The sequence below is a fragment of the uncultured Erythrobacter sp. genome (assembly GCF_947492365.1).
Lineage (GTDB): Bacteria > Pseudomonadota > Alphaproteobacteria > Sphingomonadales > Sphingomonadaceae > Erythrobacter.
Genome location: NZ_CANLMB010000001.1, coordinates 446,203 through 501,525, shown reverse-complemented (window position 1 = coordinate 501,525; position 55,323 = coordinate 446,203). Strand labels below are relative to the sequence as shown.

General features: G+C 61.2%; 54 protein-coding genes, 2 tRNA genes and 1 other RNA gene (2 of these 57 cut by a window edge). 13 read left to right on the top strand and 44 right to left on the bottom strand.

What is annotated here, in order from left to right; genetic code table 11:
• The 4 genes from ftsY to Q0887_RS02465 all read left to right on the top strand — a co-directional run.
• Nucleotides 1-213 carry the 3' portion of a signal recognition particle-docking protein FtsY gene (ftsY, locus tag Q0887_RS02480; protein ID WP_299192060.1) on the top strand. The gene continues 702 nt to the left of window position 1, outside the view, so only the last 213 of its 915 coding nucleotides appear in the window; the start codon falls outside the window, past its left edge; the stop codon is at nucleotides 211-213.
• Nucleotides 213-866 (top strand): inner membrane-spanning protein YciB, encoded by a 654-nt coding sequence (locus Q0887_RS02475; protein ID WP_299192059.1) that lies wholly within the window; start codon nucleotides 213-215, stop codon nucleotides 864-866. The genes ftsY and Q0887_RS02475 overlap by 1 nt, the downstream gene beginning before the upstream one ends.
• 79 nt (nucleotides 867-945) lie before the next feature.
• Complete coding sequence (locus Q0887_RS02470; RefSeq protein ID WP_299192057.1) at nucleotides 946-1,602, top strand: TerB family tellurite resistance protein; 657 nt, start codon at nucleotides 946-948, stop codon at nucleotides 1,600-1,602.
• An 80-nt stretch (nucleotides 1,603-1,682) separates the two neighbouring features.
• Complete coding sequence (locus tag Q0887_RS02465; RefSeq protein WP_299192055.1) at nucleotides 1,683-2,789, top strand: TIR domain-containing protein; 1,107 nt, start codon at nucleotides 1,683-1,685, stop codon at nucleotides 2,787-2,789.
• A 37-nt stretch (nucleotides 2,790-2,826) separates the two neighbouring features.
• Here the strand turns inward: Q0887_RS02465 and Q0887_RS02460 are convergent, their stop codons facing one another.
• The 10 genes from Q0887_RS02460 to Q0887_RS02415 all read right to left on the bottom strand — a co-directional run bounded on the left by Q0887_RS02460 (nucleotide 2,827) and on the right by Q0887_RS02415 (nucleotide 11,218).
• Nucleotides 2,827-4,761, bottom strand: a complete 1,935-nt coding sequence (locus Q0887_RS02460) for a potassium transporter Kup (RefSeq protein ID WP_299192053.1) — start codon at nucleotides 4,759-4,761, stop codon at nucleotides 2,827-2,829.
• 118 nt (nucleotides 4,762-4,879) lie between these two features.
• Complete coding sequence (locus Q0887_RS02455) at nucleotides 4,880-5,521, bottom strand: tetratricopeptide repeat protein (RefSeq protein ID WP_299192052.1); 642 nt, start codon at nucleotides 5,519-5,521, stop codon at nucleotides 4,880-4,882.
• Nucleotides 5,521-5,946: a cytochrome c-type biogenesis protein gene (locus Q0887_RS02450; protein ID WP_299192050.1), complete on the bottom strand. Its 426-nt coding sequence runs from the start codon at nucleotides 5,944-5,946 to the stop codon at nucleotides 5,521-5,523. The genes Q0887_RS02455 and Q0887_RS02450 overlap by 1 nt, the downstream gene beginning before the upstream one ends.
• The gene (locus tag Q0887_RS02445; protein ID WP_299192048.1) at nucleotides 5,943-6,467 is read right to left on the bottom strand and encodes a DsbE family thiol:disulfide interchange protein; all 525 of its coding nucleotides are present in this window, start codon (nucleotides 6,465-6,467) and stop codon (nucleotides 5,943-5,945) included. Before Q0887_RS02445 ends, Q0887_RS02450 begins: the two co-directional genes overlap by 4 nt.
• Nucleotides 6,467-8,548, bottom strand: coding sequence for a heme lyase CcmF/NrfE family subunit (locus tag Q0887_RS02440; RefSeq protein ID WP_299192046.1), 2,082 nt, complete (start codon nucleotides 8,546-8,548; stop codon nucleotides 6,467-6,469). The genes Q0887_RS02445 and Q0887_RS02440 overlap by 1 nt, the downstream gene beginning before the upstream one ends.
• 6 nt (nucleotides 8,549-8,554) lie before the next feature.
• Nucleotides 8,555-9,016: a cytochrome c maturation protein CcmE gene (gene ccmE, locus Q0887_RS02435; protein ID WP_299195199.1), complete on the bottom strand. Its 462-nt coding sequence runs from the start codon at nucleotides 9,014-9,016 to the stop codon at nucleotides 8,555-8,557.
• 8 nt (nucleotides 9,017-9,024) lie between these two features.
• Nucleotides 9,025-9,168 (bottom strand): heme exporter protein CcmD, encoded by a 144-nt coding sequence (ccmD, locus tag Q0887_RS02430; RefSeq protein WP_299192044.1) that lies wholly within the window; start codon nucleotides 9,166-9,168, stop codon nucleotides 9,025-9,027.
• On the bottom strand, nucleotides 9,165-9,926 hold the full coding sequence (gene ccmC / locus Q0887_RS02425) for a heme ABC transporter permease CcmC (RefSeq protein WP_299192042.1): 762 nt from the start codon (nucleotides 9,924-9,926) through the stop codon (nucleotides 9,165-9,167). Before ccmC ends, ccmD begins: the two co-directional genes overlap by 4 nt.
• A 90-nt stretch (nucleotides 9,927-10,016) precedes the next feature.
• Nucleotides 10,017-11,084 (bottom strand): Glu/Leu/Phe/Val dehydrogenase dimerization domain-containing protein, encoded by a 1,068-nt coding sequence (locus Q0887_RS02420; RefSeq protein ID WP_299192041.1) that lies wholly within the window; start codon nucleotides 11,082-11,084, stop codon nucleotides 10,017-10,019.
• A gap of 57 nt (nucleotides 11,085-11,141) precedes the next feature.
• Nucleotides 11,142-11,218, bottom strand: a tRNA-His gene (locus Q0887_RS02415).
• Between the two features lie 242 nt (nucleotides 11,219-11,460).
• Here Q0887_RS02415 and Q0887_RS02410 point away from each other — a divergent pair.
• Nucleotides 11,461-12,096 carry a 2OG-Fe(II) oxygenase gene (locus Q0887_RS02410; RefSeq protein ID WP_299192039.1) on the top strand — a complete coding sequence of 212 codons (636 nt, stop codon included), beginning with the start codon at nucleotides 11,461-11,463 and terminating at the stop codon, nucleotides 12,094-12,096.
• Between the two features lie 29 nt (nucleotides 12,097-12,125).
• A complete protein-coding gene (locus Q0887_RS02405) occupies nucleotides 12,126-12,545 on the top strand; it encodes a hypothetical protein (protein ID WP_299192037.1) in 420 nt (139 codons plus the stop codon).
• Between the two features lie 229 nt (nucleotides 12,546-12,774).
• On the opposite strand, the gene rpmE is transcribed toward Q0887_RS02405, so the two are convergent.
• The 14 genes from rpmE to rpsB form a co-directional block, all read right to left on the bottom strand.
• Nucleotides 12,775-12,999 carry a 50S ribosomal protein L31 gene (gene rpmE / locus Q0887_RS02400; RefSeq protein ID WP_299192035.1) on the bottom strand — a complete coding sequence of 75 codons (225 nt, stop codon included), beginning with the start codon at nucleotides 12,997-12,999 and terminating at the stop codon, nucleotides 12,775-12,777.
• A gap of 608 nt (nucleotides 13,000-13,607) precedes the next feature.
• A complete protein-coding gene (gene fabZ, locus Q0887_RS02395) occupies nucleotides 13,608-14,096 on the bottom strand; it encodes a 3-hydroxyacyl-ACP dehydratase FabZ (RefSeq protein ID WP_299192033.1) in 489 nt (162 codons plus the stop codon).
• A 28-nt stretch (nucleotides 14,097-14,124) separates the two neighbouring features.
• Entirely contained in the window at nucleotides 14,125-14,814 is a 690-nt protein-coding gene (locus Q0887_RS02390; RefSeq protein WP_299192031.1) for an OmpH family outer membrane protein, read from the bottom strand.
• Nucleotides 14,814-17,543: an outer membrane protein assembly factor BamA gene (bamA, locus tag Q0887_RS02385; protein ID WP_299192030.1), complete on the bottom strand. Its 2,730-nt coding sequence runs from the start codon at nucleotides 17,541-17,543 to the stop codon at nucleotides 14,814-14,816. Before bamA ends, Q0887_RS02390 begins: the two co-directional genes overlap by 1 nt.
• Nucleotides 17,544-17,824: 281 nt before the next feature.
• Entirely contained in the window at nucleotides 17,825-18,922 is a 1,098-nt protein-coding gene (gene rseP, locus Q0887_RS02380) for an RIP metalloprotease RseP (RefSeq protein WP_299195197.1), read from the bottom strand.
• A 16-nt stretch (nucleotides 18,923-18,938) separates the two neighbouring features.
• The gene (locus Q0887_RS02375; protein ID WP_299192028.1) at nucleotides 18,939-20,102 is read right to left on the bottom strand and encodes a 1-deoxy-D-xylulose-5-phosphate reductoisomerase; all 1,164 of its coding nucleotides are present in this window, start codon (nucleotides 20,100-20,102) and stop codon (nucleotides 18,939-18,941) included.
• A gap of 14 nt (nucleotides 20,103-20,116) precedes the next feature.
• On the bottom strand, nucleotides 20,117-20,857 hold the full coding sequence (locus tag Q0887_RS02370; RefSeq protein ID WP_299192026.1) for a phosphatidate cytidylyltransferase: 741 nt from the start codon (nucleotides 20,855-20,857) through the stop codon (nucleotides 20,117-20,119).
• A complete protein-coding gene (gene uppS, locus Q0887_RS02365) occupies nucleotides 20,841-21,539 on the bottom strand; it encodes a polyprenyl diphosphate synthase (RefSeq protein WP_299192024.1) in 699 nt (232 codons plus the stop codon). Before uppS ends, Q0887_RS02370 begins: the two co-directional genes overlap by 17 nt.
• A gap of 26 nt (nucleotides 21,540-21,565) precedes the next feature.
• Nucleotides 21,566-22,123, bottom strand: coding sequence for a ribosome recycling factor (frr, locus tag Q0887_RS02360; protein ID WP_299192022.1), 558 nt, complete (start codon nucleotides 22,121-22,123; stop codon nucleotides 21,566-21,568).
• A gap of 6 nt (nucleotides 22,124-22,129) precedes the next feature.
• Nucleotides 22,130-22,849, bottom strand: a complete 720-nt coding sequence (gene pyrH / locus Q0887_RS02355; RefSeq protein WP_299192020.1) for a UMP kinase — start codon at nucleotides 22,847-22,849, stop codon at nucleotides 22,130-22,132.
• Between the two features lie 418 nt (nucleotides 22,850-23,267).
• A complete protein-coding gene (locus tag Q0887_RS02350; protein WP_299192018.1) occupies nucleotides 23,268-23,747 on the bottom strand; it encodes a hypothetical protein in 480 nt (159 codons plus the stop codon).
• 49 nt (nucleotides 23,748-23,796) lie between these two features.
• A complete protein-coding gene (locus tag Q0887_RS02345; RefSeq protein WP_299192016.1) occupies nucleotides 23,797-24,960 on the bottom strand; it encodes a hypothetical protein in 1,164 nt (387 codons plus the stop codon).
• Nucleotides 24,961-25,419: 459 nt separating this feature from the next.
• Nucleotides 25,420-26,346 carry a translation elongation factor Ts gene (gene tsf / locus Q0887_RS02340; protein WP_299192014.1) on the bottom strand — a complete coding sequence of 309 codons (927 nt, stop codon included), beginning with the start codon at nucleotides 26,344-26,346 and terminating at the stop codon, nucleotides 25,420-25,422.
• A 104-nt stretch (nucleotides 26,347-26,450) separates the two neighbouring features.
• The gene (rpsB, locus tag Q0887_RS02335) at nucleotides 26,451-27,206 is read right to left on the bottom strand and encodes a 30S ribosomal protein S2 (protein ID WP_299192012.1); all 756 of its coding nucleotides are present in this window, start codon (nucleotides 27,204-27,206) and stop codon (nucleotides 26,451-26,453) included.
• Between the two features lie 336 nt (nucleotides 27,207-27,542).
• Between rpsB and Q0887_RS02330 the strand changes: the two genes are divergently transcribed.
• Nucleotides 27,543-27,800 (top strand): hypothetical protein, encoded by a 258-nt coding sequence (locus Q0887_RS02330; protein ID WP_299192010.1) that lies wholly within the window; start codon nucleotides 27,543-27,545, stop codon nucleotides 27,798-27,800.
• On the opposite strand, the gene Q0887_RS02325 is transcribed toward Q0887_RS02330, so the two are convergent.
• Both Q0887_RS02325 and Q0887_RS02320 read right to left on the bottom strand, forming a co-directional pair.
• The gene (locus Q0887_RS02325) at nucleotides 27,781-28,632 is read right to left on the bottom strand and encodes a phosphatidylcholine/phosphatidylserine synthase (protein ID WP_299192008.1); all 852 of its coding nucleotides are present in this window, start codon (nucleotides 28,630-28,632) and stop codon (nucleotides 27,781-27,783) included. The genes Q0887_RS02330 and Q0887_RS02325 overlap by 20 nt on opposite strands.
• Nucleotides 28,633-28,669: 37 nt before the next feature.
• Nucleotides 28,670-29,419, bottom strand: coding sequence for a phosphatidylserine decarboxylase (locus Q0887_RS02320; RefSeq protein WP_299192007.1), 750 nt, complete (start codon nucleotides 29,417-29,419; stop codon nucleotides 28,670-28,672).
• A 159-nt stretch (nucleotides 29,420-29,578) separates the two neighbouring features.
• On the opposite strand from Q0887_RS02320, the gene Q0887_RS02315 reads away from it, so the two are divergent.
• Nucleotides 29,579-30,676: a phosphatase PAP2 family protein gene (locus Q0887_RS02315; protein WP_299192005.1), complete on the top strand. Its 1,098-nt coding sequence runs from the start codon at nucleotides 29,579-29,581 to the stop codon at nucleotides 30,674-30,676.
• On the opposite strand, the gene Q0887_RS02310 is transcribed toward Q0887_RS02315, so the two are convergent.
• The 3 genes from Q0887_RS02310 to Q0887_RS02300 form a co-directional block, all read right to left on the bottom strand.
• Nucleotides 30,637-31,803 carry a beta-ketoacyl-ACP synthase III gene (locus Q0887_RS02310; RefSeq protein ID WP_299192004.1) on the bottom strand — a complete coding sequence of 389 codons (1,167 nt, stop codon included), beginning with the start codon at nucleotides 31,801-31,803 and terminating at the stop codon, nucleotides 30,637-30,639. The two genes, Q0887_RS02315 and Q0887_RS02310, sit on opposite strands and share 40 nt — an antisense overlap.
• Before the next feature lie 56 nt (nucleotides 31,804-31,859).
• Nucleotides 31,860-34,199, bottom strand: coding sequence for an EAL domain-containing protein (locus Q0887_RS02305; RefSeq protein ID WP_299192002.1), 2,340 nt, complete (start codon nucleotides 34,197-34,199; stop codon nucleotides 31,860-31,862).
• Nucleotides 34,200-34,307: 108 nt separating this feature from the next.
• A complete protein-coding gene (locus Q0887_RS02300; protein ID WP_299192000.1) occupies nucleotides 34,308-36,776 on the bottom strand; it encodes a FecR domain-containing protein in 2,469 nt (822 codons plus the stop codon).
• A gap of 293 nt (nucleotides 36,777-37,069) precedes the next feature.
• Between Q0887_RS02300 and Q0887_RS02295 the strand changes: the two genes are divergently transcribed.
• Entirely contained in the window at nucleotides 37,070-38,542 is a 1,473-nt protein-coding gene (locus Q0887_RS02295) for a ShlB/FhaC/HecB family hemolysin secretion/activation protein (protein WP_299191999.1), read from the top strand.
• 19 nt (nucleotides 38,543-38,561) lie between these two features.
• Here Q0887_RS02295 and Q0887_RS02290 read toward each other — a convergent pair.
• Nucleotides 38,562-38,647, bottom strand: a tRNA-Tyr gene (locus Q0887_RS02290).
• 160 nt (nucleotides 38,648-38,807) lie between these two features.
• Between Q0887_RS02290 and rlmB the strand changes: the two genes are divergently transcribed.
• Nucleotides 38,808-39,605, top strand: a complete 798-nt coding sequence (rlmB, locus tag Q0887_RS02285) for a 23S rRNA (guanosine(2251)-2'-O)-methyltransferase RlmB (RefSeq protein ID WP_299191997.1) — start codon at nucleotides 38,808-38,810, stop codon at nucleotides 39,603-39,605.
• Between the two features lie 26 nt (nucleotides 39,606-39,631).
• A complete protein-coding gene (locus Q0887_RS02280; protein ID WP_299191995.1) occupies nucleotides 39,632-40,507 on the top strand; it encodes a hypothetical protein in 876 nt (291 codons plus the stop codon).
• Nucleotides 40,508-40,621: 114 nt separating this feature from the next.
• Here Q0887_RS02280 and Q0887_RS02275 read toward each other — a convergent pair whose 3' ends face one another.
• The 10 genes from Q0887_RS02275 to Q0887_RS02230 all read right to left on the bottom strand — a co-directional run bounded on the left by Q0887_RS02275 (nucleotide 40,622) and on the right by Q0887_RS02230 (nucleotide 51,659).
• Entirely contained in the window at nucleotides 40,622-40,894 is a 273-nt protein-coding gene (locus Q0887_RS02275) for an HU family DNA-binding protein (RefSeq protein ID WP_299191993.1), read from the bottom strand.
• A gap of 281 nt (nucleotides 40,895-41,175) precedes the next feature.
• Nucleotides 41,176-43,572: an endopeptidase La gene (gene lon / locus Q0887_RS02270; RefSeq protein WP_299191991.1), complete on the bottom strand. Its 2,397-nt coding sequence runs from the start codon at nucleotides 43,570-43,572 to the stop codon at nucleotides 41,176-41,178.
• A 133-nt stretch (nucleotides 43,573-43,705) separates the two neighbouring features.
• A complete protein-coding gene (locus tag Q0887_RS02265) occupies nucleotides 43,706-44,353 on the bottom strand; it encodes a 2OG-Fe(II) oxygenase (protein WP_299191990.1) in 648 nt (215 codons plus the stop codon).
• A gap of 189 nt (nucleotides 44,354-44,542) precedes the next feature.
• A complete protein-coding gene (locus Q0887_RS02260; protein WP_299191988.1) occupies nucleotides 44,543-45,313 on the bottom strand; it encodes a hypothetical protein in 771 nt (256 codons plus the stop codon).
• A gap of 10 nt (nucleotides 45,314-45,323) precedes the next feature.
• Entirely contained in the window at nucleotides 45,324-45,665 is a 342-nt protein-coding gene (locus Q0887_RS02255) for a YbaB/EbfC family nucleoid-associated protein (RefSeq protein ID WP_299191986.1), read from the bottom strand.
• A 19-nt stretch (nucleotides 45,666-45,684) separates the two neighbouring features.
• The gene (locus Q0887_RS02250) at nucleotides 45,685-47,385 is read right to left on the bottom strand and encodes a DNA polymerase III subunit gamma/tau (RefSeq protein WP_299195195.1); all 1,701 of its coding nucleotides are present in this window, start codon (nucleotides 47,383-47,385) and stop codon (nucleotides 45,685-45,687) included.
• Between the two features lie 282 nt (nucleotides 47,386-47,667).
• An RNA gene (gene ffs, locus Q0887_RS02245) (signal recognition particle sRNA small type) lies at nucleotides 47,668-47,762 on the bottom strand.
• Between the two features lie 34 nt (nucleotides 47,763-47,796).
• A complete protein-coding gene (locus tag Q0887_RS02240; RefSeq protein WP_299191984.1) occupies nucleotides 47,797-48,075 on the bottom strand; it encodes an ETC complex I subunit in 279 nt (92 codons plus the stop codon).
• A gap of 127 nt (nucleotides 48,076-48,202) precedes the next feature.
• Nucleotides 48,203-50,629 (bottom strand): ATP-dependent helicase HrpB, encoded by a 2,427-nt coding sequence (gene hrpB, locus Q0887_RS02235; RefSeq protein WP_299191982.1) that lies wholly within the window; start codon nucleotides 50,627-50,629, stop codon nucleotides 48,203-48,205.
• 19 nt (nucleotides 50,630-50,648) lie between these two features.
• Complete coding sequence (locus tag Q0887_RS02230) at nucleotides 50,649-51,659, bottom strand: polyprenyl synthetase family protein (RefSeq protein ID WP_299191981.1); 1,011 nt, start codon at nucleotides 51,657-51,659, stop codon at nucleotides 50,649-50,651.
• Between the two features lie 66 nt (nucleotides 51,660-51,725).
• Between Q0887_RS02230 and Q0887_RS02225 the strand changes: the two genes are divergently transcribed.
• Together Q0887_RS02225 and Q0887_RS02220 are read left to right on the top strand one after the other, a co-directional pair.
• Nucleotides 51,726-52,058, top strand: a complete 333-nt coding sequence (locus Q0887_RS02225) for a chorismate mutase (RefSeq protein WP_299195192.1) — start codon at nucleotides 51,726-51,728, stop codon at nucleotides 52,056-52,058.
• Nucleotides 52,059-52,065: 7 nt separating this feature from the next.
• Nucleotides 52,066-52,581: a hypothetical protein gene (locus tag Q0887_RS02220; RefSeq protein WP_299191979.1), complete on the top strand. Its 516-nt coding sequence runs from the start codon at nucleotides 52,066-52,068 to the stop codon at nucleotides 52,579-52,581.
• 31 nt (nucleotides 52,582-52,612) lie between these two features.
• Here Q0887_RS02220 and Q0887_RS02215 read toward each other — a convergent pair whose 3' ends face one another.
• The 4 genes from Q0887_RS02215 to Q0887_RS02200 all read right to left on the bottom strand — a co-directional run.
• Nucleotides 52,613-53,938, bottom strand: coding sequence for a HAMP domain-containing sensor histidine kinase (locus Q0887_RS02215; protein ID WP_299191977.1), 1,326 nt, complete (start codon nucleotides 53,936-53,938; stop codon nucleotides 52,613-52,615).
• A gap of 100 nt (nucleotides 53,939-54,038) precedes the next feature.
• On the bottom strand, nucleotides 54,039-54,716 hold the full coding sequence (locus tag Q0887_RS02210; protein ID WP_299191976.1) for a response regulator transcription factor: 678 nt from the start codon (nucleotides 54,714-54,716) through the stop codon (nucleotides 54,039-54,041).
• Between the two features lie 126 nt (nucleotides 54,717-54,842).
• A complete protein-coding gene (locus tag Q0887_RS02205) occupies nucleotides 54,843-55,184 on the bottom strand; it encodes a PepSY domain-containing protein (RefSeq protein ID WP_299191974.1) in 342 nt (113 codons plus the stop codon).
• Between the two features lie 96 nt (nucleotides 55,185-55,280).
• Nucleotides 55,281-55,323: the final stretch of an SIMPL domain-containing protein gene (locus tag Q0887_RS02200; protein WP_299191972.1), read on the bottom strand. Its footprint extends 692 nt past the window's final position; 43 of the gene's 735 nt are visible here — the last part of the coding sequence; its start codon lies beyond the right edge, outside the window; its stop codon occupies nucleotides 55,281-55,283.

Here is a 55,323-nt window from a genome sequence, read left to right as displayed (position 1 = left end):
GCTTTGAGCCAGATCGACGTGTTCAAGGAAGTCGCTGGCGTTACCGGCCTGATCATGACCAAGCTGGACGGCACCGCGCGCGGCGGCGTGCTGGTCGCTGCGGCTGAACAATATGGCCTGCCGATCCACGCGATTGGCGTTGGCGAAAAGATGGAAGATTTGCGCCCCTTCGATCCCGATCTGGTGGCGCGCGTTATTGCAGGGGTGGCCTGATGGCTGACACAGAAGCGAAAAAAGCCGGATCCAGCTGGATCAATGTCGCGGTCGATTACGGGCCCCTGCTGGTGTTCCTTGGCGTCTACCGCTTCACCGCGCCGGACGAGCCGAGTGCAGCGGGCGAATTGCTCGCGATCATGAAGGGCACCGGCGCGTTCATGGTCGCCGCGGTTGCTGCCTTGCTGATCTCCAAATGGCGGCTGGGTAAGATCTCGCCGATGCTGTGGTTTTCGACCGCGCTCATCGTCGGATTTGGCGCGCTCACAATCTTTTTCGGCGATCCGCGTTTCGTACAAATGAAGCCGACCATTATCTATACCGGCTTTGGCGTCGCGCTGCTGATCGGATTTTTCACGGGGCGCGCATTGCTCAAGATCCTGCTCGAAGCCGCGTTCGAAGGCGTTGACGATGAGGGCTGGCTCAAATTGTCGCGCAATTGGGGTGTGTTTTTTCTCACATTGGCCGTCCTGAACGAGGTTCTGGTCGCAAAAATGAGCTTTGAAGGCTGGCTCTGGGCAAAGCTCTGGGTATTTATGCCGCTGAGTTTTCTGTTTACTTTCACACAGATACCGCTGCTGCTGAAACACGGGCTGGCGATCGATGACGAAGGTGACGCGCCTGAGAGCGCGGACGAAAGCACCGGCGCGTAAGACTAACCGCCCGACTTGACGCGGCCCGCAACCGGCGCAACAATCCCTCCCGACAACACATGTCTGGGGGGACATCCAAATGAATTCGAACACCTTGATCGGCGCGCTTTTCTTCTTTGGCGGGCTGTTCGTCACCTTTGCGACCTATTCGGCGGCTGAAGGGGGCGGCAACTATGTGCTCGCGTGGGGCGCGATCCTGTTTGGCGGCATCCAGATGGTTATGGGGCTGGCACAGGGCAGCGATGAAGGCGAGGCGCAGCAACTGACACCGCAACAGGTCGAGGCTGCGGGAACCTCGGTGATCCTGCGCAGCATGATCTCGATGGCCGCAGCAGACGGGAAACTGGACGAGGAAGAGGTCGGCATGATCCGTGTCGTCAGCCGCTCTGTCTTTGGCAGCGAGCTGGGCGAAGACACGATCCGCGATATGAGCGCAAAGATGATTTCCGGGCGCGGTGATATCTCTCAGGAACTGGCCTCGGTCGCAGATATCGTAAGTTGGGAAGACGCCGATCTGGCGGTGACGGGCATGGCGATGGTGGCAATGGCCGACGGGAATATGGACGAGGCCGAAACCGCACGGCTGGAAGATTACGCCGGCGCGCTTGGCGTGGATCAGGAGCGCTTTGACAGGGCTCTTGAAAAAGCGCGCGTGGCGGTGGCGCAGATCTTTGCTCCGAAAGCCGAGGGCGAAGCCCAAGCGCCTGCGGCAGACGCTGCTCCGCAGCCAGGATGACCCGCGAGCCCGCTGCACTACTGGCTTCGCTAGGGACAATACGCTAGCCTCTCCCTCGAACGATGCGCAAAGGGGACGAGATGGCCGAAGACACACCACCGCAACTCTTCGTCAGCCACCACTCAAGCAAATACGACATTGCGCAGCAGGTCGAGGCCTTGCTGTCCGAGCGCGGCATTCGCTGCTGGATTGCCCCGCGCGATGTGCCGCCGGGCGCTCCGTTTGACAGCGCAATCGGGCAAGCGATCAACGAATGCGCGGCGGTGCTGCTGCTGTTCTGCTCAAACTCGGACAAAAGCCGCCATGTGAAGCGCGAGCTGATCCTGGGGGACAGTGCGGGCCGCCCGATCATACCCCTGCGGCTAGAGGCGATCGACCCGGGCGAGCTGGCCTATCATCTGGCGGATTCGCAATGGATCGATTGGATCGACCGGCGCGAGGCGGTGATGGACCGTGTGGCGGCGCAGGTGCGGCTCTATGCCGGTGCGCCGGCCGAACTGGCCGATGATGTTGCGACACTTGGCAACGGGCTGAGCGAGAGTGTTGCGGCCCCTGAGAGCACCGAGCGCAAATGGCTGATACCCGCTCTGATCGGAGCGCTGGTGTTGGCGCTGGGACTTGCCGGGTATTTTGCCCTGCGCGGGGGCACTGATGAGCCGAGCAATGCAGAAATCCTCGCCGACTCCATTGCCGCAGAGAACGCGGCTTCAGATACGCTCGAGGACGATCCTGCCTCCGAAACCGGCGAAGAGGCGGAGCCTAGGCCAACGCCCTCCCCCACCTCACGACCGTCAGGGCCGACCGATCTGGTTCTTCAAGCGACACCCGTGCCGCAACCCACGCCGACCGTCGCCCCAACCCGCGCTCCGTCGCAAGTGATCGTTGCCCCCGCCACTCAGCAACCGCTTCGCCGTGTGGTTCAGGCCTGTGCTGGCGCTGCGACGGACACCGAATACCTAATCTGCGCTCACCCCGAACTGGACGCGCGCGCGCGCCGCATGGGTGAGCTGCTCAGCCAGTTGAGGACAGAGGTGCAGGACAATGGCCGCAGCCTCAGCTCGTTCAATTCAGGGCAACGCGAATGGTTCAATTCGGTCAAGGCCGAATGCAGTTCCTACAGCTGTGTCGAGAGCCGCCAGATCGAACGGATTGCCGAGCTGGAAAGGCTGCTTTCGCGGTTCCAGTGATCGCGGGCTCACTCGCACACGGCTCCGTCCTGAACGGCTAAATCTCGACCTGACTGCCCAGTTCGACCACCCGGTTGGTTGGCAGGTTGAAGAAGTCCATCGCGCTGGCTGAATTCCTCAGCATCCATGCGAAGATCTTCTCGCGCCAGATCGGCATTCCAGGATTCTCGCTCGCCAGCAAAGTCTGCCGCGAGAGGAAGAAGCTGGTGTGCATCATGTCGAACTCGCCGCCGCACTGTTCCATCTGCTTGAGGCCAGTGGGCACGTCGGTCTCTTCCATAAAGCCGTAATGCAGCACCGCGCGATAAAAGCCGTCGCCCATATCGGTGTATTCGCAGCGCTTGGTCGGATCGACATAGGGCACGTCGGCAATGTCGACGGTGAGGATCACCACGCGCTCATGCAGCACCTTGTTGTGCTTGATATTATGCAGCAGCGCTGACGGAACTCCGGCGGTAGAGCTTGCCATAAAGATCGCCGTTCCCGGCACGCGCAGAGCGGAATTCTTGGCCGACTTGGCGAAAATCTTCATCGGCAGCGCGTGCTCGCTCATCCGGTCGCGCATCAGCTTGCGCCCGCGCGCCCAGGTGGTGAGCATCAGGAATGCGACGAAGCCGACTGCGAGCGGGAACCAGCCGCCTTCAGGAACCTTGGTCAGGTTGGCCGCGAAATAGGCACCGTCGACAATGAGGAACAGCAGCACGACCGGCGCGGCATACCACCACTTCCACTTCCACACGCCGATCAGCAGCACCGCCATCAGCAGCGTGTCAATCGTGACCGCACCCGTCACCGCAATGCCGTATGCATTGGCGAGGTTGGAGGAGTTCTGGAAGGTAAGCACCAGAATGATGACCGCAATCATCAGCGCCCAGTTGACCGCAGGAATGTAGATCTGACCGCCTTCTGTCTCTGAAGTGTGACGGATGTTGAGGCGCGGAATATAGCCCATCTGGATCGCCTGCTGGGTTATCGAGAAGGCTCCCGAAATCACCGCCTGGCTGGCGATAAATGTGGCAATAGTGGCGAGGAACACCAGCGGCAGGCGCCATTCTTCCGACGCGAGGAAGAAGAACGGGTTCTGGATCGCTTCGGCGGCTTGCTCTGGCGGAAGGCCGATGACCATCGCGCCTTGCCCGAAATAGTTGAGCAGCAGGCACGGCATGACAAAGCCGAACCAGCTCAAACGCATCGGCCCGCGCCCGAAATGCCCCATGTCGGAATAGAGCGCTTCGGAGCCTGTCACCGCCAGCACCACAGTCCCCAGCGCGAGGAAGGCGAACCAGCCGTCGAGGATGAAGAAATTGACCGCGTGATGCGGGGATAGCGCCCACAGGATATCAGGCGTCTGGAATATCTGCCAAGCGCCCAATGTCGCAATGACGCTGAAATAGACGATCATCACCGGCGCAAACAGTGCGCCAACCTTGGCCGTGCCGCGTTTCTGGATGACGAACAGGAACACCAGCAGGCCGAGCGCGATGGGGATCACATATTGCTGTAATCCGGGGTCGACCACGGTCAGCCCTTCGACCGCCGAAAGCACCGAAATTGCCGGCGTAATCATGGAGTCGCCGTAGAATAGCGACGTTGCAAACACGCCCAGCAGCACTGCGATCCAGCCATATTTCGACTTGGAAAGGCTGCGGCTGATCAGCGCGACCAGCGCGAGGCTGCCGCCCTGCCCCTTATTGTCGGCGCGCATCAGGATCGTGACATACTGGATGGCGACAACCAGAGTCATCGACCAGAAGATAAGGCTGATAACACCAAGTACATGCGCAGGATCAAGCTGAACCTCGCCGCGCCCGACGAAGGTCTCACGAAACGCGTAGAGCGGGCTGGTGCCGATATCGCCGAAGACAACACCGATCGCGCCGACTGCCAGCGCGGTCTTGGACGCGCTGTGGCTCTTGCCGTCAGTCGGCGGCTGGTGTGCCGGAGTTGAAGGTGATGCGGCGGTGTCGCTCATGAATCGCGATTGTCCTCAGGCGCCGGGAACGCATTCGCGTCGTCCCGGCCAAGGTCGCGCGCCCTAGCACTGCGGGCTAACCCCTGCAACAGCGCGGTGTGGCGCATCCCGCAGCGGCCTATTGCAACATCGGCGCGTTGGCGATCATCTGGTCGAGCCGTTCGACACGCGCCTCGATCTCTGGTCGCCACGGAGCGTCCTCGGGTGAGTTCGCGAGCAACCGCGCCCATGTGTCGCGCGCCGCGCGGAACTGGCCGGTCTGCTGGAAGGAAATCCCGAGGAAGAAGTCCGCCCCCGGATTGGCCGGATCCAACTCGCGTGCCTTACCATAGGCATAGAAAGCCGCTGGAGTGACGACCCCGTCCGCATGGCCGGTCAGAGCCATTCCGAGCGCCAGCCAGCCTTCGAGATGGTCGGGATTGTCGTTGAGGCCCTGTCGCAGCAGCCCCGCTGCATCGCTGAACTTGCCGCGCCTTGCAAAGCCGTCCGACAGGACAAGGTAATCGGGCTTTGCGCGGGTTTCGTCGAAGAGCTGGCGGCGCGCCGTCACCATCCCCTCGCCCGATTCCTGATCTGTTGAAAGGTCCGGCTCTTTTGGAGCGCCCGGCTGATCCGGATGGCCCTGCCATGCATAGCCAACAAGGCCGAACAGCAGCACCGCGCCGAACACCGCGAAGCCTTCACGCGGCAGGCGCAATGTGAAGGCCGCTATGGCGAAACTCACCAGTGTGAGCGACAGGATTGCGAGCCAGCCGCCCATTACTCCGCCACCTCCCCGTCGGAGCGCCGCTTGCCCAGCCGCCGGAGCAGGATCAGCGCCACCACGATCAGCAGCAAGGCAGGGATCGCAAAAAGCGGCCATGTGGTCGAGGAAACCTGCGGCTCGTAACTCACATAATCGCCGTAACGCGCGGTCAGCCAGCTGCGGATCTCGTCCGGACTCTCGCCTGCCAGCAGCCGCGAGCGGACCTGATGGCGCATATCGCCCGCCATCGGCGCGTCGCTGTCATTGATGCTCTGCGACTGGCATTTGAGGCAGCGCAAGGTGCCCATTAGCTCGGCCGCCTGCGCTTCGAGCGCGGGGTCTTCGAGCTGGGTGTAGGCGTAGGGAGCAGGCGGCATGGAGGATTGCGCCAGTACCGGAACCGCAAACAGCGCGAGAATGGCGACAACCAAGCGCATCATCGCGCCAGCTCCAATTGCTCAAGCAGCAGCGGCACAGTCTCAGCCCGCACATCGCCGATATGCTGGTAACGGATATTGCCCGCCGCATCGATCACATAGGTTTCCGGCACGCCCGACGCGCCGATCTCGATCATCAGCGAAGAGATATTGTCCGATCCGATCCGCGTATAGGGATTGCCATAGCGGCTGAGGAAATCCGCCACCGCTTCGGGCCGGTCGCGCACGGCGATGCCGACAATCTCGACGCCCTCTTCTTTCAGCCGTTCGAGATGCGGAGCCTCGGCGATACAAGGGAGACACCAACTCGCCCAGATGTTGAGCAGGCGCGGCTCACCGCCGATAAAGTCCGTAGAGGCGACCCCCGGCATTCCCTCCAGCGCTGGTTCCAGAGCGAAGTCGGGCAGCGGCTCGGCGATCATCTGCGACGGGATCGTCTGATCGCGGCCTTCGACCAGCATGTAGGCGGCCAAACCTGCGAAAAACAGGAACAGGCCAAGCGGGATGAAATAGAGGGCGCGCATTATTCGGCAGGCTCCGGTTTTGCATCATCTTGCGCCTCGAGCGCGTCCAGCTCTTCGCGGCGGCTATCACCGCGCACGGTGGCTCTGCGGCGTTTGAGGTCGACGGTGACGCGGCCCACAATCGACAGGACGCCGCCCAGCGCAATCAGCAATCCGCCATACCAGATGAAGGGCACAAACGGCTTCCACCAGACGCGTAGCTGCCAGCGTTCATTGCCGCTCGCATCGACGCCGGCGGAATCGCCGATCACCGCGTAAAGCTGCCCATCCCACTGGGTGATGAGCGCGCTCTCCGATGTCGGCTGCGGCGGGGACCAGAAATTGCGGGCCTGCGGCGTGAGGATAGTCGGCTCGCCATCGCCGCGCGTGGCGGACAGCCGAGCTTCCATTGCGGTCCAGTTGGGGCCTGCGACCGGGTCAATGCTTTGAAGCTGGATAGTCCAATCGGACACTTCGACCGTGTCACCCGGAGCGACAGCAGCAAGCCGTTCGGAGGTGAAAGCGCTTTCGCTCGCCATGCCGAACAGCGCCACCGCTACCCCGAAATGCGCGCAGACCATGCCCCATGTCGCGGTCGGCACACGGCGCAGATTGCGGCCGCGCAAGGGCAGGAATGCCGCCATTCCCAAAGCCAGAGCAAGCGCCAGACCAAGCACCGGCAGCACCGCATAATCGCCAAGGATCGCGATCAGGGCGATGGCCGCAATCACAATCGAGGCAAGAATCAACAGTTCAAGCTGGATGCGCGCTGGCTTGTCCTGCTTCCACCGCAGCAGCGGGCCGATGGCCATCACCACAAACATCGGGATCGCAAAGATCGCGCCTGCCGGATTGAAATAGGGCGGACCAACGCTGACGCGCACATCGAACGCTTCGGTCAGCAGCGGATAGAGCGTTCCCAGCAGAACAATCGCAAGGATCGCGGAGAGCATCACATTGTTGAACACCAGCGCGCCCTCGCGGCTGGTCACGCTGAACCGCTTGCCTTCTGCAATACTGCCCGCCCGCATGGCGAAGATCGCCAGCGCCCCGCCAATATAGAGGCCGAGCAGCACGAGGATGAAGCTGCCCCGCTCCGGATCGACGGCAAAGGCGTGGACGCTGGTGAGGACGCCGGAGCGCACGAGGAACGTCCCCAGCATCGACATCGAGAAGGCGAGCACGCCAAGCATGATCGTCCATGTCCGCAAAGCGTCGCGCGCGGCGAGCACGCTCACCGAATGGAGCAGTGCGGTTGCGGCGAGCCACGGCATAAGCGAGGCGTTCTCGACCGGATCCCAGAACCACCAGCCGCCCCAGCCGAGTTCGTAATAGGCCCAGTATGACCCAGCCGTGATCCCGAATGTGAGGAACACCCATGCGGCCAGCACCCATGGGCGCAAGACCTTGGCAAAGTCGGGGTTCACCTGCCGCGTAATCAGCGCGCCCATCGCGAGGCTGAATGCGACCGACAGGCCGACATAGCCGATATAGAGCGTGGGCGGATGGATCGCGAGGCCGATATCCTGAAGCAGCGGGTTCAGCCCGCCCCCTTCGAGCGGGATTTGGGGCATGCGCTCAAACGGGTTGGAGGAGATCAACAGGAAGGCATAAAAGCCGAGCGCGACAAAGCCTTGCACGCCCAAGGTTGCGCTCATGGTCTTTTCGGGCAGCCGCCGCTCCATGCCCGCAAGCAAGCCCCCCGACAACGCCAAGACCGCTACCCAGAGCAGCATAGAGCCTTCGTGGTTCCCCCATGTGCCGGTGAGCTTGTAGATAAGCGGCTTGGCCGAATGCGAATTGGTCGCGACCAGCTTGATCGACAGGTCAGTCACGGCAAAGGCGTAGAGCAGCAGGCAGAAGGCCAGAACGGCTAGGAAGGCCTGAACCACGGCTGCCGGACGGGCGTAGATCCCAAGGCGCTGCAGTTGCGCATCTGACAGTCTCAGCGACGCTGCGATGCTGTGGAGTTCGCCTGTGCCGAGAGCATATTTGGTTGCACCGCTATTCTCACGGCCCATTCCGCACGCGCCGGAAACCATCTGCAACACTGCCAAAGCAGCGGAGAGCCACAGGGCTGCAAGTCCGAGTTCGGCAATCATGCGGGGCTACTCTGCACCGGTTACGGTTGCGGAATAGTCGGGATTGTCGGAGTGCCCCTCCAACCCCTCAAGCTCGCGGGGCACGTAATTCTCGTCATGCTTGGCCAGCAGATTGGTCGCCTCGAACACGCCGTCCGCGCCAAGGCTACCCTCGGCCACGACACCCGAGTTTTCTACGAAGAGATCAGGCAGGATGCCGCTGTAACGCACCGGGATGCTGCTATCCTCATTGCCGGTGACGACAAATTTGACCGTGATCCCGTCAGGCTGCGTTTCGATTGACCCAGCCTGCACCATGCCGCCCAAACGAACGGCCTGGCCGACTGCTGGAGGCTCTGCCGCCATCTGTTCGGGCAGGTAGAAATAATTCGCCTGATTGCGCAAAGCCCATGCCGCGATCAGCCCTGCCGCGACAATCGCGATCAGCGCCAGAATGACGAGCGTCATGCGTTGGTGCTTTGCTTTCATGGGACCGGTCATTTGCGCTTCAATTCCTCACGGCGCTTTTCTGCGCGACGCATCGCGCGATAGCTCCATATGATCAGCAGCGCGAGGCCGATCAGACCAACGGCATAGACACCGTAGACAAAGGGCCAAGGGTCGAGAGATTCGCGCATCATACTGTCTCCGCTTGCACGGTTGCAGCGGGGTTCACAGTGTCATCCTCAAGCGCGCGGCGGCGCAGGCGCGCCTCGACCTGTTGTTCGGCAATCAGCGCGCGCATCCGCATCAGCACTATGCCGCCAAACAGCAGCGAGAAACCGAACACCGACACCAGCAGCGGCCACAGATACACGCCATCAATCGCGCTCTTACCCGCAGTCAGGCTAGGCGGCTGGTGGAGCGAGTTCCACCACACCACGCTGCGATTGATGATCGGCACATTGATCGCGCCGACAAGCCCGAAGATCGCGGGAATCCGATACGAGCCACCTTCGCGTGCAGAGGCCTGTGCCAGCGCGATATATCCGCCATAGAGGAATAGGAGGACGAGCATGCTGGTGAGCCTGCCATCCCACTCCCACCATGTGCCCCAGGTCGGGCGGCCCCAGATCGAGCCGGTGATGAGGCAGAGCGCGCAGAACACCATGCCCGGCAGCGCAATCGCGCGCGCGGCAATGCCTGACAGCGGGTGTTTCCAGATCAGCAGCATCGCGCTCGCAATCGCAAGTCCGGCCCAGCCGCCCATGCCAAGCCAAGCGGCGGGCACATGGACGAACAGGATGCGCACCGTCTCACCCATCAAGCGGTCGGGCGGTACCATGAACATGCCCCACGCCAGCGCGCCAAGCGTCAGCACCAGCCCGCTCCAGAACAGGAGCGGGGTCAGCCAGCTGGCGAGCGTCAGAAAGCGCTTTGGATTGGCGTAAATATGCAATTTCGGTCCCCCAGCCCGTCTTAAAGCCTGAGACTGTCCCCGCAAGAGCGCAAAACGAGCAAGCGGGTTATAGGATCGATCAACGCCCGATTAGCGGCGCCCGATAAGCTCTTGCGCCATCCGGTCGGCAACCACGTCAGGCGATGTTCCATCCGCCTCGCTCACCTGCCAGATTTGCGCAAGGCGGCCCGGAATCTGCTCGATCAGCGCGTTGACGTCATCCACGCTGCCCGGCTTACCATCGCGCCGCGCAAGGTATTCAGTCGCAACCGAAATGATCCCGCCCGCATTGATAACGTAGTCGGGCGCGTAGAGAATACCGCGTTCGAACAGCACCTGACCGTGACGCGCACGGGCGAGCTGGTTGTTCGCACCGCCCGCAATGATCTTCGTGTTGAGGCCCGCAATGCTCTCATCATCGAGGATCGCGCCCAGCGCATTGGGGCTGAGCACGTCGCATTCGGTGCTCAGCACCGCGTCAGGCGCGACCACTTCAGCGCCCAGTTCCTCGGCCAGCGCCTTCACACCGTCGACATGGATATCTGCCAAGGTCAGCCGCGCGCCGTCCTGGGCGAGCCACCTTGCAACCCCGCCGCCGACGCTGCCAGTGCCCTGCAATGCGACATGCACGCCTTTCATCGAATCGGTGCCCAGCTTGTGCTGAACCGCCGCCTTGATGCCGAGATAGATGCCGTAGGATGTGAACGGGCCGGGATCGCCTCCCGCGCTGCCATTGCCGGTTGCAGGCAGGCCGGAGACATGCGCGGTTCGTTTTGACACCGCGACCATATCCGCCTCGCTGATACCGACGTCTTCGGCCGTCACATAACGCCCGCCCAGACCTTCGACCGCATCGCCGAATGCTGCGAGCAATTCGTGTGTCTTTGTGCGCGCTTCGTCCGCCAGAATAACGGCTTTGCCCCCGCCCATCGGCAGGCCAGCCATCGCGTTCTTGTAGCTCATCCCGCGCGACAGGCGCAGTGCATCGCGCAGTCCGTCCTTCGGATCGGGATAGTGCCAAAACCGCGTGCCACCCGCGCCGGGGCCGAGATGCGAGGAATGGACCGCAATAATCGCCATCAGCCCCGAAGCACGATCGCGCACAACGTGCACCATCTCGTGATCGTCAAAATCGGGCTCTGTCCAGAAAGCGGTCATATTTGCGTTGCCTCGTATAAAGGCGCGGCAAATGATGAGGTGCGTAAGGGAGAGAAGTGGGGCGATCGAGGGGTCTCGAACCCCCGACCTCCGGTACCACAAACCGGCGCTCTAACCAACTGAGCTACGATCGCCACATACTCTGCCCCGGCTCGACCGATTGGCCGCTCACCAGACCCGCGCAAGTGCGCCGGTTTACAGGGGGCAAAGCCATGGTCAAGGCCGCTTTAAGCGGGCGCGAGCCTGTTGCACAATGCGTCTTTAAAGGGAAGCGAAAACTGCTTCAAAATCTGTCTGACGCAACATTATTTCGCGCGCGCCTCGCCTCTTGTCCCCTGCCCTTGCCAGTCCGCGCGCGTTTCGTAAGGTTGCCCGCATGGATGCAACCGGCGATTCTGTCTCCTTGCGGCTGGCCCGACATGACGGGTTGCAACGCGTTCCGCATCCCAAGATCGAGCTCTTTCAGACCAGGAACTTCGTCAGCGCCGACCTCTGCGAGGCGCTCATCACCCTGATCGACAAGGACCGCCGCCCCAGCACCATCGCCGACAGCAATGGCGATGATTACTTCCGCACAAGCGAGACCTGCGATCTCGCCCCCACAGAGCCAGCGGTGCAACAATTGGAAGCGAGCCTGGCCAGCCTCAACAGCATCGACCCCAAGCTGGGCGAGCCGTGTCAGGGCCAGCGCTATGATGTCGGGCAGGAGTTCAAGCCGCACACCGACTATTTCACTCCCAATGGCGCAGATTTCGAAAAGTTCTGCGCGACAAGCGGCCAGCGCACATGGACATTCATGATCTACTTGAACGCGGTCGAAGCGGGCGGCGCGACGCGGTTCAAAGTGATCGGCAAGACCTTCCAGCCCGAGGCAGGCAAACTGCTATGCTGGAACAACGCCCGGCCCGATGGCAGCGTAAACCCCGCAACGCTCCACCACGGGATGAAGGTGCGCAAGGGCGTGAAATATGTGATTACAAAGTGGTACCGGGAAAGGCCGTGGCCGTGGTGAGGGGGTTACCTACGTTGCGGCATGCAACATTGCTTACGATCTTCGTGGGCCTGTCGGCATGTGGCGCTGGCCAGGATCAGATTGCCCCGAACGAAATTCGTGGTTGCTATTTTTCCGAGAGGTCCGAGCCTCTTCATATCGGAACTACCGTCTTCCAGACCGAGAGCCGCAGCGTCGTCGACCGATATCGTTTCGAGCCAGCGAGCTTCTCCGGAGGCTCGGCCGCAATGGTCGTTGATGGAGCGAAGATTGCGGCGTTCGATCACGAAACAGGCGAATTGTCCGGATGGTTCTCGCTGATGGTGCCAACGGGCGGAAGACACGCTGAAACTCGCATTGAAATCGAAACCTGCGAAGACAGCCTGTGCTTCCACCTCCCGACCGCGGTCAGCGATCCAATCATCCGGTATCGAAAAGCTGAGTGCAACGGTGCCTTCCTGATGGAGTAGTCTGCTCACCCCGTCATCCCGGACTTGATCCGGGATCCCGCTTAACTTTGGCCTGGCTCATAGAGAAAAGAAGCTGGCCCCCGGATCAAGTCCGGAGAGACGATGAAAGCTTTTAGGCGGGTGGCCACCCAAAAGAAAAAGGTGGCCCCCAATGAAAAAGGCGGCCCCGTCGGACCGCCTTCCCCTTGCATCCCGCCAACGAATTGGGGGATGCGAAGCTTTTGCCAGCTTACTTCTTGAGGCTGAGCCCACCGAAGCGCTTGTTGAACGCTGCCACACGGCCGCCTTCCTGAAGCTGCTGCTTGCCACCGGTCCATGCCGGGTGGCTGGTCGGGTCGATGTCGAGCGCGAGCGTGTCGCCTTCGCTGCCCCAGGTCGAGCGGGTCTGGAATTCGGTGCCATCGGTCATCTTGACCGTGATCATGTGATATTCGGGGTGCCCTTCGGCTTTCATCGTAACTGTCCTTGGCTAGCTGGTGTCCGGTTCCGACCGGATGAGCTGTTATGCGGGAAAGGCGCGCGCTTAATTGGGATTGCCATGAATGGCAACCCCAATACGCTTTATTTGTCTTCCGAAAGCGCCTGCGCACTTTCGTCCTCGGTGCTGTTCTTCCCTCGCTGCGCTCGGTCAGGCACCAGCGGCTCGGCCGCGTGGCCTCGCGGCTCGCTGATCGCGAGCCGAGAAACCCCTCTCTATTTTCCTACTTCGATATGCGGCGCTAAAGTGGCTGTGGCTCTTTCTCATCTCGACTCTTGCGCACCCGCAAAGCCGTCTATAATCCGAAGTTGACACATCGGCAGCGCAAATTCCCGATTTTTCGGTGCGATTTCAATTTCTTGAAAATAAGGCCATTTCTTTAAACAGCCAACCTGCGCGTTCCAAGTCTCACCCCAACGCGCCCCAACTCAAGCCAAGTCCCGGCAGCACAATGGCGATGTTGGGTTGGATCGACACCGCAGGTGTCGCAAGGCCGACCGGCCGTCGCGCCCTTTGGCGCGGAAGCCAAGCGGCGCGGACGCGCCGCGCCCGGCGCTTGAGGGCGCAAACAAAAACGGAAGGCTTCAGCCTTCCGGCGGGTCGGCGATCATCGCGGTGAATTCGCATTCACAGGTGGTCTTGCCTTCGACGCTGGCGCGGCCTTTGAACTTGTAGATCGTGCGGCGCTGCTGAAGGAATTCGACCTCCAGATCGAGCAGGCAGCCGGGCGTGACGGGCGAACGGAACTTGGCCCCGTCAATGCCCATGAAGATCACCAGCTTGCCGGTGCCCGACAGTTCGAGTGTCTCGATGCCGAGGATCGCGGCGGCTTGCGCCAAGGCTTCGATCTGGAGCACGCCGGGCATGATCGGAGCGCCGGGGAAATGTCCCTGGAAGAACTCCTCATTCATGCTCACCGCTTTGACCGCATGGATGCGCTCATTGAGGTGGATCTCGCGCACCCTGTCGACCAGCAACAAGGGGTATCGGTGCGGCAGGGCCTTCAAGATCTTGTGGATGTCATAGTCCACAATCGGTTCCTTCGGCGCGTCGGTGCTTTCCGTTTCGCTCATGCCCTGCCCCCGTTTACCAGTGTCTTGCTTAGCGGCCAGACGGCGCCGGAGTTGCCGGTGCCTGCTGCTGAGCGGCTTGCTGCTGCTGGATCAGCTGCGCGGTCAGAAGCGTCTGCTGAATCTCCTGGAAGATCTGCGCGGCGTTGCGCGACGGACGCCACTCTGCCGGCGGAACGATCCCAACCGAAGGGACGCGCGTGTTGAGCGCTGTGGTGATTTGCGCTGTGATATCAGCACCTTGAGCAGCGAACTGGACCGTTTCGGGCTGCATCACCATGACGATTTGCTGCTGCGTGGTGACATCGGTGAGAGCCGCCGGATACTGTGCGAGGATTTGCTCGACAGCAAAGATACGGGCGCCGTTGACCTGATTGGAAAGCGCAGCGACTTCGCCTTCAAGCGTCTGGATCTGGCCGAAGTTTGCCGAGCTCTGAATCGCCGGCACTTCGCTGTCATCCAACTGGCCGTTGCCGTTGGAATCGAACGGCTGGAGCAAAGTTGCGAGTTGCTGCTGCTTGGTCTGACGCTGCTCGATCTGAGCGGCGTAGGTCGTGCCGATCTGGGTATAGGCGGTCTGGAGCGCGCTCGATCCGATCAGCGCGCGGCTGACATCGGCGGTTGCGACATTACCCTGGACCTGCGCGGTTGCGGGAACGGTGGCGGCCACTGCGCAAAGCGCGAGGCCCGCGGGAGCGAGGATTTTGGTGAGAAGTTTCATCAGAATTGAGTTCCTACGTTGAACGTGAATGTCTTGTCGTCATCGCCTTCGATCTTGCGGATCGTCTGGGCGAAGTCGATGCGGAACGGGCCGAATGGCGAGTTCCAGTTGACCCCGATACCTGCGGTAATGCGGGGGGATGGCGAATCTCCGAGGAAGACCTCGCGGATCGCGCTGCCTTGGCGGATCAGACGGGTGTTCGCAGTGACCCCGTCATCTGCGAGCGGGTTGGTCGTCACTTCGTTGGTGTCGACGCTGAGGAACAGCGGAACACCGTCGGAGTTGACGAGCGGAAGTCCGGTTGGGTTGTCCTGAAGCTGAGGTGCATCAACGCCCCACAGCGAACCGATATCGAGGAAGATCGACGGACGCAGACCCAGTTCGCGCGCGCCTGTGCCCAGCGGAATTTCAAGCTCCGCACGGCCCAGATAGTAATTGCGCCCGCCAATCGCGTCGTCGCGGATCTGGTTCCGATCCGTAACCAGCGTCGGGTTGCCATCATCATCTAGGATGTTGTTGTTTTGCCCATCGAGCAGATAACGCTGAGTCAGGATACGCGGACCAACGCCGCGAATGTCAAACCCGCGGAACTGCGGCTCTCCGAGGAAGAAGCGGTCGGTAAGGAGCACGTCATCGACGCCTGGCCCCCCGCGATCCTTGAGCGGAATGATCGTCCCGCCTTCAAGCGAAACCGAGAAGATGAAGCCGGTATTGGCGACATTCCAGAACTGGCGCGCGCTACCGCGGAAACGCAGGTAACGCTGATCACCGCCCAGCCCAGCAAATTCGGTGCTGAGCGAAATGGTCCGTCCACGCGAAGGCCGCAGACGCGAATTGAGCGAGTTGTAGTTCAGGCTGAGGCCGACAATCGAGCTCAACCGGTTGCCCAGTGAATCGCACAGGAAACGACCGGCGAGGAGCGGGTCACATTCTGCAATGCCATCGCCGTCAAGATCGGAGAAGAACAGATTCTCGTCGAGGCTGACCTCGTCGTAGTTGAGCGTATAGCTGCCTACGAGCGACATGAATTCCGTCAACGGCACGCCGACACGAAGCGAACCGCCGGTCGTGGCCTGTTCGAAAGTCGTGTTGCGTTCGCTGTTCTGGAAGTTGAAGCTGTTGAAGTCGCGGCGATAAATGTCCGCGCCTGCCGAGATGTTACGGTCGAAAACATACGGCTCGGTAAAGCTCACCTGCGCCGAACGCGAGAATTGCGAATAGTTGAGGCTCAGGCCGATAGTCTGGCCGCGTCCGCGGAAGTTACGCTGCCGGATGCTGCCAGCCAGGATGAATCGCTCGATCGAGGAGAAACCGGCTGAGAACTGCAATTCGCCGGTTGGCTGCTCTTCGACATTGGCTTCGAGCACAATGCGGTCGGGCGCGCTGCCCGGAACCTGATTGACCTCGAAATTCTCCTGGAAGTATCCCAGCGAGTTAATGCGCGCGGTCGTCCGCTGCACGCCCAAAGAGTTGAACGCATCGCCTTCCGACAGGCGGAACTCGCGGCGAACCACTTTGTCCTGGGTCAGCGTGTTTCCGTTGACATCGACCCGCTCGACATAAACGCGCGGCGCCTGACGCAGGATGAACGTGATGTCCATCGTCAAATCGTCAGGGTTGCGGTTAAAGCGCGGCTGCACATCAGCAAAGGCGTAACCGAAACGGCCCGCCAGCTCGGTCAGCTGCTCGACCGTGTCCTCAACCGTCTTGGCGTTGTAGAAATCGCCCGACTGCATCACCAGACCGGCCTGGATCGAGTCGCTGTCAAAATCGCGCAGCTGGCTTTCCACCTCGACATTGCCAAAGCGGTAGCGTTCGCCCTCTTCGACCACATAGGTGATGATGAAGTCGCGCTGGTCCGGCGTCAGCTCGGCTACGGCCGAAACAACGCGGAAATCGGCATAACCTTCGGTCAGGTAGAATTGGCGCAGCTTCTGCTGGTCAAAGGCCAGACGGTCAGGGTCATAGCTGGTGTTGGAGCTGAAGAAGCGGAAGATGCGCGACTGCTTCGTCACCATCTCGCTGCGCAACTCGCCATCCGAGAAGACTTCGTTGCCGATGATGTTGATCTGGCGAACCTTGGACTTGGGCCCTTCGACGATCTCGAACACGATATCGACGCGGTTCTGCGGGAGCTGCACCATTTTCGGCTCGACCGTCGCGGCGAACCGCCCCTGACGCTTGTAGAGCTCGATAATGCGGGCAACGTCGGCGCGCACTTTGGAACGGGTGAATATCTGGCGCGGAGCGAGCCGAATCTCTGGCAGGATTTTCTCGGCATCGAGGCGGTCATTGCCTTCGAGCACGATGCGGTTGATCACCGGGTTCTCTGTCACCGTGATGACGACATTGCCAGCATCGTTGCGGATCGAGAAGTTGGCGAACAGCTCGGTCGCACCGAGGTCTTTCAGCGCTTCGTCAGCGGCTGCCGAGGTGTATTCCTGACCGGCGCGCAGGCGAATGTAGGACAGGATCGTGGTCGGCTCGAGACGCTCTGCCCCGGCAACGCTGATCGTGCGGATAATGTTGGTCGCCGGCGCGGGTGCAGGTGCCGGAGCGGGCTGCGCGGTTGTTGCCGTGCCAGTAGTCGCGGCATCGGCCTCGTCCTGCGCAAAGGCTGCGCCCGGAACACCGGCCAGCATCGTCGCGCCCGATAGCGCCACGGCATAGCGGGCAATTGCACCTTTTGAATTCACAGACTGGACGCCTGTAGATTTGCATCGATTCATGGAAGTAATGTTCCCGTCCAACCCGTATTTTGGCGCGTCCACTAAGGGCAAAATTGCCCCGAGCGAACCCTGTTGCGCAAATGTGAGACGCAAGCGCCTCACAATCCCTGACTCGTCTCCCGCCTGTGCCCGATGCGCGAGGCGCAATCAAGCGGGCAGAACAGCCATGCCGTGAACAATGCCCGACCGACCGTTCCCTTTCTCCGACCAAGCGCCGCACCTGCGAACAGCCCGGCCCGAGTTTTCCCCTGTGTTAGCTGCCAAACGGCAACAAGCGTGACCTAACTGCCAAAGGGCAGCAGGGATGCAATGTCGTTCCAGGTCACGACGACCATGAAGACAAGCACGAACACGATGCCGGTGCGGTACGCCCATTCGGTCGCCTCAGGCCCCGCCGGTTTGCGGCGGATCGCTTCGGCGGCGTAAAAGGCAAGGTGCCCGCCATCGAGTGCGGGGATTGGCAAGAAGTTGATGAATGCCAAATTAAGCGATATCAATGCGGCGAAATTGACGAAGGCGATAAAGCCCAGGCTCATCTGCTCGCCTGAAAATTTGGCAATCTTGATCGGCCCACCCAATTCCTTGATCGAGCGTTCGCCGGTCAGAATCTGCTTGATGCCGGTAATCATCATGCTGGTAATGTCCCAGCAGCGCTTGGCCGCCAATGGGATCGCTTCGAACGCACCCACCTCTTCAAAGACATAGCGGCCATCCAGCGGGCCAACGCCAATCCGGCCCTCGACGCTGACATTGCCGAACCTGTCAGTCTGCTCGACCCGCGCCGTGGTGATAGGAAAATCGATCCGCTCGCCGTCGCGGTCCACGGTGAACGTCATCGCCGTGCTGGGGCGCAACACGACGTAGGTGCGGATCGCATCGAAGTCCGCAACTTCGCTGCCATCAATGGCGATGATCTTGTCCTCGATCTGGATGCCCGCGTCGCGCGCGACCGATTCCTCGCCAAACTGGCCAACTGTGCGCGAGTCCTCCACGCCTTCAATCACGGGATTGCCGAAGATGGTGAAGAATGCCGCGAATATCGCGATCGCTACCAGCAGGTTCGTCACCGGGCCTGCCGCCACGATCAGCGCGCGTTTCCACAGCGCCGCGCTCTGGAAACTGCCTTCGGTCACAGGGGCTTCAGGATTGGGAATGCTCGCAGGGTTCATGTCACCCCTGAACTGCACATATCCGCCCAGCGGCAGCGCGGCGAGCCGCCAGCGCGTGCCGTGACTGTCATTCCAGCCGAACAGCTCCTTGCCGAACCCGATAGAGAAAGTCTCCGCCTTCACGCCGAACCAACGCCCGACAAGGTAGTGGCCCAGCTCGTGCACGGTGATCAGAGGGCCCAGCACCAGCAGGAAACCGGCGAAATACATCCAGACGGGGGGCGATTCAAACAAAGGTGGAGCTCTCCAGCGCGTCTCGGGCGCGTATTCGCGCTCCGGCATCTACTGCCAGCACATCTTCGAGAGTGGCTGGCTGCGGGGCGCTATAGCGCGCCAATGTCTCTTCGACCACTGCCGTAATGCGAGTGAACGCGATTCTGTCGGCAAGGAAAGCCTCAACCGCAATCTCGTTCGCGGCATTGAGCACCGCAGGCGCTGCTCCGCCCGCTTCGATAGCCTCGCGGCAGATGCGGGTGGCTGGGAACAGCTCTTCATTGGTCGCTTCGAAAGTCAGCGTGCCAATCGCCGCCAGATCGAGCGGTTCGAGCGGCGTCTCCATCCGCTCAGGCCAAGCAAGGCAGGAGGCAATCGGCACGCGCATATCGCTCGGCCCCATCTGCGCCAGCACCGAGCGGTCGCGATATTCGACCATCGAATGGACGATGCTCTGCGGGTGAACGATGATCTTTATGTTGTCGAGGCCGACGGGGAACAGGTGGTGTGCTTCGATGAATTCCAGCCCCTTGTTCATCATCGTGGCCGAATCCACCGTAATCTTTGCGCCCATGTCCCAGTTGGGGTGCTTGAGCGCCTGTTCGCGCGTCACGGACTTAAGCGCCTCGGCATCGAGCGTGCGGAACGGACCGCCGCTTGCCGTCAGCGTAATCTTGCGGACCTGCGCGATGTCATTGCCGGCAAGGCACTGGAAGATCGCATTGTGTTCGGAATCGGTCGGGAGCAATGTCGCGCCCGCCTGTGTCACCGCCGACTTCAGGATCTCGCCAGCCGAAACTAGCGCTTCCTTATTGGCGAGCGCAATCGTCCCGCCGCGCTCGACCGCGGCCATTGTCGGGGCAAGTCCTGCGCAGCCGACAATCGCAGCGACTGTCATGTCAACGGGCTGCGCTGCCGCTTCGCACAGTGCCTGCGCGCCGCCAGCCGCCTCGATCCCGCTGCCGTCTAGCGCTTCACGCAAATCGCCGAGGCAAGCCACGTCGCCGACCACCGCAATGCGCGCTTCGAACTCGCGGGCAACCGCGGCCAGCTTCTTCGCGCTGCAATTGGCGGTCAGCGCTTCGACCTGCCAATCGCCGCGATTGTGCCGGATCAGGTCGAGCGTCGAGGCTCCGATCGAACCGGTTGCGCCAAGGATGGAGATTGAACGGGTCATCTTGGCAGCGCCGATCAGGCAAGCCCGATATAGGCGGGCACAACCGCGATCAGGAACAGCACGAAGAACACGGCGAGGAAGCCATCTACGCGGTCAAACACGCCGCCATGACCGGGGATCAGCGCGCTGGAATCCTTCATCCCTGCGCGCCGTTTCATCCAGCTTTCGAAGAAGTCGCCGCTCTGCGCGATCACCGCGATCACCGCGCCTGTCAGCATCGCGCCGCCTATCGCAGCGGTGCTAACCCCGGGCGCAAAGCCGCCGGGACCAAGGTCGAGATACTCCGCCAAGATGCAGACCAGTCCGGCAGCGATTGCTCCACCGATCAATCCGGCCCATGTCTTGGACGGGCTGACCGAAGGCGCGATCTTGGGTCCGCCGATCAGACGCCCTGCGAAGTAGGCCCCCACATCGACCGCGATGACTGGCGCGAGGAAGGCAAGCAGCACGCCCCACATGTCGTAGTTGATCCGCACCTGGACCATCGCCATCGCCGCCGCGCCTACATAGAGCGCGCCGACAAACTGCCATGCAACCTCGCCAATGGCCGAGATGCCAAAGCGGCTCACCAGCCGGTTCCACTCCCACAGCACAACACCGCCGAGCAGCACCACAAAGCCGATCCAGAACCACCCGCCCAGATAGAGCGCGATGGTCGCCAGCCCCAGCATGAAGACCGCCGAGATGAAGCGCACCAGCAGGTCGTTCATCGCGCCGCCTTCGGCGACCGGGCTCTGGTTACTTTCGTCCGCCATAGCGTCGCTCCCTTTGGGCAAAGTCCTCAAGCGCGTCGGCGAGATGCTCAGGCTGGAAGTCCGGCCAGAGCGTCTCGACGAACAGCATTTCGGCATAGGCCGCTTGCCATAACAGGAAGTTCGACAGGCGAACCTCTCCGCTGGTGCGGATCAGCAGGTCGAGCGGCGGCAGGACTGCCGTATCGAGATGCGCCTCGATGCTGGCGGTTGTCACCTCGCCCTGCTTTGCAGCTTCGGCGGCGGCGCGCGCAATCTCGTTCTGGCCGCCATAGTTGAGCGCGACCGCGATCGTCTTGGAGCCATTGGCCGTCTGCGCCAGCGCGTCTTCGAGCATTTCAACAATGTCGGGTGCAAGGCTGCGCCAGTCGCCGATGATGTGCAGCTTTACATCGTTCGCGACGAAGTCGGGCAAGTCCGATTTGATGAACTTGCGCATCAGGTTCATCAGATCGTCGACTTCGTCTTCGGAGCGCTTCCAGTTTTCCGAGCTGAAGGCATAGAGCGTCAGGCAATCCAGCCCCATCGGCTCAAGCCCGCGCACCAGCCGCCGCACTGCCTCGACGCCGCGCTGATGGCCGATGGCACGCGGCAGAGCGCGCTTCTTCGCCCAGCGTCCATTGCCGTCCATGATGATGGCGACATGGCGCGCGCGCGCCTCTGATGTGAGAGGGCTGTCGCCCATCATGTCTCCCCTGCCCGATCCAGTCCTTACTGGGTCAGGATTTCCTGCTCTTTCTTCGCTGCCGCGTCGTCTGTGTCTTTGACATAACCGTCGGTCAGCTTCTGAACTTCATCTTCGAGCCGCTTGCGTTCGTCTTCGGAGATGTCCTTCTTCTTCTCGTCCGCCTTCAGGCTCTCCATCGCATCGCGGCGAACGTTGCGGATCGCGATCTTCGCCTTCTCTGCGTATTGCCCGGCGAGCTTGGCCAGCTCCTTGCGGCGCTCTTCGGTCAGGTCGGGCATCGGCAGGCGGATCGTCTGGCCGTCGGTCATCGGGTTGAGGCCGAGATTTGCCTTGGTGATGCCCTTCTCCACCGCGCTCATATTGCTCTTGTCCCACACCTGGACCGAGAGCATGCGCGGCTCCGGCGCGTTGACCGTTGCTACCGACGACAGCGGCATCATCGAGCCATAGACCTCGACCACAACCGGATCGAGCAGGCTGGTGTTGGCGCGGCCGGTGCGCAGACCGCCCAGATCGCCTTTGAGCGATTCCACTGCGCCCGCCATGCGGCGCTCGATATCGGCCTTGTCATATTGCGGCATGGGGTATCAGTCCTTCTGTACTATCGTTTGCGTGCCTTCGCCCGAGAGGACGCGGGCAACATTGCCTTTTTCGCGGATCGAGAAGACCACTATCGGAATCTCGTTCTCGCGGCAAAGTGCCACGGCGGTGGCGTCCATTACCTTGAGATTGGCCGACAGGACGTGGTCATAGCTGACCGTGTCAAAGCGGGTCGCATCCGGATTGTGCTTGGGATCGCTGTCATAGACCCCGTCGACGCTGGTGCCTTTGAGCAGCGCATCGCAGTTCATCTCGGCCGCGCGCAGAGCGGCGCCGGTGTCTGTGGTGAAGAACGGGTTGCCGGTGCCGGCTGCGAAGATGACGATGCGGCCCTTCTCCAGATGCCGTTCGGCGCGGCGGCGGATGTAGGGCTCGCACACGCTCGACATCGGGATCGCGCTCTGCACCCGCGTCTGCACGCCCAGTTGTTCGAGCGCGTTCTGCATCGCCAGCGCGTTCATCACCGTCGCCAGCATGCCCATATAGTCGCCGGTCGTCCGGTCGAGCCCTTTGGCTGCTGCGCTGATACCGCGGAAGATGTTGCCCCCGCCGATCACCAGACAGACCTCGATCCCGCTATCCTTGGCCGCCTTCACCTCCTCGGCAAGGCGCGCGACATAGACCGGATCGATGCCGTATTCCTGTTCCCCCATCAGAACCTCGCCCGAGAGTTTGAGCAGGACGCGCTTGATTTGAGGAAGGGCCATGATGGGTGCTGTCTCCGGCAACGGGTTGGACTGAGCAGCCCTTATCGGGGAGGCGCTGCGCTGCCAAGAGGCATGGCGCAAGAGGTGCCCGATTTTGGCGCCAAAGCCGCCAGACATGGACCGCGCATCCACGGCCTTTGAAAAACTTTTGCTTCCGCCCAAAGCGCCGGGATTCAGCGCTTTGGAGGAGAATTGGACCAATCGGGTGTAACCTTAGAGTTTGTGCGAAGTTGGGCGTGTTTCGGGGCGCGCCCTCCAGCCCGCTGACTGCGTTGGGGAGGAGCGGCGCTTTTTATACGCTTTTGCGGGGGTGTAGGAAAATTTGGCTGCTTGGGGAGAGTTGAATCCATCAATGAGTTTGGACTGTATCTGGAACGTCTGACCGCCGCGTACACACCTACGTTTGCGCCTATATGAACTACTTCAATGAAGAGCGTCGATACAGGCGGTCCAGTACCTCTCTAGTATCTTCGCCTAAGCTGCGCATTGCAGCGAGCAAGCGCCTTTGTCCGTCCTCTCGTCCAACAGCATCAAGTGCCTGCTTCACTTCATCGATAGAATTGCCCAACTCTTGCACTTCCTGTCGATCGTTTTCAGAAGTTAGTACGACTCTTAGATCGACGAGCATCCATTGAAGTTTTGTGACAGAATCCAGTGCATCTTGGCGGATTGGGCCAACTTCATCCGTCTGGTTCACTATCGCGTCGTTAAGTCTCCTAACCTGTTGAGACAATTCGATGATCTGGCTATTCAGAGAATTTGTCGTATCGGCAAGATGAGCGCTACGGACTTCATCCACTTGATATGCTCGATTGATTGCTGGGGCGAGCCAATAGGTTCCTGCGGCTGCGACCAAGCTTGCGATGACGCTCAGAACGAGGGTTAGCCAAACGGGCATCGTCTCTTTGAACAGAAACGAAGCGTGTGCCTCTAACCAAGATTTTGCCCTACCTAGCATTTATCTCGTCACGACGCTGAGCGACCTCAACTTTATTATCGAGACTCAAAGGCATCGTATCATTTGATTTCTTGCCAAGGTCGCTGCGAACATCGTTCCATCTTACCGCCTGCATTGATTCGATGTAGTTGTCCAAGTCATCGGTGGCTTTTGTTTTACCCGATCCTGCCATTGCTCCTTTGATATTCTCGGATGCCTCCGCAATCACTTGATTGATCGGAACGCCCGGGTCAGACGTCGCAACATACAATCCAGCAGATGCCAAAATTGACAACGACCCTACAGCGGCAATTATCGCGAATTTGCCGGGCGAGTTAAAATTCTGGGCGAAATCTTCGACTAATTCTTTGTCGTAGTATTTTTCAATCGCGTCGTTTGCATCGAGCGCTTGAAATTGCAAAAACTCACCTTTTGCGTGGGCGAAAGCAGAAGCGACCACATACTTGACTAGCAAGGCTGATGCATATGGTTGAAGCGGATCGTCCCCTCGGTAGCCATCACCATACACATCAAGCTTCGACTTCTCGCCCCAAACGAAACTTGGATAAACCATATTGAAGACATCTTCGTATAAGTCTTCATCTAACCGAGTTATCGCATGGCGGTTCTGAAGCCGCTTGGAAACTTTCGCTGGGAAGTCTCGTCTTGTTAGCGCTAGGTCGAGCCAGCTCACCTTACGGCTTGGGACACTCTCGCCCTCTAATCTCGGGATTTCAATGTTGTCAGCGGGTCGCCATTTGTGAGAGATTTGCCCGATTAGGTACTGCTCAAAGTGACCACGCGCAGGCGAAAGGACTAGGTCGCCCACTTTAGCATCGACGAAAAGCCGCTCAATGTTGCCAAGCTCTGCGTTGAACGATCTTGCGTCTGTTGTTCCGGTGTTATGCGGATAGGCCATGTAGGCGCTTGCATTTCTATTTGGCGGATCTTTGCGCGCGCCGCTAAGCCATCTGGCCACCTGATCGGACATCGCCAAATGCTGTCGCATCAGCGTCGGGTCGGCAAACACACGTTCGCTAGCTTGGAAGCCAGGTAAGTTTAGAAAAACGGACTGAGATTCTTTAAAGTCATTGAAGAACCGGCGTCCGCGACCTGCGTATACCAGCCAGATCGATACATCTTCTCTGATAAAGGTAATGCGGGAAAGTTCCATCAGCTCCCTCGAAAATTATAGAACGTCTGGGTCATTTTGGCTTCAATCGACTATACAGACGGTGAATTCCGTTACTCGGTATGCGATCATTTAGGCAAAAGGAAGTTGAATCAGAAATTGTTCCGCAACAAACCTGCCTCTAGGTCGGAAGCATGATAATAGATCCATCATCAAAGCCGATCGAGCTAAACAAGGAGGTGATGAAAGCCTCCACCTTTGGGCACCTACGTCTTGGACTAGGGCGCGAAACACACAGTTCTCCAAAACGAAAGGCCGCCGCAGCTCCAACGCTGCGACGGCCTTTCTCTTCGTGATCTCCTGCGAACGCAGGAGTCCCTATTCTTTGCTCGCTGGATTCCTGCTCGCGCAGGAAATCACAAATCGCGAGTCCCAGCGCAGGCTGGCACCTTGCTTTAACCCGATAGAGGTCCCAGCTTTCGCTGGGACTCTCGCTAGGCCTTAGCCGCCAACAGCAGCTGCAACTTCTGCTGCGAAGTCGCTTTCTTCCTTCTCGATGCCTTCGCCGAGCTGGAAGCGGACATAGTCGGTCAGCACGACCGAACCGCCATTGTCCTTGCCGAACTTGGCGACCGTGTCTTCGACACTCGTCTTGTTGTCCATCACGAACATCTGGCTGAGCAGGGCGTTCTCTTTGGCGAACTTCTTGATCGCGCCTTCGACCATCTTTTCCTGCACGTTTTCAGGCTTGCCGCTTTCGGCTGCCTTTTCCGCAGCGATGGCGCGCTCGCGCTCGATCACGTCGGCGTCGAGGCCGTCTGCGCTCAGAGCCTGCGGGAACATCGAGGCGATGTGCATGGCCAGCTGCTTGCCGAATGGTTCGAGCACGTCTGCGCCAAGGTCGCTTTCCAGTGCAACCAGAACGCCGATCTTGCCGAGGCCTTCTGCCGCCGCGTTGTGGACGTAGGAGGTGACAGTGCCGCTCGACACGGAAACGCTCTTCATGCGGCGAACCTGCTGGTTCTCACCGATAGTGGCGATGTTGTCGGTCAGCTTGTCAGCCACGGTGCCGCCGGCGGGATAGGCAGCGGATTTGAGCGCTTCGACATCGTCAGCACCCAGCGTGAGAGCGACTTCGGTCGTCTTGCGCACGAAATCCTGGAACTGGTCGTTCTTGGCGACAAAGTCGGTTTCCGAATTGACTTCGACAGACACGCCTTTGGTGCCCGATACGGCAACGCCGACAAGGCCTTCAGCCGCGGTGCGGCTCGACTTCTTCTGGGCGGTGGCGAGGCCTTTGGCGCGCAGAGCGTCAACAGCGGCTTCGATGTCGCCGCCTGCTTCGGTCAGCGCCTTCTTGGCGTCCATCATGCCTGCGCCGGTTTTCTCGCGCAGGGTCTTCACATCGGCGACGGTGAAATCGGCCATGGTGATTTCCTTTTTAATAAGTCTGGGGCGCCGGGCATGGATGTGCCCGGCGCGCCGATCTGGGATTGGTAGAGCGCACCGCCGGGGCGCGCCGTTCGAAATTTTTAAGCTTCGGCAGCCGCTTCTGCGGGAGGCTCTGCCATCGCGCCAATGTCTGCGCCGGAATCGGCAACCGCGCCGCCCTTGCCCACGCTCGCCGCGTCGGCAATCGCCTGACAGTAGAGGCGCACTGAACGGGCAGCATCGTCATTGCCCGGTACCGGGAAGGCGATGTTCGAAGGATCGACATTGGTGTCGAGCACCGCGATCACGGGGATGCCGAGCACGGCAGCTTCCTTGATGGCGAGGTCTTCCTTGTTCGCGTCGATCACGAACATCACGTCGGGAATACCGCCCATGTCGCGGATACCGCCGAGCGAAAGCTCGAGCTTGTCACGCTCACGGGTAAGGTTGAGAACTTCTTTCTTGGTCAGACCGCTCGTGTCGCCCGAAAGCTGCTCTTCAAGGGTCTTGAGACGCTTGATCGAACCGCTGATGGTCTTCCAGTTGGTGAGCATGCCGCCCAGCCAGCGGTGGTTGACGAAGTGCTGGCCGCTCGCGCGGGCTGCTTCTGCGATCGGCTCTTGCGCCTGACGCTTGGTACCGACGAACAGAACCTTGCCGCCTGCGCGGACGGTCGATTCGACGAAATCGAGAGCGCGCGCGAACAGCGGCACGGTCTGCGACAGGTCGATGATGTGAACACCGTTGCGGGCGCCGAAGATATACGGCTTCATCCGCGGGTTCCAGCGGTGGGTCTGGTGGCCGAAATGTGCGCCGGCCTCGATCAATTGCTGCATTGTGACGGTAGTGACCGCCATAGGTAATTCCTTTCCGGTTGTTCCTCTGAAGGGCTTGGAACCGCTTGGCGGAGATCCCGCTGGCGGCACCGGTATGAAATGCCCTTCATGTGAATTTCGCCAGGTTACGGAAGCGAAGTGATTCGCACCTGTGATCCGGCGATGGCGCGCGCTCTAGCCCCCCTCTCCCACAAAATCTAGTGCAAAGAACACGCGCAGGAACACAAGTGGAACAAAATGCTTGACTGGGGAGAACACTTATAGAACAAGGCGCGAAGAACAAACGCGGTACAGGATTAAACCAGCGCTGGCATTCGTTACTGTTCCAGGGTTGCGGTTGAAGAGGGATACGAGACTATGATTGCCATGCTTATCACCGCGCTGATCGCGATTACCGCTGTTGCTACGGGCCTTAGCCTGATCGACAGCTGGCTGCGCGGCCGGGGTGCCTATCGGGTGCTCCGGCGCGAGCAGGCGCTTTTGAAGGCGGGTTTCGTGCCTCAGGTTCATGCGCATGAGGTTCGGCTGCGCAAACCAGCGCGGCGCACTCTGGCTGCGGCTTCCCGCCCCTACGCACGGCGCGTGCCGCTCGCTTCTATTCAGACGGCTGCTTGAGGGCTTTGAGAGCGCGGCGGCGCTTGACCTTGCCATATTTGAACAAGGCGTAAGGCATCAGCGCGAGATAGATCACGCTGATCGCGGTTAGCGTCCACCACGGCTCCAGCATCAGCGCGGCAAAGGCCAGCGCGACCAGAGCGATCAGCCACAGACGGATATCGCGGCGCGGACGGATCGCAGTCCAGCTGAGCGTTGCCATGTTGGAGATGACCAACACCGCAATCACGGCGACCCAGATCGACAGGACTATGGGATCGCGGAAGATCGGCAGGCCGGTCTCCAGCCACAAATAGCACGGCGTAAAGGCCAGCCCGGCCCCTACCGGCGCGGGAACACCGGTCAAGAAACCGGCCGATTTGTGCGGCTGATCCTCGACATCGATCTGCGCGTTGAACCGTGCAAGCCGGAGCGCGCAGCAGATCGCAAAGCCAAGCGCGGCAAACCAGCCGAACCGCTCCAGATCCTGCAAGGACCACAGATAGAGCACAAGCGCAGGCGCGACGCCGAACGATATCGAATCCGCCAGGCTGTCCAGCTCCGCACCGAACCGGGACTGCGCGTTGAGCATCCGCGCAATGCGTCCGTCGAGCCCGTCGAGCACTCCGGCCAGCGCAACTGCAAGGATGGCAAAGCCCCACTGCCCCTCGATAGCAAAGCGCACGCCGGTCAGCCCTGCGCACAAAGCTGCAGCGGTAATCGCATTGGGCAGCATCGCGCGCAGCGGAAGGCCCTTGCTTCCCGCATGGACCTCTGCGCCTTCATCTTCGGCAGCTTTGGGGCCGAGACGCGGCGCGCTGCCGGGAGCTTGATTACGGCCGCGCAAGCTCATGACAGGTCGCCCTGCCGGCAATGGCGCGCGGCGCAAACTATTGCGCGATACCCTCTAGCAAAGCGGTCGCGCCGACTTCGGCCAGCACGGTTTCGCCTGCGATGATTTTCTGGCCCATCATCACTTTGGGATCGGTTCCGGCGGGAAGATAGACATCGACGCGGCTGCCAAAGCGAATGAGGCCCACGCGCTGTCCCTTGGCGACAGTATCGCCCGGCTTCACAAACGGCACGATCCGGCGCGCGATCAGTCCGGCGATCTGAGTAAAGCCAATCGCCAGCCCGTCCCCGCGCTCGATCAGAACATGCTGGCGCTCGTTCTCTTCGCTTGCCTTGTCGAGATCGGCGTTCACGAATTTGCCCGGCACATAGACCACGCGGCGCACCGTTCCGGCAATCGGCGCACGGTTGATGTGAACGTCGAACACGCTCATGAAAATCGAGATACGGGTGACAGGCACAGCGGGGAGGCCCGGATTGCCCGAGCCGTCATCCACGCTCATTTCAAGCGGCGGTTCGCAGGTCTTGATCAGCGTCACCAAACCGTCAGCAGGCGCGACAATCGTGTTCTCCGATTGCGGAACCACGCGTTCCGGATCGCGGAAGAATGCGAACACCCCAGCGGATAGGAACAGCAATGGTAAGCCCACATATTCCCAGCCCAGCACGAGCGGAATGAGGCTGATCACAATTGCGATCACGCCATATTTGCGCCCTTCGGGATGGATTGCGGGCCAGCCCCAGCTGGCTTCACCGCGGCCCTGATTATCGAGAATTTCACCTGCCATGCGGGTCCATCTAGGGCCTGCATCGCGTGCCCGCAAGCGAGCTTGCGCCATGCCCCCTCAATGCGTTCACATTTTAGTGAGATGTTTACCTTAATTGCCGGAGGAGAAACGCGCAGCAAGCGTGTGAATTGGCTCGCAAACAGGGAAAGTTCGGCGACGATGGCTTCAGCACCGGCTGAAATGGACAAGAGGAAGGGCAGCCCGACAGCGCGTCGCTGGCTGGGCGAAGCGCCCATTTTTGCGGTCGGCCTTACTCTGATGGCGGTTTGCCTTTCGCTGCTCGCGGCGAAGGGCATCAATCCCGGCATTGGCGGGATCATCGCCAATGCGCAGATTTTCCTCATGTTCGTGATTGTGCTCGCCTGCTGGGATGCGGGCCGCGAATTGTGGAAGCACCGCCCCGATAGCCCCGTTGCGCACCTCAAGGCGCGCTACACAGCCCCCACCTTCACCCGCCCGCTCGCCGCAGGATTGCCGCTGCTGGGCGTCGCGATTGTGCTGCTGCCCTATTTCTCCAAGATGAAATCGGCGATTCCGCTGTTCAATGAATACAGCTGGGATGCGAGCTTCATCGCTTGGGACCGCGCGATTTTCTTTGGATATGATGCGTGGGAAGTGCTCCAGCCGGTGCTCGGCTATCCGATCGTCACCGCATTCCTCGCGCTGCTTTATCAGCTGTGGTTCCTTCTGCTCTATCCCGGCGTGCTGTTCTTTGCCTTTGCGAAGATCGACCCTGCGATCCGGCGGCAGTTCTTCCTCTCTTACGTGCTCAGCTGGACGTTGATCGGCGGCGCGATGGCGACGTGGCTCGCCTCTGTGGGTCCGTGCTTTGTCGGGCCGATGCTGGGCAATTCCACCTTCGATGCGCAGATGGCCTATCTCTACAGCGCGAACGAACAGGTGCCGATCATGGTGCTTCCAGTGCAGGAAATGCTGCTGGAATGGTATGGCACGCGCGAAAACGGCCTTGGCAGCGGGATCACCGCCATGCCGAGCATGCACTGCGCCATCGCGTTCCTCTACTGGATCGCTATGCGGCGTATCTCACCCAAATGGGGCATGTTCTTCGGCGTGTTCTTTGCCATCACATGGGTGAGCAGCGTCCACCTCGCCTACCACTATGCGGTGGACGGGCTGGTATCGCTGATCGCGGTCGCAGTGATCTGGAAGGCCTCGCAGCTGATCATCGCTGCTTGGGACCGGTGGCTCGAAACGCGTCAGCCGACCTTGCGCACAAACACGGTGCCAGCCGAATAACCCGCGCCGAAGCTGCAAATCAGCCCCGTGTCGCCGCTCGCCAAATCCTCGCTATTGAGGTGGAACGCGATGATCGAGCCCGCGCTTGACGTGTTGCCATAGGTGTCGAGCACGGTCGGGCTTTCATCGTCATTCGCCTCATGCCCCAGCACACGGTGCGCGATCAGGCGGTTCATCCCGGCATTGGCCTGATGCAGCCACAGGCGGCGCAGGGTCGCGGGGGCCATCTGCAAACGCTCAGCCTCATCGATGATCATCTGCGCGACCATTGGGACGACTTCCTTAAAGACCTTGCGCCCTTCTTGAATGAAGAGCTTGTCCGCATTGCCCGCATTTTCGGGCGCGGCGCGGTTGAGGAAGCCGAAATTGTTGCGGATATTGTTGGAGAAAACGGTCTTGAGCTTGGTGCTCAGGATTTCCCAATGCTGCGCCGGAGCGATCGAGGAATCCTCGACCAGAATGGCAGTCGCGACATCACCAAAGATAAAGTGGCTGTCGCGGTCGCGCCAGTTGAGATGGCCTGAAGTGATCTCTGGGTTCACCACCAGCACGCTTTTCGCATTACCCGAACGGACATAATCCGCCGCCGTCTGGATGCCGAAAGTCGCCGACGAACACGCAACATTCATGTCAAAGCCAAAGCCTTCGATGCCCAGCGCCTGCTGAATCTCGATTGCCATTGCGGGATAGGGGCGCTCCATATTTGAGGCCGCGCACAAAACCGCATCGACATCTTCAGCCTTGCGGCCCGCGCGCTCAAGCGCCTTCTTCGCCGCAGTCACGCCGATCTCGCACATCATCGACCATTCGTCATTGGTCCGCTCTTCCCAGCGCGGCGTCATGATGTCGGGGTCGAGGATCGGGGCCTTGCTCATCACATGGCGCGACTTGATCCCGCTCGCCTTCTCGATGAAACCGACCGAGGAATGCTCCAGCGCCGTCACTTCGCCCGCTTCGATCGCGTCCGCATTGGCGGCGTTGAAGCGGTCGACATAGGTGTTGAAGCTTTCAACCAGCTCTTCATTGCTGATCGATTCTTCGGGAGTGAAGAGTCCGGTGGCCGAAATGACGGGCCGTCCGGTGAGTGAAAGGGCGCTATCTGCGCGGCTCAGCGTGGTATCCTGCATGGGGCGGGAGGCTTAATGCGCTCTTGGCCCAGCGGCAAGGTCTGGTTCGCGCTGCCCTATGCAGCTTTGGACTTGGCCGCCTCAGCAGCGCCAGTGACCATGGCAAAATACTCGGACCACTCCGCCGGTTTGCCAGTGTGCCAACCTTGAACGTAATCGCATCCCAGCGCGCGCAGGATCTTGAGAATTTCAGCGGTTTCCACGCCCTCGCCCACCACTTTGAAGCCCAGCGCATGCGCCATTTCGATGGTGGACTGGACCATGATCCGGTCTTTGTTGTTATTTTCCAGATCGCGGATAAAGCTTTGATCGAGTTTGAGTTCCTGTACGGGGAAGTCTTGCAGATAATGGAGCGTTGCCTGCCCTGTTCCGTAATCGTCGATGGATATGCGTGCGCCTGCTTCGGCAAGGTCGACCAATGCGGTCTTGGCCGCGCTTGAATCCGCCAAAGGCGCGCTTTCGGTGATTTCGAGCGTCAGGCCGCCCTTTGTCCCGACCTGTTCCTTCGACAGAACCGCAAGCATTTCCTCAACGAATTCGCGATTGGTGAGCAATTGCGCCGAGATGTTGACCGCAATGTTGAGCGCATGGCCTTGCTGCAAGGCCTCCTCGCGCCGCGCCAGTGCTTGTGCGAGAACAAAATGGGTAAGCGCGCTGATGCGGTTCTTCTCTTCGAGGATCGGAATGAAGTCCGCCGCGGAAACCCGCCCCAATTGCGCGCTTTCCCAGCGCACGAGGCATTCCGCACCCGAAATGGCGTCATCGGCAAGACGTATCTTTGGCTGGAAAACGACCGAAATGTCGCCGTTCTCCAGCGCCTCGTCGAGCTCGCCCAGCAGGCGCTGTTTGAACTGGGCATCGCTTTGCAGGCTTTGCGCGTCGGCGGAGAAGCCCAGCCCCTGTTTGCGCGCGGTTTCGGCGGCGTCGAGCGCGCCCTTGATATCGCCCTGCGCCAGTCCGAAATGCGGGTTAAGCCGCAGCTTCTCGCCCGCGACTTCAAACCCGGCATTGAAGACTGCGCGCGCGGCGGCGAATTCTGCTTCAGGACTGTCAGCCTGTCTTTGTGAAGCGAAACAGGCGAAGGCGCCCGCCTCGAGCCGGTAGATGTCCTCTCCCCCTGCTGCAAGTTGCAGCCGGCGTGCAATGTCACGTTCCAGCTTGACCTGGTCCTCCCCTGACAGCAGCGCGCCGATCTCGGCAAAATCGGCAAAGCGCACCGCTGCGATCCACGGTTTCTTATGCGCCAACAGCTTGCGCTGCATCGCTGCGAGATTGGGCAGTCTTGTAGCAGTATCGGTCATCCGTTCCGCCTCAATCGTTGCCATCGCCGCCATGATCCGCCGCGCCCCGACAAAGGTGCCGACAAAGAGCAAGGGGCTGGCTAGCGCGATATGGACTGCGGAAAGCTGGTCGAGCACCAATGCGCCCACAAGATTGATCGCGCCGATCGAAAGCGCCGCTGCGCTTGCCGGAAGCCATTTCAAGCCGCGGCGACCACGGTAAATGAGAAGCAGGCCCAGCACCAATGCGGTGAGGGTCAGCGGAAGCACCTGCCCGCTATCGCTTCTCGCACGATCTTGCAGCAGCGTCTCCGCCGCCTGAACCTGGATCGCGACACCCGGTTGGACTCCGAACAGAGCGGTGGGGTAGCGGTCGAACAGCTCGATCGCAGTGGCCCCGATCACGATCTTCTTGCCCGCCACCTGATCGCTGGCAACGCGCCCTTGGACCAGATCGATAAAGGAGATGCGCGGTATGGAATTGATATCAATTGCCTGATCGACGCGGAAATCCGCACCCACCGCGCCATTGGCATTGGCAAGCATGTTCGCCAGCGAAGGGCGCGGCACCCCATTGGTGATGACGCCGTAAGGGTAATAGGTGATCCGCCCGTTTGCCGAGGGCGCAACATTGACCGAGGCAACGAATGTGTGCTCGCGAAATTCGGGGATCGGGAGAGCTTCGGTATAGGTCTGCACGGCGCCCGCCTGGTTGAGCTGGCGGAACGTGGGAAGCAGCGCGGGTTGGCCGATCTCTGCAAAAGCGCTGGCTAGCGCCGCGTCTTCTGCTTCATTCGAATAGGCCGAAAAGTCGACATCGAAGGCGATTTGCGAAGCGCCCATCGCGTCAAGTTTGCGGATGGCATCGGCGTAATTGCTGCGCGGCCAGGGCCATGTGTCGAGCTGTTCAAGCGAGCGCCCGTCAATCTCGACGATGACGATTTCGCCTGATGCCGAACCCATGCGGAACTGGTCACGTGTGTCGCGCAGGCCTTCTTCCGCGCCGCCAGCAAAGCCCGATACAACAAAAGCGCAGGCCGCCACCACCGCCAGTACGAAGGCGGCAAGACTGATCGTATCTTTGAGGGGCCCGCGCGGCCTACGCGTCAGCCACATGCCAATTTCCCAAGGCTAAGTCTCCTTATCCGCGATTCATCCCGCCGGACTGGAGGCACTATCGCGCAAAAGGGTTACCGGCGCGTTTGCGATACCTAGATAGGTAACTCAGCCGCCGCCGAGCAGGCCATCGAGCACCCCGCCACCGCGACCGCCCTGGCCGCCGGACTCGCCGTCATCATCGTCGTTTCCGCCGTTGCCATTACCGTTGCCGCCGCCATTACCGCTGCCACCTTCGCTGTTGCCGCTATCGCTGCCGTCATTGCTGCCATTGCTATTGCCGCCATTATCACGCCCTTCGACACAAAGGGCAAAGCCGCACAGCCGGCCGTCTTCATCGCTGTCCTGATAAGGTGTATCGGTGTCGCCATCTCCGCGGCGGTCAAAGCACAATTCTCCAATGCAGAAACCGTCGTTCCCGCCGCGGTCGAAACTGGCGGTGTCATTGCCGGTATTGCTGCCGAGCCCATCGTCGCGGCCTGTATCGGAGACAACCGTGATAACATCTTCCGAACTGACTGCATCGTTGTCGAGATTGGCGGTGAGGCCGGATCCGGAAACGTTCGAATCGCCGCTATCGGAGACGGGGAACACATCCTGTCCCGAAGGATCGCTCAGATCGACATCCGAGCCTGCGATCTGACCGCTTCCGTTCGAGCCGGTGGCGTCGTTTCCGCCGCCATTGCCGTTGCCACCGTTGCCATTGCCGTTGCCGTTGCCGTTGCCGCCGTTGCCGTTGCCGTTGCCGTTGCCGCCGTTGCCGTTGCCGTTGCCGTCGTTATTGTCACTGCCCCCGTCGCCAAGTCCGACGCCAATATCAATGCCGCCACCATTGCCGTTGCCGCCGCCGTTACCGTTGCCGCCACCGTTGCCGTTGCCGCTATTGCCAACACCAACACCTACGTCGTCGCCGGAGTCATCACCCGAGTTACCGTTACCGTTGCCGCCATTGCCGTTGCCACCGTTGCCATTGCCATCGTTATTGTCACTGCCCCCGTCGCCAAGTCCGACGCCAATATCAATGCCGCCACCATTGCCATTGCCGCCGCCGTTACCGTTGCCGTTCCCGCCGGTGCCAACACTGACATCTACGCCAACTCCGGTGTCATCATTCGAGTTGCCATTGCCCCCGCCAGTGCCGTTGCCGCCAGTGCCAACTCTAACATCTACGCCAGCTCCGGTGTCATCACCCGAGTTACCGTCACCGCTGCCATTACTGTTGCCGTCACCATTGCCGGTACCAACACCAACTTCCACGCCGACGCCGGTGTCCCCGTCCTGATTGCCGTTTCCGCCGGTTCCAACTCCAACATTTACACCGGCATTGGGTGTGCCGTCGCTTGAATCGTCATCATTGCTATCGTCGCCGTCAAAGCTGCCGGTGTTGCTTCCTGTTCCGCTATCACCCGGATTTGTGCCGCCGCCATTAGCAATCACAGAAACGTTGACGCCGGTTCCGCCATTGCCCGAATTGCCCGAATTGCCCGAATTGTCCGGGGCTGTGTCTCCGTTTCCGGAATCATCGCCGCTGGAATTGCCATTGCTCGCGCTGCCATTGCCGCTGCTCGAACCGCTTCCCGTGACATCAACATCAATGTCGGCGCCATTGCCGCCGCTGACCGCGACCGCAGCCGATCCGTCGCTGCCAAACACCGCGTCAACCTGACCACCGTCAGATTCTGAAGCGTCAGCCTGGCCACCACCGGTTACTTCGTCGTCGCGCATAGCGATTTGCGTGCCGGCAACGCTCGAAGACGCGCCTTCATCGCTGCGCGTATCATCAGTGACCGCGTCTTCATCGGCGGGCTGCGTCGAGGAGCCACTGGTTGCTGCTCCATCGTCTGGGCCCTGCACGCTTGCGGGCGCTGCGCTGGGCGCATTTGCAGCTTCATCGGATGAAGCAATGCTGCTATTGCCCGATTGTGCTCCATCAGAACCACTGGTGCGCGCCTCGGAGATGTTGCCCACAAATTCAGGCGTGCCGCGCACGACCGATCCGGAAAATTGCTCTTGCGGAGTGTCGCCAACCACCACGATCAGGTCGCTTGCCGCCTCTGCCTCCACCAGACCGATCAGGCCGGGGGTGATAAGCGCCGCCTCGAGGTCATCGCCGGTCGCGACTTCCACTGCGCCCTCGGTGACCTGCACCGCCGAGTTGTCCGCCGATACCGACACGTTGAAAGTTGTGCCCTTCACCACAGCGGCGAGGTAGGGCGTCTGGACGCCAAAATGCTGCGTCTCGCGCCGCTCAATATCGAACAGTGCATTGCCGAGATACTGGAAGAACTGGATTACCGGCCCGGATTCTTCAGGCACGGCGACGCGCAGTTCCGCACGCGGCGATACCACCACAAACTCGCTTCCGCGCACCAGCACGGCGCGGCCGCGTGAGCCGGTGCGGATGAGGTCGCCGGGACGCAAGGTCAGGTCCGGGCGACCGGAAATTGTGCGCCCATCTCGGGTGATGGTGACTTCGCCGCTTGCTTCGGAAACCCGCCAGTCAGGCACTTGAGCCATGGCGCTTGTGCTGCCTAGCAGGGCGGCGATCAGGACGGGGTACTTAACAAGATTGTGCATGAGGGGTTCGCATTCGTTCCTTTGTGCCTCCCCCCTATCCGCACGCGCCTCAAGGAAGCGTGAATTTGCAGCCTTACCCCGAAGTTAAAGCGCGATTCAGGTTGCTTGTTCGTTGTAAGAAATTCTTAGCGGATAGGGCCTAGCGACCGGCCCAGATGGTTAGGACCTTCTCCCTTGCGCGTACGTGTGTCGCCGGCCTTGTGCTGAGCGCTGCGATAGCGCCTGCGATGACGCCAGCCTCCGCCCAGCAAAGCGCGCCACCCCCGAGGATCGCCTTTAACGACGTGCTATCCATGCCTTCACCCGGTTTTGAAGGGCAGACAGGGCAGATCGGCGCGGTGATCATTCGCGGCAATGAGGCGCTTGAAGAAGAACGCTACCAGCAAGTGGTCGAAGGATTTTTCGGCGAACCGCTAACCGACGAAGTGCTCGAACGGCTGTCTGACGAGTTGACCGAGCTCGCCAAGGAAGCCGGTTATCCTTATGCCCGAGCCTCGATTGATACCGAGGCTGCGCAGAACGGTTTCGTCGAGATCAACATCGACGAAGGCCGCATCGACCGGATCGAGATCACCGGCTCCGACAATCCTGCCGCACACCGGATGCTGGAGGGGCTGGTTGGCCGCCCGGCGACCAAAGCCGATCTGGAATCGACCCTGCTGCTAGTCTCCGACATCCCCGCGTTGATCCTTCGCGGCGCGAGATTGCAGCGCGTTGACGGGCAAGGCGTGCTGCTGGTCAGCCTTGAAGAACGCGGCCCCAATATCTCGGTCAGCGCAGACAATTACGGCTCCGAGTTGTTCGGGCCGGTGCGCGCGCGCGCGGCGATCCGCTATGCCGATGTTCTGAATTCCGCCGATCAGGTGAGCGCGGCGGTGCGCATCAATCCGATTGAACCGTCTGAACTGCTATTCGGCTCAGCCGCATATCGAACCCAGGTCACCGATGGCGGAACCTATGTCACGCTTGCCGGGTCGCTCGGACAGACCGCGCCGGGCGGCGATCTGGGGCCAAGCGACATTTCGGGTGACAGCCGCCGCGCGAGCCTCGCGGTGTCGGTCCCGCTCAAGAGATCGCGCGGAGCGAGCCTGTGGCTTGAGGCCAACGCGGCCTATATCTCGGTCGCGCAAGACGATCTGGGCACATTGCTGCGCGACGACACTCTGGTGACGGCTTCGGTTGGGCTGCGCACACGCTTTGCCGTTGCGGAAGGTTCTGCGGGTGCGAGCCTGTGGATCGACCGCGGGCTTGATATGCTCGGTGCGACCCGGCTCGGTGATCCGCTGGCGTCGAGAGCCGATGGCGACGGCGTCTTCACCCGCTACCGCTTCAGCGCCGATGCGCGGCTGCCGCTGGTGAGGCGACTCGACCTCTACCTGACCGCAACCGGACAGATGGCTGACCGTCCGCTGCTGGCCAGTCAGGAAATCGCACTGGGCGGCGCCCATCGCACGCGCGGATACGGCTTTGCCGAGGTGCTGGGCGATGAAGGAATCGCTGGCCTCGCAGAGCTGCGCTATCGCTTCAACACTAGCGGCCTGCCGTTCGACTTCCTCCAGCTCTACGCCTTTGCCGATGGCGGCTATGTCACTGACATTGGCAGCGATCTGGGCGAAGGCTCGCTTTTCTCGGCTGGCTCGGGCGTGCGCGGCCGCGTTGGAATTTTCGACTTCGAGGTTGAAGGTGCCTTCCCCCTCGGCGGCAGCGGCGAACGCGACACCAGCAACGATCCGCAGATAAATGTGCGCGCTGGCGTGAATTTCTAAAGAGCCGGTCAGCCGGTGGTGGTGGACAGGGCTGGATTCGAACCAGCGTACGCTTGCGCGGGCAGATTTACAGTCTGCTGCCTTTAACCACTCGGCCACCTGTCCACACAAGGGCTGTCAAAAACGCGTCAGTTCGCGTCTCAATAGCAAGCACCGGGCATAACACCCCGCTGCCGAGAGGCGCCCATTTGGCGAAGCGGCGCTTGCCTGTCAATGGGCCTGCTGGCAGGGGGACCGCAATAGCAAGCAGAAGCGAGAATAATTGATGGCAAAGGGTGACCGCAAACGCGCATTGCGAGGGCGAGCGGGCAGAATGACGGGCGGGCGCGGTTCGGGCAAGGGAACCGCGGGCCATGTGCGGCTGTGGGGCCGCCACCCGGTCGAGGCTGCTCTGAAGAACCCCGCGCGCCAGCACCGCAAATTGTGGGCAACGCGCGACGCGATCGAGGCGCTGGACGGCGAATTGCCGCAGGATTTTCCGGTTGAGTATGCCGATCCGCATGATCTGGCCCGGCTGGTTGCCAAGGACGCGCCGCATCAAGGTCTGGTGCTCGAATGCGAGCCGCTGGAGGACCAGTTCCTCGATGCAATCGCGACCGGAGATCGCACGCGCCCGGTCGTAGTGCTCGATCAGGTGACTGACCCGCACAATGTCGGCGCGATCCTGCGTTCGGCGGCGGCCTTCGGCGCGGCTTGCATCGTTACGCAGGACCGCCACGCTCCGCCTGAGAGCGGCGTTGTCGCCAAATCTGCCTCGGGCGCGCTTGAAACCGTTCCGTGGATCCGCGTGGTCAATCTTGCCCGCGCGCTGGATGAGCTCGCCGATGCCGGATATTGGCGGATTGGCCTTGCTGGCGAGGCCGAAGCGACATTGGGCGAGAGCATGCCCACCGGCGCGCTCGCCATCGTGCTGGGCGCAGAAGGCGAAGGCATGCGGCACAATATTGCGGCGCATTGCGACGCGCTGGCCCGTCTGCCGATCTCTTCCGCAATAGAAAGTCTTAACGTTTCTAACGCAGCAGCAATTGCACTATATGCAGCTGCAACGCGCGCGGGCGATTGATCCGCGCATCAGGGGGAGATTGAATTATGTCCATCCACACCAAACCACGCGCGATCGCGGTCGCCTTGCTCACGGGCCTGTCGCTGATCCTGTCGGGGTGCTTCATGACTCCGGGCAAATTCACCTCCGAGCTGGTCCTGACCGAGGATGACCGCTTCACCTTCACCTATGACGGCGAGATATTCTTCCTCGGCCTGTCGCAGTTGGCGCAGATGGATGCAGCGACCGAGGAATTCGAGCCGGAGCCTTGCTACATCGACGCGACCTATGAGGTGCGCGAATGTTCGACCAATGAAATCTCCAGCCAGCGCGCCCAGTGGGAGGCACAGGCCGAAACACGCGCCGCCGAATCCGCGCGTGAGGCCGAACAGATGTCCGCCATGATGGGCGGCATCGACCTCAGCGATCCCGAAGCCTCTGCCGAGCTGGTGCGCATGCTGGAGCGGCAGGAAGGCTGGCACAGCGTCGTCGACAAGGGCGACGGCGTGTTCGAGGTCAGCTATTCGGTCAGCGGTGAGTTGAGCCATGACTTCATGTTCCCTGTGATCGAGGGTTTTCCGATGGCGAACCCCTTCGTCCAGATCCATCTGCGCGATGGCGATGTGGTGCGCGTGAATGCGCCCGGCTTTGCGGCCCAGAACGAAGCCAGCCCGATGGCCGGCATGATGGGCGGCATGGCGGGAATGGCCGGACTCGCAGCGATGAGCGGTGAGGAAGGCAACGAGGCAATGCCCGAGCTTCCCGCAATCGAAGGCACCTTCACGATCCGCACCAACGGCGCGATCCGCGCCAACAACACCGATGAAGGCGCAAGCCCTTCGGCCGAAGGTGAAGTGCTGACCTGGCAGATCAGCCCTCGCACCAGCGCCGCACCGACCGCTTTGATCGATATGTCGCGCTAAACCGCACGAGATCAACCAAAGACAAAAAAGACCCCGTCAGCATCGCTGCTGGCGGGGTCTTTTGCTTACCGGCACATTGCGCTGCGCCGGTAAGAAGGTCAGGCTGAAATCAGATCAGTTGACCGCGTCCTTCAGGCCTTTGCCAGCCTTGAACTTGGGCTGGTTGGAAGCCTTGATCGTCATTGGCTCGCCAGTGCGCGGATTGCGACCGGTGGAAGCCTTGCGCTTGGCCACGGAAAACGTCCCGAACCCGACCAGACGCACTTCGTCGCCGCCTGCCAGAGACTTCTGGATCGCATCAAAAACGGCCTCAACGGCGTTCGACGCGTCACTTTTGGATAGCCCACTGGTTTCGGCAACTGCGCTGGTCAGTTCATTCTTGTTCATGTTTTGGAACCCCTCATGTCTTTCAGGCGTGTGTAACAGCCCTGTCTAACTCACATTCCGTTTCGGTGAATCGCCCCCGAAAGCGCGCAACATGAGACGTTTTTCCACAGGCTGTCAAAGGCAAATCTCGCAGAAAATCGCCATTCGCGCGCTCTGCGGCCTCATTTGCGGCGAACCGCATCGCGCTTGCGACTTTGGCAGAGCCTGCCGCTACGCAATCGGGGAATTTCGCGCCATTTCAGCGCGCCCGTCGCGAATCGCCACCGGTGCGATTAATGCGATCAATGCGCGGTTGGCACTTCTCCGCCCGCACCTGCCTGAGCGCCGGGCTGCGAGGCAAGGTCATCAGCCTCGGTCCACTCGATCGGCGCGGGCATTTCGACCAGCGCATGTTCGAGCACAGAATCGACATGCGAAACCGCAATGATTTCGAGGCCCTCTTTCACATTGTCGGGAATCTCGGCGAGGTCTTTGACGTTCTCTTCGGGGATAAGGACCGTGGTGATCCCGCCGCGCAAAGCCGCCAGCAGCTTCTCTTTCAGCCCACCAATAGCAAGCACGCGCCCGCGCAAAGTGACTTCGCCCGTCATGGCAATGTCAGGGCGAACAGCGGCCCCTGTGAGAGTTGAGACTATCGACGTCACCATGCCCACGCCCGCGCTCGGGCCGTCCTTGGGCACAGCGCCTTCGGGCAGGTGGATGTGGATGTTCTTGCGCTGGATCAGCGACGGTTTAATCCCGTATCCCGGCGCGCGCGACTTCACGAAAGAGAACGCCGCCGCGACGCTTTCCTGCATCACATCGCCCAGCTTGCCGGTCGTCTTGACCTCGCTCTTGCCCGGCGTGGTGACGCTTTCGATGGTGAGCAACTCGCCGCCCACGCTGGTCCATGCAAGACCGGTGACGGCGCCGACCTGCGCTTCATCTTCGCTCATGCCGTGCTTGAATTTCCGAACACCGGCAAAGTCGCCCAGATTATCCGGCGTGATCGTGACCGACTTGGTTTCCTTTTCGAGGATCTTGCGAAGCGCCTTGCGCGCCAGCCGCGCGATTTCTCGCTCGAGCGTGCGCACACCGGCCTCTCGCGTGTAATAGCGGATCAGGTCGCGCAGACCTTCATCGGTCAGTTCAAACTCGCCCTTCTTAAGCCCATGCGCTTCGATCTGCTTCTGAAGCAGATGGCGCTTGGCGATCTCGACTTTCTCGTCTTCGGTATAGCCTTCGAGGCGGATGATCTCCATCCGGTCGAGCAGTGGCTGCGGCAGGTCGAGGCTGTTCGCGGTGGTCACGAACATGATGTTCGACAGGTCGAGGTCGAGCTCCAGATAGTGATCCTGGAACTTGCTGTTCTGTTCGGGGTCGAGCACTTCGAGCAGCGCCGAAGCCGGATCGCCGCGGAAATCCTGACCGAGCTTGTCGATCTCGTCGAGCAGGAACAGCGGATTGCTGGTCCCGGCCTTTTTCAGGTTGGCGACAATCTTGCCCGGCATGGAGCCGATGTAAGTGCGCCGGTGGCCTCGTATCTCCGCCTCGTCACGAACGCCGCCGAGCGACTGGCGCACAAATTCGCGCCCCGTTGCCTTGGCAATCGACTTGCCAAGCGAGGTCTTGCCCACGCCGGGAGGGCCGACAAGGCACAGAATTGGACCCTTCAGCTTGTTCGTGCGCGCCTGCACTGCGAGATATTCGATGATCCGGTCCTTGACCTTTTCGAGGCCATAGTGATCGGCGTCGAGGACCTCCTGCGCTTTGGCGATATCTTTCTTAACGCGGCTCTTCTTGCCCCATGGCAGCCCGAGCAGCACGTCGAGATAGTTGCGGATGACAGTCGCCTCGGCGCTCATCGGCTGCATGCCTTTGAGCTTTTTCAGCTCTGCGCTGGCCTTGGTCTTGGCTTCTTTCGACAGCTTGGTCTTGCCGATCTTCTCGGTCAGCTCGGCAATCTCGTCGCCATCGCCATCATCGCCGCCGCCCAGCTCGCTCTGGATCGCTTTCAATTGTTCGTTGAGGTAATATTCGCGCTGGGTCTTCTCCATCTGGCGCTTCACCCGCCCGCGGATCTTGCGCTCGACCTGAAGCACCGACAGCTCGCCTTCCATGAAGGCCATGACCAGTTCGAGCCGCTTCAAAGGGCTCGTCTCGGTCAGCAGAGATTGCTTGTCCGAAACCTTTGCGTTGAGCGCGGCGGCAATCGTGTCGGCAAGCTGGCCCGCATCATCGACATCTGTGAGGTCGACATTGGTCTCCTCGCCCATCTTCTTGTTGAGCTTGGCATATTCGCCGAACTGTTCGGTCACCTGCCGCATCAGCGCGGTGACTTCGCTGCCAGCAACTGTTTCCGGCTCTTCGATGGTGACTTCGGCGAGGATATGCTCGCCCTCTGGCTTCAAGTCCGTCAGCTTTGCGCGCGCGGTCCCTTCGACCAGCACGCGCACCGTGCCGTCAGGCAGTTTGAGCATCTGGAGCACCTGCGCGATGACGCCGGTATCATAGAGGTCCACGCCTTCCGGATCATCGCAAGCCGGATCGAGCTGCGCGAGCAGGAAGATGTCCTTGCTCGCCTCCATCGCCGCCTCCAGCGCCGCAACCGACTTATCGCGCCCCACAAAGAGCGGCACGACCATGCCGGGAAACACGACAATGTCGCGCAGGGGAAGGAGAGGAAAATGCTGTGTCATGTGTCTGTATCCAAGGCCGCCATTGGGACGCGCCGTTTGGGGGAATATGGGTAGCGAAACCCGACCGCGCAACGGACCACCTCAAATTGCGTGTGGATGGCGCGGCAAAGGCGGGCGCTGGCTGCAAAATCAGCTAGATCGGGTTCCCGTCATGATGCGCAGGATTGAAGGTGTAGAAAGTGCTGATCGTATAACGCAGCCCCGACGTCACCGCCTCGACTCCGTGCCGGTAATGGTTGGTCGAGGGAAAGAAGGCCAGCATGTTCGGCTTGATCTCAGGCTTCAGCTTACGGTCGGGAAAGTAGATCCCGCCGCCTTCATATTCGTCATTGAGATAGATGATCGAGGCAAAGGCACGCCACGGCGTCCGGTTCGGTAGGCCATCGGGTTCCTCGCAATCGGCATGCGGTTTCTGATTGTCACCGGGCCGCCAGCGCACCAGCTGCAGCGTGTCAGCATAGACCTTCTCGGTGATGCCGTAATGTTTGCAGATTCTTTTCGTCGCGCGCTTGCGGATCGCCACCATCAGTTTGAGGATCGGCCCGGGCATCGAACGCGGATTGATCATCCGGTCGTACCAGACATCGCTTTTGGGAAGATACGTCTCCCATGGCGCGTCTACGCCGCTGGCGAATTTGAGCAGGCGCAGCCGCTCGGCCTCGGTGATGAAGTCAGGCACAAGCCCGATCGGCTGACCATCCAGCGAACGCGCGTCGCGATAGGTTTCGTCCGGCTTGGGCGCGGGCAGCGTGTTGATCGGCACCGAAGTGTTGCCGCTCATACCAGGAAGCACCGTCGGCCGTTGGGAGATACCCCCAATGCTCGGGAGTCCCCTCGCACGGTCGATGCTGGATGGATCGAACTTCTGACCTGTCATTGCGGACCCCCCTGATCTGGAAAGCTGGAGCGCGGCGGCTGTGCCAGTGCGGCCTGAAATTCTTTCAGCTCTTCCGCTAGAACTTGCAACTCATCAGGCCCAAGCCTTGAGGTCGATCTGGCTGAGCTCTTGGGCCAATTGCGGATAGCGCTTGGCAAAGTACTTGTGCGCCTTACGGTGCACTGGTTTCAGATAGCTTTTTAACGCACCCTGCGCATCGCCATCAGTCGCAAACCTCTTCTCGAAGATTGCGAGCGCGGTGACCAAAGCATTCTCCGACAGATAGCCCGACGTTTGAGAACTCCAGCCATGCATCGCGCCATCGCTGAATTGACTGAAATTGCGCGCGGAATTGGCTAGGAACACGCCAAATCCGAGATAGACCGCCATGCAATCTGTTGCGTGTTCCTCCAAGGCCTCACCACCCGGAGGCATTCCCAACGAGTGGATAACGAGATGCGCCAATTCATGCGCAAAAGTCGAAACCAAGGCGTCGGGATCGCGCAAGAGCGCCGGATCGTAGCGGATGACAGGCGTGCTGCCTTCAACGCTGAATGTACCGAGCGCGCTGCTTTCAGGATCGTAATCTGCCGCAAGCCCCGTTTGGATCCGCTCGCGCCTCGGTTCTCCCTTTTCGAGTCGGCACTCCCAATCGGAGAGGCCTGCCGTCTGCTTTACAGCATGGAAGAGGTCGGAAGCCGTCGAAGCCGCTGTTAGCGCTTCGTCATTGGGCAAGACGAGTCGAGGTTCGAACCCGTCGGATTGGTCGCGCTGACCTAATGTTCGATCAATCCACGCAAAACACGCCAGCAACCATTCTAATTCCTCGCGGTCGATCGGCAGCGACGGTCCGAACAGCCCCATGGAGAGCGCCTCACCCCATGCCCGGCAGGTTAAACCCCGGCGGCAGGCCCATTCCGCCCTGCATTTCCTTCATCTGTTCAGCGGAAACACGGTCAGCCTTGTCGCGCGCGTCGTTGAAGGCGGCGGTGACGAGGTCTTCGACGATGTTCTTCTCTTCCTTGACCATCAGGCTGTCGTCGATGCTCACGCCGAGAATGCGGCCTTTGGCGGTTGCGCGCACCGTTACAAGACCGCCGCCGGCTTTGCCTTCGACTTCGATCGAGTCGAGCTTCACCTGCATGTCGTTCATCTGGTTCTGGATCGTCTCGGCAGCCTGCTGCGCGGCTTGCATCATTTCTTCCATGCTCTTCATGGCGCGGGGGTCCTTTCGTTCAATTCCATTTACGCCCGGCCGAAGCGGCGCGGGCGACATTGTCTTGTGGGTCGATCAGTTCGGCATCGGGGAATGCCTCTTTGGCGGCTTTCACCAGCGGGTGCGCTTCGATCCGTTCGCGGGCGGCGTTCGCTTCCGCTTCGGCGGCCTCACGCAGGCTAGGTTGGGCCTCGCCTGCACCCTTTTCAACCAGCCAGCGCTTTCCGGTGAGCTTGAACAGCGCATCGCGGATTTCGGGCGCGGGGTCGTCAGGGAAGCTGTCAGCCTGTTCGAAGATCAGCTTCTCAGGAGCGAGTTCGATCACACGCACCCGGTCGCGCATGATCTGTGCAACGCGCAGCTGGCCGCCTTGGTCGATGCTGTTCACCAAAGCGCTCCAGTCGAGATCACCACTCGGCGCACTCGCAGTTGCCGGTGCCCCTTCCCCGGCTGGCGCGGTCGCTGGCGCTGCGCCATTCTTGGCAAGTTCCTCTATCCGCTTGGCGAGTTTGCCCGGATCGGGAAGCTGCGAGGCATGCAGCACCCGCAGCAAAGCCATTTGCAGCGACACCAGTGGATCGGGCGCAAGGCGAACCTCGTCATGCCCTTTGAGCAGCAATTGCCACAACCGGTGCAATTCTGCGGTGCCGAGCTTGGCCGCAAACTCGCCCAAGGCGGTTCGCTCTTCCTCGCTGGGCGCATCGGCTTCGCCGCCTGACACCTGCGCCACCGTGATCCGGTGCACCAGATCCATCAGCGCGCGCATCAGCGCCAGCGGTTCAACGCCCAGCGCATATTGTTCTTCGATCCCCGCAAGCAGCTCCGGCGCATCTCCCGCCAGCATCGATCCGAGCAAGCGCCGCTGCGCGCTCTTGTCAGCCAGGCCGAGCATGTCGCGCACCCGCTCTGCCGCGACGTTTCCGTCGGCGTCCATGTCCGCATGGGCAATCGCTTGGTCGAGGATCGAGAGGCCATCGCGCACCGATCCTTCAGCGGCAGCAGCGATAATCCGCAAAGCCTCTGCTTCGGCCTCCACCCCTTCCATCTCGCACACCCGCCCGAAATGCGCGGCCAGCATCTCTGCCGGAATCCGCCGCAGGTCAAAGCGCTGCGTGCGGCTGAGCACCGTCACCGGAAGCTTCTCGACTTCGGTGGTGGCGAACAGGAACTTCACATGCGCGGGCGGCTCTTCGAGCGTCTTGAGCAACGCGTTGAAGGCGTTGCGCGAGAGCATGTGCACCTCGTCGATAATGTAGATCTTGTAGCGCGCCGAAACCGCCGCATAGCGCACCTGCTCAATGATCTCGCGCACATCATCGACGCCTGTGTGCGAAGCAGCGTCCATCTCGATCACGTCGATATGGCGGCCCTCGGCAATCGCCTGACACGGTTCGCACTGCCCGCATGGATCAATCGTCGGACCGCCCTCGCCATCGGGGCCGACGCAGTTGAGCGCCTTTGCGATCAGGCGCGCGGTGGAGGTCTTGCCGACCCCCCTCACCCCGGTCATCAGGAAGGCATGCGCCAGCCGGTCGCGCTCGATCGCATTGCCAAGCGTGCGCACCATCGGCTCTTGCCCGATCAGTTCGGAGAAAGTCTGCGGACGGTATTTGCGCGCCAGCACGCGGTAAGGCTGGTTGCTCTCGCCCGATGGCGCGGCCGCTGGAGTCGGCGCCGCAGCGGGCGGACTCGCGGCCTCAGCGGGCGCATCGCCAAACATCGAGTTCTGCCCCGCCGCCTCAAGCTCGGCAGCGCTGGGGACATTGTCCTCGTTCTCTTCGGGCAGATTGGGGTCGGAATCACTCACACGGACAAGCTAGGCGCTTGGCGCAGCTTTGTCATCGCGCGGATTCGTAAAACGGGGTGGAAAAGCGGGCTCGAGCCGCAATCAAAAGGAGCCGAGCGAGCGTCTGATGGTCGGCACCGGCCCACTCCCCCTCCCAACCACCCGACATGGTTCAAACTATCGGGTGGTTGGGAGGGGGAGTGGGCTGGCACAGCCTAAAAAGGAGCCGAGCGACCCGTCGCAATTCACCTGGGCTGCTTCCTTCCGGACCTGACCCGGTGAGCGAACGCAAACGTCCACCCGACTCCCGGTGCGCCATATGGCGATGCCGCGATGAAAAATCAATCAGCGAAAATTATCGGCGTAGGCTTGCAGTTTGAGCGACTTTGCCGGTGTCGCGTGGACGCGCGCGGTGATGCCGTATTTCTCGGCATAGGCCTTGGCCGCGTCCTTGGTCGGGAAGGTCAGGCGCACCTGTGCCTGAGTATCACCGCTGCCGGTCCAACCCATCAGCGGATCGGGCTTGCGCGCCTCGCTCTGCTCGAATTCGAGCACCCATGTGTCGGTCTTGGCCTTGCCCGATTGCATGGCGGATTTGGGCTGCTGGTAGATAATTGCGGTCATCTTTGTTTCGTCCCTCAAACGCCGGGCGGCGGGCATCCGCCCGCCTTGGCTTCGCGGCATTGGCCGCGACGGCCGGTCGGCCTTGCGGTCGCAAGCGACCGGATTTCACTGTGCGTTTAGTCCAATCCTAGCTGCGATTGAAGGCGTTTTTTGTCTTTAGGCTCGGCCTTTCGGTCCAGGGTTGATCGGGCCAGCGGTGCTTGGGGTAGCGGCCTTTCATATCCTTGGCGACATCGGCCCAGCTGCCGCGCCAGAAACCGGGCAGGTCGCGGGTTGACTGGATCGGGCGGCCAGCTGGGCTGGTAAGCTTGAGCAAGAGCGGCGTGCTGCCGATCATCGGATGCTGGTCGAGGCCAAAGAGCGCCTGCACCCGCACCTCGACGCTCGGCGCATCATCGCCCGCATAGTCAATCGCGTGACGGGTCTTCGCGGGAGAGGTGAAGTGGGTCGGCGCGGCGCTGTCGAGCTGTTGGCGCGAGTCCCAATCGAGCAGGCCCAGCGCCGCCTCTGCATATCGATGCGCGGGCAAATCGAGATCGCGCCGCCCGGCCAACAACGGCTCCAGCCAAAGCGCCGATTGCTCGCGCAGGTTATCTGCCGAGAGCGCTTCCACCCCGCCGAATTGTGCCCGCGCCAGAAAGCCTGCTGGCAGGACTTCCCCCAGCTTTTCCAGAGCTTTCCCCACAAGGATATCCACAAGCGCTTGGGGCTCGGGTTCGGGATCGGGCGCGCGGGACAGGGTGATTGCGCCCAGCCGCTTTTCCAGCCGCGCTTCGACCCGTTTTTCCTTTTCGTTCCAACGCACTGTCCGGCGTTGTTCGAGCCTATAGTGAAGCGCTTGCTCAACTTCACCTGCGGTCAGTTCGGCCGCCGCCGTGATCCGCGCTCCCTTGGCCTGACCTTGCGCGTCGGCGATGACGATCCACTCCGCACGCGCAAGCGGAGATGCGGGATCGAGCTGGAACCCGCGCCCGCCCGCGCTGATCCATTGCTCCCCGCTCGCATCGCGGCGCTTCGCCACCCAATCGGGCCGCGCAAAGGCGAGGAACAGCGCGGGGTTCACACGGTTCGGCTCGGCGCCCGAAATCAGCTTCTCCGCTTGGCTCGCCCAGCGCTGCGCCAGCTTGCGCGCGGCATCGGCGCGGCGGCCGCGCTCGGACTTCCATTTGGAGAGCCGCTGCATCAGGTCCTCGCTGCGCCCGCCCAGCCCGCGCTCCTGCATCAGCACCACAAGCTGCGCCGCTTCGTGCGCCTGCGAGACTTCCGCACCGAACAAAACAGCCGCTCCCGATGCCGGGTCCATCGGCAGATGGGCGATTTGCGATCCTGTCGGCGTGATCCGCCCTTCGTCATCAAGCGCGCCCATCGCCTGCAAAGCCGCCCTTGCCGCCGCAACCGAGGCCGCAGGAGGCGTGTCGAGCCATGCCAGCTCCGCCGGATCACTCGCACCCCATTTGGCGAGCTTGAGCAGAAGCGGCGCAAGGTCAGCGGTTTCAATCTCGGGCGGCGAAAACTCAGGACGCCCGAGGTGCCCGCCCTCTTCCCACAAGCGATAGGCGACGCCCGGACCCTGCCGAGCCGCGCGCCCTGCCCTTTGCGCCGCCGCTGCCTGACTGGCGCGGCGCGTCACCAGATGGGTGGTGCCCGCCGCGCGGTCGTGTTCGGCCATACGCGCGAGGCCGCTATCGACCACTGCCGAAACGCCATCGAGTGTGAGCGAGGTTTCGGCGATTGCCGTGGCGAGCACGATCCGCCTGCGCCCTTGGCCGTCACGCCGAATTGCCTCGCGCTGAGCGGCCGGTTCGACCTGTCCGTGCAAGGGAAGGATCGGCGTATCGGGGAGCTTCGCCTCCAGCCGCTCGCGCGTCCGTTCGATCTCGCCGACGCCGGGCAGGAAAGCGAGGATATCGCCCTCCTCCTCACGCCAAGCCGTCATCACACCGCCCGCGACCTGATCCTCGATCCGCTGCGAGGGATTGGAGCCAAGCCACTTGATTTCCAGCGGAAAGCTGCGCCCTTCGCTCTCGATCACAGGCGTGTCATCACCCAGCAACTGCGCAAACCGCGCGCCGTCGATAGTTGCTGACATCACCAGCACCCGCAAGTCCTCGCGCAGCACTGCGCGCGTCTCCAACGCCAGCGCAAGGCCGAGGTCGCTGTCCAAATGCCGCTCATGCGCTTCGTCGAACAGGACCGCCGAAATCCCCGGCAATTCGGGATCATCGACCAGCCGGTTCACTAGGATCGCCTCGGTCATAACGATTACGCGGGTCTTGGCCGACACTTTGGTGTCGAGGCGGGTCATGTATCCGATAGTGTCGCCCGGCCTCTCGCCCAGCATCTCCGCTATGCGCTCCGCCGCTGCGCGCGCAGCAACACGGCGCGGGGATGTCAGGATGATCTGCCCGCTGCACCAATCCTCACCCAGCAGATCGGGCGCAACCGCAGTTGTCTTGCCCGCCCCCGGAGGAGCAATCAGCACAGCGGCTCCGGCACGCGCCAAAGTCTCCCGCAAATCGGGCAGAACAGCGTTGATGGGAAGGTTCGGGCTCACGCCCAACTCGCTAGCGCGATCAGTATCCGCGCGCGACCGCAAATTGCGCGGCTTCGGCCATGGCGGAGCGCGCTTTGCTGTCGGGGAAGATCGAGATCGCATCGATGGCGCGCTGGGCAAAGTGGCGGGCGCGCTCGCGCGTATCGGCCAAGGCGTTGTGCTTCTCAATCAGCCGGATCGCTTCGGCAAGGTCTTCATCCGCGCTGCGATGGCCGAGTATTGCGTCTTTCCAGAACTTGCGCTCTTCCTCGTTCCCGCGCGCATGGGCGAGGATGACCGGCAGCGTCATTTTGCCTTCGCGGAAGTCGTCGCCCTGGTCCTTACCCATGCTGGCTGCGTCCGAATCGTAGTCGATCGCGTCGTCGACCAGCTGGAAGGCCACGCCCAGATTGCGACCGAAATCTTCGAGCGCGCGCTCGTGTTCCTCACCGCATTCGGCGACCACTGCGCTGATCTGGCTGGCAGCGGCGAACAGTGCGGCGGTTTTCGCGCCGATAATGTGCAGATAGCGCTCTTCACTGGTTTCGATCTGGCGCTGGGCGGTGAGCTGCGAAACCTCGCCCTCGGCAATCACTGCGCTGGCATTGCTGAGGATCTTGAGCACCCGCAGGCTCCCATCCTCGGTCATCAGCTCGAAAGCGCGGCTGAACAGGAAGTCACCCACCAGCACCGTCGCCGGATTGCCGAAGATGATGTTGGCCGCTGCCTTGCCCCGGCGAAGCTCGCTGCCATCGACCACATCGTCATGCAGCAAAGTCGCAGTGTGGATGAACTCCACCGCTGCGGCGAGCTTGTGATGGCGCGTGCCCTGATAGCCGACCAGCTCCGCACCCGCGAGCGTCAGCATCGGACGAAGCCGCTTGCCCCCGCCCGAAATCAGATGGCCTGCAAGACGCGGGATAAGCGGAATTTCGCTCTGCATCCGCTCCAGAATAACCGAATTGACCGAGTTCATACCGCTCGCAGTCAATGCCAGCATCGGATCAAGTGTCGGTTGCTTGCGCGGAAGGGGAACGACATCTGCGGTCATGAAAGCGGCATTAGGGGTGCGCGCAGGCGGTTGGCAAGCGCTGAATTGCTGCTAGTTTTGCGTCATATGTCGCATGAAACGCAAGCATCGCCCGAGCAAGACGCCGCCCCTACCAGCGGAGGCGATCCGGTGCTCAATGCCTATCGCAAGAGCATCGACAATATCGACGCCGCGATCATTCACATGCTGGCTGAGCGCTTTCGCATCACGCAGGCCGTGGGTGAGTACAAGGCCAAGGTTACTCTGCCCCCTGCCGATCCCGCGCGCGAACAGCGCCAGATCGAGCGGCTGCGCAAACTCGCGCAAGAGGCCGACCTTGATCCGGAATTTAGCGAGAAGTTCCTGCGTTTTATTATCGAGGAAGTGATCCGGCATCATGAGAAGGCACGAGCAAGGTAAAACGCCCATGGCGGATGAACATAGCGAGGATGAAAATACTTCCCAGCCGACCAGCTGGATACCCGGCATGGAGATCGCGTTCGGGGCAGTCTTGGGAGGCGCTGCATCCGAAATGGGGGCCGAGGCGATCAAATGGATCACAAGTAAGCCCGAACACCCCTTCGTTACCCGAGTGCTCGCGCTCGAATGCCTTGACCCGCAGCAGGCACGATATTCGTGGACGATCGAGTTGGTGAACCAGACAACGTCAGGGGCAGCAATTGTTGGTGCGAGCATCGGCAAGAAAGGACCTGTCGCGATCAACCAGATGAGCCAAGCCAGCATGGAACGACGCGAATCGACCGGTTATCCAGTTCGCTATCCCTTTCATCTCGACCCGCTCTCGCAAACCCAATTGCGCGCGTTTGCCAGAATCAATCCTGCCAATAGCTACGTCGAACTCAACCTAGACATTCGCGCCTATAACGCCGCCAAAAACTTGCAGCACCAGACGATCTTGGCTTGCTTGCAATCGCCTGAGTAGACACCTTCCGTTCGCCTCGGGCGAAGGCACCTCAAGCCCTCGGCAGCCTCAAATCGACCAGCAATCCGCCAAGATCCTCGCTGGTATCGAGCGTGATTGAGCCGCCGTAGATCTCTGCGACGTCGCGCACGATGGCGAGGCCAAGGCCGGTGCCGGGCTTGCCGGTGTCGAGCCGTGCGCCGCGGTCGAAGATGCGGGTGCGTTCTTCTTCGGGGATGCCCATCCCGTCATCCTCGATCCAGATGCGGCACATGGGACCGCCGGGTTCGTGATCGACGGTGACGAAGACGCTTCCGCCGCCATATTTCGCAGCGTTCTCGATCAGATTGCCGAGAATTTCGTCGAGGTCCTGCCGTTCGATTGCGACCAGCGCATCCTTGCTCCCGGCGATATCCAGCCGACCATTGGGATAGAGCCGCTCGACTGCGCGGCGCACGGCCTCAGCGCTTTGGCGGACATTGGTGCGCGCCTGCCCGACCGCTCGTCTGCCCACCGCCCTTGCCCGCGCAAGATGGTGGTCGACATGGCGCTGCATCGTCTTGGTTTCGCGGAACACCGCTTCGTTAAGGTTCGGATCGCGCGCGGTCGCGGCGTTGGTGAGCACCGTCAGCGGTGTCTTCAACGCATGGGCTAGATTGCCCGCATGGGTGCGCGCTTCCTCAGCCTGCCGCTCGGTGTGTTCGAGCAGCATGTTGATCTCTTCAACCAGCGGCTCGACTTCATTGGGAAGCGGCTCGGTGATGCGATTGTCGCCCGATGTGCGCAGTTTCTGGATCGCCGCGCGCACACGGCGCAGCGGCGAAAGGCCATAGCGGATTTGCAGCAGTGCCATCACGAACAGGCCAAAGCCCAGCACCGCAAAGCTCCAGATCAGGATCAGGCGAACCTGCTGGATTTGCGCGTCCATTTCCTCGGTCGCGCTGGCCACAGCAAAGGTCCAGCGCGTCTCGCTGCCCGGCAGGATCACGGTCCGTTCGGCAATGCGCAGCCGCTCCTCGTCGAACTGCGCGGAATCGTAGAAATGGACGTCGCTGTCGAAATGCTCGCCCGCTTCGTCATCGCCGCGAAGGTCGAGCGTCCGGTCCCACAGGCTGCGCGAGGGGTAGGGATCGTAATCGGTGCCGCTGATCTGCCAGTAAAGCCCGCTATTGGGTTCCAGAAAGCGCTGGTCGCCCAGCGTGCGGTAGAACCAGACCTCGCCGAACGAGTCGATTTCTGCCGAGGCAACCATCGCCGTCAGCTGGTTACGCAATTGCTCGTCAAAATTGGCTTTGACCTGGGAGGTGAGCGTGCGCTCCAGCGCGACCCCGCCGAGCAGCAGCAAGACGATAATCCAGCCCGCCGCGATCAGCCCCATGCGCCGTGCAAGACTGGCGCGCGGCCGAGTCAATCCGCCCTGGGACAGAAGCGCGCCTTTTTCAGGCGCCGCTCCCTCAGCCCCGCGCTCAGGCACGTCCCTATGCTCGGGGGGCGTCTGCCGGGTCGTCGAGGCTGTAACCGAGTCCACGGATAGTCGTGATTACCTCTGCGCCAAGTTTCTTGCGGATACGGGTGACGAACACTTCGATCGTATTCGAATCGCGGTCGAAATCCTGATCATAGATATGCTCGATTAACTCAGTCCGACTGACGACCTTACCCTTGTGGTGCATCAGGTAAGACAGCAGCTTGTATTCCTGCGCCGTCAGCTTCACCGGCTCGCCATCGAGCGTCACGCGGCCCGAGCGGGTGTCCAGCCGGACATTGCCCGCAGTCAATTCAGACGAAGTGTTGCCCGAAGCGCGGCGAATGAGCGCGCGCAGGCGGGCGATCAGTTCTTCGGTCTGGAACGGCTTGGCGAGGTAATCATCCGCGCCTGCATCGAGGCCGGCGACCTTGTCAGACCAGCTGTCACGCGCGGTCAGCACCAGAACCGGAAAGTCGCGGCCTTCCTTGCGCCACATGCCAAGCACCGACAGCCCGTCAATCTCGGGCAGACCTAGATCGAGGATGCAGGCGTCGTAATTCTCTGTGCTGCCAAGGAAGTGCCCGTCTTCGCCGTCAGTTGACAGGTCGACGGCATAGCCGGTCTGTTCCAGCGTCGTCTTCAATTGTTGGCCAAGTGTCGGTTCGTCTTCGACGATCAGGATGCGCATATTCCACCATATTCGTATGAGGTTTCACCCAAGGGGTTGCGCGTTTGCGGTGCCCGCGTCAAGCGACGCCCCGCGCTTGCCACGCGCTCTTCCCCCGTCAAATCATTCATTGAGTTGCCGCTGCCTTCAGTTCGAGCGGTTGATGATGCGGCCGGTGCGCGCATCGACATCGACATAGGTCACGCGGCCGTCGCGGATGAATTTGAGCCGGTAAGCGCGCGCCGTACTGTCATAGGACGGGCCGAGATACTCGCTCCCGCGCATTCGCGGAAGCACGCGGCGCTCAATCTCGCGCAGGGAAAGCTGGTTGCCCGCGCGCATTTCACGCCGAGCATCGCCCTGGTCAGAGCGCGATTGCTCCTGCGCCATCACTTCCGATGCCACCACAGCCGAAGCGGAGCCGACACCGAGGGCGGTGAGCGTCACAGCGGCTGCGCAGGCAGCAAGAAAAGAGCGGTTGCGTGTCATCGTGCTCACATGCCTAGATCAAAAGCGTTGAACAAGCTGTGAATATCGCGCCGCGCGTCTGTTCAGACTTGTAGCGGCGCGTTTCATCAGCCCTGCTCAATCGGCTCCGGCTTCCTGCACCATTTCGTATTTGATCGTG

What these genes read in the sequence shown, in the direction of transcription:
- Q0887_RS02440 (WP_299192046.1), bottom strand. Translation starts at nt 8,548, where the DNA reads ATGATTGCCGAACTCGGACTTGCAGCCCTGTGGCTCTCCGCTGCTTTG.
- Q0887_RS02305 (WP_299192002.1), bottom strand. Translation starts at nt 34,199, where the DNA reads ATGTGGCTGACGCGTAGGCCGCGCGGGCCCCTCAAAGATACGATCAGT.
- Q0887_RS02410 (WP_299192039.1), top strand. Translation starts at nt 11,461, where the DNA reads ATGGATGCAACCGGCGATTCTGTCTCCTTGCGGCTGGCCCGACATGAC.
- Q0887_RS02230 (WP_299191981.1), bottom strand. Translation starts at nt 51,659, where the DNA reads ATGACCGCAGATGTCGTTCCCCTTCCGCGCAAGCAACCGACACTTGAT.
- rlmB (WP_299191997.1), top strand. Translation starts at nt 38,808, where the DNA reads ATGGCAAAGGGTGACCGCAAACGCGCATTGCGAGGGCGAGCGGGCAGA.
- Q0887_RS02225 (WP_299195192.1), top strand. Translation starts at nt 51,726, where the DNA reads ATGTCGCATGAAACGCAAGCATCGCCCGAGCAAGACGCCGCCCCTACC.
- frr (WP_299192022.1), bottom strand. Translation starts at nt 22,123, where the DNA reads ATGCCGCAATATGACAAGGCCGATATCGAGCGCCGCATGGCGGGCGCA.
- pyrH (WP_299192020.1), bottom strand. Translation starts at nt 22,849, where the DNA reads ATGGCCCTTCCTCAAATCAAGCGCGTCCTGCTCAAACTCTCGGGCGAG.
- fabZ (WP_299192033.1), bottom strand. Translation starts at nt 14,096, where the DNA reads ATGAGCGAAACGGAAAGCACCGACGCGCCGAAGGAACCGATTGTGGAC.
- Q0887_RS02330 (WP_299192010.1), top strand. Translation starts at nt 27,543, where the DNA reads ATGATTGCCATGCTTATCACCGCGCTGATCGCGATTACCGCTGTTGCT.
- Q0887_RS02465 (WP_299192055.1), top strand. Translation starts at nt 1,683, where the DNA reads ATGGCCGAAGACACACCACCGCAACTCTTCGTCAGCCACCACTCAAGC.
- rpmE (WP_299192035.1), bottom strand. Translation starts at nt 12,999, where the DNA reads ATGAAAGCCGAAGGGCACCCCGAATATCACATGATCACGGTCAAGATG.
- uppS (WP_299192024.1), bottom strand. Translation starts at nt 21,539, where the DNA reads ATGGGCGACAGCCCTCTCACATCAGAGGCGCGCGCGCGCCATGTCGCC.
- Q0887_RS02445 (WP_299192048.1), bottom strand. Translation starts at nt 6,467, where the DNA reads ATGCGCGCCCTCTATTTCATCCCGCTTGGCCTGTTCCTGTTTTTCGCA.
- Q0887_RS02215 (WP_299191977.1), bottom strand. Translation starts at nt 53,938, where the DNA reads ATGGGGCTGATCGCGGCGGGCTGGATTATCGTCTTGCTGCTGCTCGGC.
- tsf (WP_299192014.1), bottom strand. Translation starts at nt 26,346, where the DNA reads ATGGCCGATTTCACCGTCGCCGATGTGAAGACCCTGCGCGAGAAAACC.
- Q0887_RS02315 (WP_299192005.1), top strand. Translation starts at nt 29,579, where the DNA reads ATGGCTTCAGCACCGGCTGAAATGGACAAGAGGAAGGGCAGCCCGACA.
- Q0887_RS02350 (WP_299192018.1), bottom strand. Translation starts at nt 23,747, where the DNA reads ATGCCCGTTTGGCTAACCCTCGTTCTGAGCGTCATCGCAAGCTTGGTC.
- bamA (WP_299192030.1), bottom strand. Translation starts at nt 17,543, where the DNA reads ATGAATCGATGCAAATCTACAGGCGTCCAGTCTGTGAATTCAAAAGGT.
- Q0887_RS02205 (WP_299191974.1), bottom strand. Translation starts at nt 55,184, where the DNA reads ATGACACGCAACCGCTCTTTTCTTGCTGCCTGCGCAGCCGCTGTGACG.
- Q0887_RS02370 (WP_299192026.1), bottom strand. Translation starts at nt 20,857, where the DNA reads ATGGCGGACGAAAGTAACCAGAGCCCGGTCGCCGAAGGCGGCGCGATG.
- Q0887_RS02450 (WP_299192050.1), bottom strand. Translation starts at nt 5,946, where the DNA reads ATGATGCGCTTGGTTGTCGCCATTCTCGCGCTGTTTGCGGTTCCGGTA.
- Q0887_RS02250 (WP_299195195.1), bottom strand. Translation starts at nt 47,385, where the DNA reads ATGTTTGGCGATGCGCCCGCTGAGGCCGCGAGTCCGCCCGCTGCGGCG.
- rpsB (WP_299192012.1), bottom strand. Translation starts at nt 27,206, where the DNA reads ATGGCGGTCACTACCGTCACAATGCAGCAATTGATCGAGGCCGGCGCA.
- Q0887_RS02420 (WP_299192041.1), bottom strand. Translation starts at nt 11,084, where the DNA reads ATGACCGCTTTCTGGACAGAGCCCGATTTTGACGATCACGAGATGGTG.
- Q0887_RS02460 (WP_299192053.1), bottom strand. Translation starts at nt 4,761, where the DNA reads ATGAGCGACACCGCCGCATCACCTTCAACTCCGGCACACCAGCCGCCG.
- Q0887_RS02475 (WP_299192059.1), top strand. Translation starts at nt 213, where the DNA reads ATGGCTGACACAGAAGCGAAAAAAGCCGGATCCAGCTGGATCAATGTC.
- Q0887_RS02310 (WP_299192004.1), bottom strand. Translation starts at nt 31,803, where the DNA reads ATGCAGGATACCACGCTGAGCCGCGCAGATAGCGCCCTTTCACTCACC.
- Q0887_RS02455 (WP_299192052.1), bottom strand. Translation starts at nt 5,521, where the DNA reads ATGGGCGGCTGGCTCGCAATCCTGTCGCTCACACTGGTGAGTTTCGCC.
- Q0887_RS02255 (WP_299191986.1), bottom strand. Translation starts at nt 45,665, where the DNA reads ATGAAGAGCATGGAAGAAATGATGCAAGCCGCGCAGCAGGCTGCCGAG.
- Q0887_RS02320 (WP_299192007.1), bottom strand. Translation starts at nt 29,419, where the DNA reads ATGGCAGGTGAAATTCTCGATAATCAGGGCCGCGGTGAAGCCAGCTGG.
- rseP (WP_299195197.1), bottom strand. Translation starts at nt 18,922, where the DNA reads ATGTATTTCGCCGGTTTCCTGCTGGTGCTGGGCCCTCTGATCACCGTG.
- Q0887_RS02210 (WP_299191976.1), bottom strand. Translation starts at nt 54,716, where the DNA reads ATGCGCATCCTGATCGTCGAAGACGAACCGACACTTGGCCAACAATTG.
- Q0887_RS02470 (WP_299192057.1), top strand. Translation starts at nt 946, where the DNA reads ATGAATTCGAACACCTTGATCGGCGCGCTTTTCTTCTTTGGCGGGCTG.
- Q0887_RS02275 (WP_299191993.1), bottom strand. Translation starts at nt 40,894, where the DNA reads ATGAACAAGAATGAACTGACCAGCGCAGTTGCCGAAACCAGTGGGCTA.
- Q0887_RS02220 (WP_299191979.1), top strand. Translation starts at nt 52,066, where the DNA reads ATGGCGGATGAACATAGCGAGGATGAAAATACTTCCCAGCCGACCAGC.
- Q0887_RS02295 (WP_299191999.1), top strand. Translation starts at nt 37,070, where the DNA reads ATGCCTTCACCCGGTTTTGAAGGGCAGACAGGGCAGATCGGCGCGGTG.
- Q0887_RS02265 (WP_299191990.1), bottom strand. Translation starts at nt 44,353, where the DNA reads ATGAGCGGCAACACTTCGGTGCCGATCAACACGCTGCCCGCGCCCAAG.
- ccmE (WP_299195199.1), bottom strand. Translation starts at nt 9,016, where the DNA reads ATGAAAGCAAAGCACCAACGCATGACGCTCGTCATTCTGGCGCTGATC.
- Q0887_RS02390 (WP_299192031.1), bottom strand. Translation starts at nt 14,814, where the DNA reads ATGAAACTTCTCACCAAAATCCTCGCTCCCGCGGGCCTCGCGCTTTGC.
- Q0887_RS02375 (WP_299192028.1), bottom strand. Translation starts at nt 20,102, where the DNA reads ATGACCCGTTCAATCTCCATCCTTGGCGCAACCGGTTCGATCGGAGCC.
- ccmD (WP_299192044.1), bottom strand. Translation starts at nt 9,168, where the DNA reads ATGATGCGCGAATCTCTCGACCCTTGGCCCTTTGTCTACGGTGTCTAT.
- Q0887_RS02240 (WP_299191984.1), bottom strand. Translation starts at nt 48,075, where the DNA reads ATGACCGCAATTATCTACCAGCAGCCCAAATCCGCCATGCAATCGGGC.
- Q0887_RS02325 (WP_299192008.1), bottom strand. Translation starts at nt 28,632, where the DNA reads ATGAGCTTGCGCGGCCGTAATCAAGCTCCCGGCAGCGCGCCGCGTCTC.
- Q0887_RS02260 (WP_299191988.1), bottom strand. Translation starts at nt 45,313, where the DNA reads ATGGGGCTGTTCGGACCGTCGCTGCCGATCGACCGCGAGGAATTAGAA.
- lon (WP_299191991.1), bottom strand. Translation starts at nt 43,572, where the DNA reads ATGACACAGCATTTTCCTCTCCTTCCCCTGCGCGACATTGTCGTGTTT.
- Q0887_RS02345 (WP_299192016.1), bottom strand. Translation starts at nt 24,960, where the DNA reads ATGGAACTTTCCCGCATTACCTTTATCAGAGAAGATGTATCGATCTGG.
- Q0887_RS02300 (WP_299192000.1), bottom strand. Translation starts at nt 36,776, where the DNA reads ATGCACAATCTTGTTAAGTACCCCGTCCTGATCGCCGCCCTGCTAGGC.
- Q0887_RS02280 (WP_299191995.1), top strand. Translation starts at nt 39,632, where the DNA reads ATGTCCATCCACACCAAACCACGCGCGATCGCGGTCGCCTTGCTCACG.